General features: G+C 38.4%; 58 protein-coding genes and 1 other RNA gene (1 of these 59 running past the window's edge). 14 read left to right on the top strand and 45 right to left on the bottom strand.

Annotated elements, in window-relative coordinates:
• From V7108_RS13860 to nadE, 10 genes are all read right to left on the bottom strand, one after another.
• Positions 1–139: the 5' portion of a HAMP domain-containing sensor histidine kinase gene (locus V7108_RS13860; protein WP_335512239.1), read on the bottom strand. The gene continues 1,238 nt to the left of window position 1, outside the view; 139 of the gene's 1,377 nt are visible here — the first part of the coding sequence; the start codon lies at positions 137–139; its stop codon lies off the left edge, out of view.
• Positions 117–827 carry a response regulator transcription factor gene (locus V7108_RS13855; RefSeq protein WP_335568547.1) on the bottom strand — a complete coding sequence of 237 codons (711 nt, stop codon included), beginning with the start codon at positions 825–827 and terminating at the stop codon, positions 117–119. Before V7108_RS13855 ends, V7108_RS13860 begins: the two co-directional genes overlap by 23 nt.
• Before the next feature lie 445 nt (positions 828–1,272).
• Positions 1,273–2,787, bottom strand: coding sequence for a flotillin family protein (locus V7108_RS13850; protein ID WP_335512242.1), 1,515 nt, complete (start codon positions 2,785–2,787; stop codon positions 1,273–1,275).
• 13 nt (positions 2,788–2,800) lie between these two features.
• The gene (locus V7108_RS13845; protein ID WP_335512243.1) at positions 2,801–3,334 is read right to left on the bottom strand and encodes an NfeD family protein; all 534 of its coding nucleotides are present in this window, start codon (positions 3,332–3,334) and stop codon (positions 2,801–2,803) included.
• 122 nt (positions 3,335–3,456) lie between these two features.
• The gene (locus V7108_RS13840; protein WP_335512244.1) at positions 3,457–4,191 is read right to left on the bottom strand and encodes an amino acid ABC transporter ATP-binding protein; all 735 of its coding nucleotides are present in this window, start codon (positions 4,189–4,191) and stop codon (positions 3,457–3,459) included.
• Positions 4,192–4,211: 20 nt separating this feature from the next.
• Complete coding sequence (locus tag V7108_RS13835) at positions 4,212–4,907, bottom strand: amino acid ABC transporter permease (protein ID WP_335512259.1); 696 nt, start codon at positions 4,905–4,907, stop codon at positions 4,212–4,214.
• The gene (locus tag V7108_RS13830; protein ID WP_335512245.1) at positions 4,894–5,727 is read right to left on the bottom strand and encodes an amino acid ABC transporter substrate-binding protein; all 834 of its coding nucleotides are present in this window, start codon (positions 5,725–5,727) and stop codon (positions 4,894–4,896) included. Before V7108_RS13830 ends, V7108_RS13835 begins: the two co-directional genes overlap by 14 nt.
• Positions 5,728–5,842: 115 nt before the next feature.
• Complete coding sequence (locus tag V7108_RS13825; RefSeq protein WP_335512246.1) at positions 5,843–7,270, bottom strand: amino acid permease; 1,428 nt, start codon at positions 7,268–7,270, stop codon at positions 5,843–5,845.
• Between the two features lie 53 nt (positions 7,271–7,323).
• Positions 7,324–8,526, bottom strand: coding sequence for an MASE3 domain-containing protein (locus V7108_RS13820; protein WP_335568546.1), 1,203 nt, complete (start codon positions 8,524–8,526; stop codon positions 7,324–7,326).
• A 486-nt stretch (positions 8,527–9,012) separates the two neighbouring features.
• Entirely contained in the window at positions 9,013–9,828 is an 816-nt protein-coding gene (nadE, locus tag V7108_RS13815; protein WP_335512248.1) for an ammonia-dependent NAD(+) synthetase, read from the bottom strand.
• 160 nt (positions 9,829–9,988) lie between these two features.
• Between nadE and V7108_RS13810 the strand changes: the two genes are divergently transcribed.
• Positions 9,989–10,501, top strand: coding sequence for an acyl-CoA thioesterase (locus V7108_RS13810; protein WP_335512249.1), 513 nt, complete (start codon positions 9,989–9,991; stop codon positions 10,499–10,501).
• Between the two features lie 25 nt (positions 10,502–10,526).
• On the opposite strand, the gene V7108_RS13805 is transcribed toward V7108_RS13810, so the two are convergent.
• A complete protein-coding gene (locus V7108_RS13805) occupies positions 10,527–11,507 on the bottom strand; it encodes a cation diffusion facilitator family transporter (RefSeq protein WP_335512250.1) in 981 nt (326 codons plus the stop codon).
• 178 nt (positions 11,508–11,685) lie between these two features.
• On the opposite strand from V7108_RS13805, the gene V7108_RS13800 reads away from it, so the two are divergent.
• The gene (locus V7108_RS13800) at positions 11,686–12,393 is read left to right on the top strand and encodes a DNA alkylation repair protein (protein WP_335568545.1); all 708 of its coding nucleotides are present in this window, start codon (positions 11,686–11,688) and stop codon (positions 12,391–12,393) included.
• A gap of 32 nt (positions 12,394–12,425) precedes the next feature.
• Here V7108_RS13800 and V7108_RS13795 read toward each other — a convergent pair whose 3' ends face one another.
• Both V7108_RS13795 and V7108_RS13790 read right to left on the bottom strand, forming a co-directional pair.
• On the bottom strand, positions 12,426–12,659 hold the full coding sequence (locus V7108_RS13795; protein WP_335568544.1) for a hypothetical protein: 234 nt from the start codon (positions 12,657–12,659) through the stop codon (positions 12,426–12,428).
• Between the two features lie 83 nt (positions 12,660–12,742).
• Positions 12,743–13,744 carry an AI-2E family transporter gene (locus tag V7108_RS13790; RefSeq protein ID WP_335512251.1) on the bottom strand — a complete coding sequence of 334 codons (1,002 nt, stop codon included), beginning with the start codon at positions 13,742–13,744 and terminating at the stop codon, positions 12,743–12,745.
• Between the two features lie 244 nt (positions 13,745–13,988).
• Between V7108_RS13790 and V7108_RS13785 the strand changes: the two genes are divergently transcribed.
• The 3 genes from V7108_RS13785 to V7108_RS13775 all read left to right on the top strand — a co-directional run bounded on the left by V7108_RS13785 (position 13,989) and on the right by V7108_RS13775 (position 15,488).
• Positions 13,989–14,207 (top strand): hypothetical protein, encoded by a 219-nt coding sequence (locus V7108_RS13785; RefSeq protein ID WP_335512252.1) that lies wholly within the window; start codon positions 13,989–13,991, stop codon positions 14,205–14,207.
• Between the two features lie 58 nt (positions 14,208–14,265).
• Entirely contained in the window at positions 14,266–14,919 is a 654-nt protein-coding gene (locus V7108_RS13780; RefSeq protein ID WP_335512253.1) for a DUF2085 domain-containing protein, read from the top strand.
• Between the two features lie 104 nt (positions 14,920–15,023).
• Positions 15,024–15,488 carry a hypothetical protein gene (locus V7108_RS13775; RefSeq protein ID WP_335512254.1) on the top strand — a complete coding sequence of 155 codons (465 nt, stop codon included), beginning with the start codon at positions 15,024–15,026 and terminating at the stop codon, positions 15,486–15,488.
• Between the two features lie 312 nt (positions 15,489–15,800).
• On the opposite strand, the gene V7108_RS13770 is transcribed toward V7108_RS13775, so the two are convergent.
• The 3 genes from V7108_RS13770 to V7108_RS13760 are packed head-to-tail and all read right to left on the bottom strand — an operon-like array spanning position 15,801 to position 17,587.
• Positions 15,801–16,148, bottom strand: a complete 348-nt coding sequence (locus V7108_RS13770) for a 2Fe-2S iron-sulfur cluster-binding protein (RefSeq protein ID WP_335512255.1) — start codon at positions 16,146–16,148, stop codon at positions 15,801–15,803.
• Entirely contained in the window at positions 16,148–16,996 is an 849-nt protein-coding gene (locus V7108_RS13765; RefSeq protein ID WP_335512256.1) for a family 1 encapsulin nanocompartment shell protein, read from the bottom strand. Before V7108_RS13765 ends, V7108_RS13770 begins: the two co-directional genes overlap by 1 nt.
• Positions 16,997–17,017: 21 nt before the next feature.
• Positions 17,018–17,587 (bottom strand): IMEF encapsulin system ferritin-like cargo protein, encoded by a 570-nt coding sequence (locus V7108_RS13760; RefSeq protein WP_335512257.1) that lies wholly within the window; start codon positions 17,585–17,587, stop codon positions 17,018–17,020.
• Positions 17,588–17,753: 166 nt separating this feature from the next.
• Here V7108_RS13760 and V7108_RS13755 point away from each other — a divergent pair, with 166 nt between their 5' ends.
• Positions 17,754–18,437, top strand: a complete 684-nt coding sequence (locus V7108_RS13755; RefSeq protein WP_335568607.1) for a spore coat protein — start codon at positions 17,754–17,756, stop codon at positions 18,435–18,437.
• Positions 18,438–18,611: 174 nt separating this feature from the next.
• Here V7108_RS13755 and V7108_RS13750 read toward each other — a convergent pair whose 3' ends face one another.
• The 3 genes from V7108_RS13750 to V7108_RS13740 all read right to left on the bottom strand — a co-directional run bounded on the left by V7108_RS13750 (position 18,612) and on the right by V7108_RS13740 (position 20,629).
• Positions 18,612–20,039: a HAMP domain-containing sensor histidine kinase gene (locus tag V7108_RS13750; RefSeq protein WP_335568543.1), complete on the bottom strand. Its 1,428-nt coding sequence runs from the start codon at positions 20,037–20,039 to the stop codon at positions 18,612–18,614.
• On the bottom strand, positions 20,036–20,332 hold the full coding sequence (locus V7108_RS13745) for a hypothetical protein (RefSeq protein ID WP_335568542.1): 297 nt from the start codon (positions 20,330–20,332) through the stop codon (positions 20,036–20,038). The genes V7108_RS13750 and V7108_RS13745 overlap by 4 nt, the downstream gene beginning before the upstream one ends.
• 126 nt (positions 20,333–20,458) lie before the next feature.
• Positions 20,459–20,629, bottom strand: a complete 171-nt coding sequence (locus V7108_RS13740) for an aspartyl-phosphate phosphatase Spo0E family protein (protein ID WP_335512577.1) — start codon at positions 20,627–20,629, stop codon at positions 20,459–20,461.
• 631 nt (positions 20,630–21,260) lie between these two features.
• Between V7108_RS13740 and V7108_RS13735 the strand changes: the two genes are divergently transcribed.
• The 6 genes from V7108_RS13735 to V7108_RS13710 all read left to right on the top strand — a co-directional run bounded on the left by V7108_RS13735 (position 21,261) and on the right by V7108_RS13710 (position 30,463).
• Complete coding sequence (locus tag V7108_RS13735; protein ID WP_335568541.1) at positions 21,261–24,803, top strand: bifunctional 2',3'-cyclic-nucleotide 2'-phosphodiesterase/3'-nucleotidase; 3,543 nt, start codon at positions 21,261–21,263, stop codon at positions 24,801–24,803.
• A gap of 822 nt (positions 24,804–25,625) precedes the next feature.
• On the top strand, positions 25,626–26,858 hold the full coding sequence (locus V7108_RS13730) for an ABC transporter substrate-binding protein (RefSeq protein WP_335512573.1): 1,233 nt from the start codon (positions 25,626–25,628) through the stop codon (positions 26,856–26,858).
• 296 nt (positions 26,859–27,154) lie between these two features.
• Entirely contained in the window at positions 27,155–28,015 is an 861-nt protein-coding gene (locus V7108_RS13725) for a branched-chain amino acid ABC transporter permease (protein ID WP_335512571.1), read from the top strand.
• Positions 28,016–29,008 (top strand): branched-chain amino acid ABC transporter permease, encoded by a 993-nt coding sequence (locus V7108_RS13720; RefSeq protein ID WP_335512569.1) that lies wholly within the window; start codon positions 28,016–28,018, stop codon positions 29,006–29,008. It abuts the gene before it with no gap.
• Entirely contained in the window at positions 29,005–29,760 is a 756-nt protein-coding gene (locus V7108_RS13715) for an ABC transporter ATP-binding protein (RefSeq protein ID WP_335568540.1), read from the top strand. The genes V7108_RS13720 and V7108_RS13715 overlap by 4 nt, the downstream gene beginning before the upstream one ends.
• Complete coding sequence (locus V7108_RS13710; protein WP_335512565.1) at positions 29,753–30,463, top strand: ABC transporter ATP-binding protein; 711 nt, start codon at positions 29,753–29,755, stop codon at positions 30,461–30,463. The genes V7108_RS13715 and V7108_RS13710 overlap by 8 nt, the downstream gene beginning before the upstream one ends.
• 163 nt (positions 30,464–30,626) lie before the next feature.
• Here the strand turns inward: V7108_RS13710 and V7108_RS13705 are convergent, their stop codons facing one another.
• Together V7108_RS13705 and V7108_RS13700 are read right to left on the bottom strand one after the other, a co-directional pair.
• The gene (locus tag V7108_RS13705) at positions 30,627–31,643 is read right to left on the bottom strand and encodes an amidohydrolase family protein (RefSeq protein WP_335512563.1); all 1,017 of its coding nucleotides are present in this window, start codon (positions 31,641–31,643) and stop codon (positions 30,627–30,629) included.
• 41 nt (positions 31,644–31,684) lie between these two features.
• On the bottom strand, positions 31,685–32,683 hold the full coding sequence (locus V7108_RS13700) for a VOC family protein (protein ID WP_335512561.1): 999 nt from the start codon (positions 32,681–32,683) through the stop codon (positions 31,685–31,687).
• A gap of 401 nt (positions 32,684–33,084) precedes the next feature.
• Between V7108_RS13700 and V7108_RS13695 the strand changes: the two genes are divergently transcribed.
• Entirely contained in the window at positions 33,085–33,873 is a 789-nt protein-coding gene (locus V7108_RS13695; protein WP_335568539.1) for an IclR family transcriptional regulator, read from the top strand.
• A 153-nt stretch (positions 33,874–34,026) separates the two neighbouring features.
• Here the strand turns inward: V7108_RS13695 and pobA are convergent, their stop codons facing one another.
• From pobA to V7108_RS13665, 6 genes are all read right to left on the bottom strand, one after another.
• On the bottom strand, positions 34,027–35,205 hold the full coding sequence (pobA, locus tag V7108_RS13690) for a 4-hydroxybenzoate 3-monooxygenase (protein WP_335512557.1): 1,179 nt from the start codon (positions 35,203–35,205) through the stop codon (positions 34,027–34,029).
• Positions 35,206–35,273: 68 nt separating this feature from the next.
• The gene (locus tag V7108_RS13685) at positions 35,274–36,122 is read right to left on the bottom strand and encodes an extradiol ring-cleavage dioxygenase (RefSeq protein WP_335568538.1); all 849 of its coding nucleotides are present in this window, start codon (positions 36,120–36,122) and stop codon (positions 35,274–35,276) included.
• Positions 36,123–36,250: 128 nt separating this feature from the next.
• Positions 36,251–36,454: a 4-oxalocrotonate tautomerase gene (locus tag V7108_RS13680; protein ID WP_335512554.1), complete on the bottom strand. Its 204-nt coding sequence runs from the start codon at positions 36,452–36,454 to the stop codon at positions 36,251–36,253.
• A gap of 13 nt (positions 36,455–36,467) precedes the next feature.
• Entirely contained in the window at positions 36,468–37,250 is a 783-nt protein-coding gene (locus tag V7108_RS13675; RefSeq protein WP_335512552.1) for a 2-keto-4-pentenoate hydratase, read from the bottom strand.
• 57 nt (positions 37,251–37,307) lie between these two features.
• Entirely contained in the window at positions 37,308–38,084 is a 777-nt protein-coding gene (locus V7108_RS13670) for a 2-keto-4-pentenoate hydratase (protein WP_335568537.1), read from the bottom strand.
• A gap of 17 nt (positions 38,085–38,101) precedes the next feature.
• Complete coding sequence (locus V7108_RS13665) at positions 38,102–39,565, bottom strand: aldehyde dehydrogenase (RefSeq protein ID WP_335512547.1); 1,464 nt, start codon at positions 39,563–39,565, stop codon at positions 38,102–38,104.
• 562 nt (positions 39,566–40,127) lie between these two features.
• Between V7108_RS13665 and V7108_RS13660 the strand changes: the two genes are divergently transcribed.
• Complete coding sequence (locus V7108_RS13660; protein ID WP_335568536.1) at positions 40,128–41,060, top strand: amidohydrolase family protein; 933 nt, start codon at positions 40,128–40,130, stop codon at positions 41,058–41,060.
• Positions 41,061–41,772: 712 nt separating this feature from the next.
• On the opposite strand, the gene ssrA is transcribed toward V7108_RS13660, so the two are convergent.
• The 18 genes from ssrA to V7108_RS13575 all read right to left on the bottom strand — a co-directional run bounded on the left by ssrA (position 41,773) and on the right by V7108_RS13575 (position 57,641).
• Positions 41,773–42,109, bottom strand: a transfer-messenger RNA (tmRNA) gene (gene ssrA / locus V7108_RS13655).
• 155 nt (positions 42,110–42,264) lie between these two features.
• Positions 42,265–42,732: an SsrA-binding protein SmpB gene (gene smpB / locus V7108_RS13650; RefSeq protein WP_335568535.1), complete on the bottom strand. Its 468-nt coding sequence runs from the start codon at positions 42,730–42,732 to the stop codon at positions 42,265–42,267.
• Between the two features lie 314 nt (positions 42,733–43,046).
• Positions 43,047–45,407, bottom strand: a complete 2,361-nt coding sequence (rnr, locus tag V7108_RS13645) for a ribonuclease R (protein WP_335568534.1) — start codon at positions 45,405–45,407, stop codon at positions 43,047–43,049.
• Between the two features lie 20 nt (positions 45,408–45,427).
• On the bottom strand, positions 45,428–46,174 hold the full coding sequence (locus V7108_RS13640) for an alpha/beta hydrolase (RefSeq protein WP_335568533.1): 747 nt from the start codon (positions 46,172–46,174) through the stop codon (positions 45,428–45,430).
• Positions 46,175–46,311: 137 nt separating this feature from the next.
• Positions 46,312–46,545 (bottom strand): preprotein translocase subunit SecG, encoded by a 234-nt coding sequence (gene secG, locus V7108_RS13635; RefSeq protein ID WP_335512537.1) that lies wholly within the window; start codon positions 46,543–46,545, stop codon positions 46,312–46,314.
• Between the two features lie 177 nt (positions 46,546–46,722).
• Positions 46,723–46,920: a hypothetical protein gene (locus V7108_RS13630; protein ID WP_335568532.1), complete on the bottom strand. Its 198-nt coding sequence runs from the start codon at positions 46,918–46,920 to the stop codon at positions 46,723–46,725.
• Between the two features lie 247 nt (positions 46,921–47,167).
• Positions 47,168–48,466: a phosphopyruvate hydratase gene (eno, locus tag V7108_RS13625; protein ID WP_335512534.1), complete on the bottom strand. Its 1,299-nt coding sequence runs from the start codon at positions 48,464–48,466 to the stop codon at positions 47,168–47,170.
• A gap of 28 nt (positions 48,467–48,494) precedes the next feature.
• Positions 48,495–50,027 carry a 2,3-bisphosphoglycerate-independent phosphoglycerate mutase gene (gene gpmI, locus V7108_RS13620; RefSeq protein ID WP_335512532.1) on the bottom strand — a complete coding sequence of 511 codons (1,533 nt, stop codon included), beginning with the start codon at positions 50,025–50,027 and terminating at the stop codon, positions 48,495–48,497.
• Positions 50,020–50,781: a triose-phosphate isomerase gene (gene tpiA, locus V7108_RS13615; protein ID WP_335512530.1), complete on the bottom strand. Its 762-nt coding sequence runs from the start codon at positions 50,779–50,781 to the stop codon at positions 50,020–50,022. The genes gpmI and tpiA overlap by 8 nt, the downstream gene beginning before the upstream one ends.
• A gap of 178 nt (positions 50,782–50,959) precedes the next feature.
• The gene (locus V7108_RS13610) at positions 50,960–52,144 is read right to left on the bottom strand and encodes a phosphoglycerate kinase (protein ID WP_335568531.1); all 1,185 of its coding nucleotides are present in this window, start codon (positions 52,142–52,144) and stop codon (positions 50,960–50,962) included.
• Between the two features lie 136 nt (positions 52,145–52,280).
• Positions 52,281–53,288, bottom strand: coding sequence for a type I glyceraldehyde-3-phosphate dehydrogenase (gene gap / locus V7108_RS13605; protein ID WP_335512525.1), 1,008 nt, complete (start codon positions 53,286–53,288; stop codon positions 52,281–52,283).
• 78 nt (positions 53,289–53,366) lie between these two features.
• Positions 53,367–54,389, bottom strand: a complete 1,023-nt coding sequence (locus V7108_RS13600) for a sugar-binding transcriptional regulator (RefSeq protein ID WP_335512523.1) — start codon at positions 54,387–54,389, stop codon at positions 53,367–53,369.
• A gap of 133 nt (positions 54,390–54,522) precedes the next feature.
• Positions 54,523–54,783, bottom strand: a complete 261-nt coding sequence (locus V7108_RS13595; protein ID WP_335568530.1) for a glutaredoxin family protein — start codon at positions 54,781–54,783, stop codon at positions 54,523–54,525.
• A gap of 12 nt (positions 54,784–54,795) precedes the next feature.
• Complete coding sequence (gene rpoN / locus V7108_RS13590; RefSeq protein ID WP_335568529.1) at positions 54,796–56,121, bottom strand: RNA polymerase factor sigma-54; 1,326 nt, start codon at positions 56,119–56,121, stop codon at positions 54,796–54,798.
• A 127-nt stretch (positions 56,122–56,248) separates the two neighbouring features.
• On the bottom strand, positions 56,249–56,566 hold the full coding sequence (locus tag V7108_RS13585; RefSeq protein WP_335568528.1) for a sugar phosphate isomerase/epimerase family protein: 318 nt from the start codon (positions 56,564–56,566) through the stop codon (positions 56,249–56,251).
• Positions 56,524–56,973 (bottom strand): TIM barrel protein, encoded by a 450-nt coding sequence (locus V7108_RS13580; RefSeq protein WP_335568527.1) that lies wholly within the window; start codon positions 56,971–56,973, stop codon positions 56,524–56,526. The genes V7108_RS13585 and V7108_RS13580 overlap by 43 nt, the downstream gene beginning before the upstream one ends.
• Positions 56,974–57,098: 125 nt before the next feature.
• Positions 57,099–57,401, bottom strand: a complete 303-nt coding sequence (locus V7108_RS26925) for a LysR family transcriptional regulator substrate-binding protein (protein ID WP_420489051.1) — start codon at positions 57,399–57,401, stop codon at positions 57,099–57,101.
• On the bottom strand, positions 57,402–57,641 hold the full coding sequence (locus tag V7108_RS13575) for a LysR family transcriptional regulator (RefSeq protein ID WP_335568606.1): 240 nt from the start codon (positions 57,639–57,641) through the stop codon (positions 57,402–57,404). It lies immediately after the preceding gene.
• Positions 57,642–57,671 lie beyond the last annotated feature (30 nt).

Below are 57,671 nucleotides of genomic sequence, written 5' to 3'. Positions count from 1 at the left end.
GCTTATCTCGGTTTCGGTCTAAATAATTCTTAAAGCTTTCTTCAAATCCCCATTGCATAAAAAAACTGACAAAGAGAATTCCGATCATCGAGCTGAGTAATAAATAAAAAAGGATTTTAGACCGGAGTGTTTGAAGCATCTAACACCCCTCCAAATTTATAACCCATTCCAAACACAGTCAGGACAAACGTTGGCTGCCTAGAATCCAGCTCAATTTTTTTGCGAAGGTTTTTAATATGCGTATCAACACTGCGCTCATATCCTTCATAGTACATACCTTCATCCTGAATTTTTTCTAGTAGGTCCATACGGCTGTATACGCGTCCCGGATTCAGTGCCATATTCGTAAGCAGCTTATATTCAATCGGAGTCAGAATAACATCCTTACCTTTAACCGTTACTTCTTTTTTGCTGAGGTCGATCGCTAATTGTTTGTGATTAAATTCAATTCGTTCTATTTTTTCTGCCTTCTTTACTCGCCTAAGGATTGCTTGTACGCGCACTACTACTTCCCGAGGACTAAATGGCTTTGTTAGATAGTCATCAGCTCCCATGACGATACCATTTATGCGGTCATCTTCTGCCAACTTAGCTGTCAGCATCAAAATGGGTACATCTGATTCTTTTCTAACTAAGCGGCAAACTTCTTCACCTGAAATATCCGGAAGCATTAAATCTAGTATAATTAAATCGGGATTTATGGTTTTTGCTTTTTTTAATGCGTCGATTCCATTATCGGCACAATGAATTTCATATCCTTCTCTCTCGAGGTAGGCTTCAAGAACTTCTGTAATTCTTTTTTCATCATCAACAAGCAGTATTTTCACCGTTCTCACTCCCCTTAGCTATAATATATCATGTCGGGGATTGCCTTTTTTCATCTTCACAAATTCATCACAAGTTCTTCATAACATCTACAATATTTCCCGATAAGATGAACTTGTAGCAATGAAAGAGGTTTTTAACTCTTTAGGTTATGGATGACATTAACCACTTGCTCTCCCAATTTTAATCTCTCTTTTTTTACATACGGATATCCCAACGTGGGGGTATCCTTATTTTTTTGAGAAAAAACAAATTTATTGTCTTATAGAAAAATATATTGAGTTAAAAACTTGGATTTAGTTTTTTGTTTCATCATTAGTGCCGGCAGCTTCGGACACCTACAAATAAATTGGCACTTGCCTTGTCCGAAGTCCTCCCATTTTCGGACATTTATAATTTCATAAACGATAAAAAAATCCTTATCAAATTGATAAGGATTTCCAGGTATTATTCTTCTGTTTTTTTGATGGTGGATGTTAGTTCCTCTATACTGCTTTTAACATTTCCTTTTCCAGAGTAATTCTCAATTAATTCTTTGACATCGATTCCGCTGGAGGCCTTTAATGACTCTTGTAAAGTGGCCATTAGATTGGTGGCGTAGCCGGTAATTTTATTGGCACCGCCATTTTCACCGGAACCGCCTGTATCTACTACTGTGATTTTATCAATATTGGAAAGCGGGCTTGCCACTTGCTTCGCATATTCAGGAAGCATTTTGATAATCATATCTAAGATAGCTGCTTGACCGAATTGCTCGAATGCTTCTGCAATCTTTTCTTTCGCTTCTGCTTCCGCCAAACCTTTTAGGCGGATGATTTCTGCCTCCGCGGTACCTTGTGCCTTTTGGGCTTCGGCTTTGGATAAACCATCTAGACGAACTCGTTCTGCTTCAGCTTTTGCCATTGCTTCTATACGGTACTTATTCGCTTCTGCTTCAGCGATTTGTTTTGCCTTATTCGCTGCTGCAGCCTGCTCCACTGAGTATCTATCGGCATCCGCTTTTTTCTTGACTTCAGAATCGTATTGACGTTCACGGCGCAGAATTTCTTTTTCTTCAAGTTCAATCTGCTTTTGTCTTTCGATAATCTTAACTTGCATTTCTTGCTCTGTTACTTCCTGCTTCGCCCTTGCACTTTCTAATTCATAGGCCATGTCAGCCCGTGCTTTAGCGCTATCTTGTTCACGACGGAACTCAGCAACCTTAAGCTGATTCACTTTCTCTGCCTCAGCGATTTCAGTAGCCCGTTCTAACTCAGAACGCTTGGCTTCTTTCGCTGCCTCGGCTTTTTTAATTCTCGTTTCTTTATCGGCTTCTGCTGTAGCAATATCCGCATCTCGTTTCACTTGGGCAATACGCGGCTTACCAAGAGAATCTAGGTATCCGTTTTTATCACGAACATCCCTAATCGTAAACGAAACAATCACTAATCCCATTTTCGCTAAGTCTTGCGACGCGACTCGTTGAACTTCTTGAGAGAATTTATCACGGTTTTTATAGATTTCCTCTACCGTCATCGAACCTAGGATGGAACGTAAGTGACCTTCGAGGACTTCTTTGGCTTCATTTTCACGGTCATCCTTTGCTTTACCAAGAAATTGTTCAGCAGCTGTGGCAATTTCACTAATCGAACCACCGATTTTGATGATCGCCACACCATCTGCCATAACCGGTACACCTTGCTCGGTATACACTTCTGGTGTAGTTACCTCAAGTTTACTAGAAAGCAAGCTTAGGGGTTTGGCTTGTTGAAACACTGGTAATATGAAACTACCGCCGCCGCGGATAATCTTAATTTTATTCCCTGATTCATCAACATGAACATTTCCATTTCCCAAGAAACTCCCTGTCACAATCAGCGCCTCATCCGGCCCTGCTGTCCGATACTTCGTGATAAAAACACCAACTAAAGCAATTAAGATAAATGCAACAATCCCTATAACAATCCAAAAACCTAACTCCATGAAACCAACCTCCCTATAGTAAATATGTCTCTACTTCTTGATGGGATGATACTAAAAGGACCCCATCTTTTATATCAACCACAAGCACCTTCGTACCATTTTCAATGGGAACACGGTCAAAGCTTGTTGCTGGTTTTGCAATCCTACCGCTAATGCTTTCGATCATTACCTCACCATATCCATCTGACGGGATAGCAGTAATTACTGCACCAATTCTGCCCCGTAAATCAGATTCTTTATAGACTAAAGACTCTTCGGCATTCGACAATGGAATGAGTACAAATACATTTAAAAAAGTAACAAGGATAATAGCGAGTAAAGCTGAAATTCCAATTATTAGTAAATAGTGAATTGAGGTGATTTTTTCAAATAAATACCCGCTTGCAGAAAAAATCGTAACAAACGCTAAGATGATGACCGGATTCAAATAGTCGGGTCCGTCGAAATGAGCAACATCTGCAAAAAACACATACAAAATGGTCAAAATACCTGCACCAATTAATCCATACAAATAGATTGTTTCTAATGGCAGATTGAATACTTCCATTGGCACCACTCCCTTCGATATGTTTGTACCTTTAATACGGTTGAATTATGGAAAAGATTCACAATTTATAATTAAATTTTACCTAAATAATAAAAATAGTGCTATGACTTTTGCCATAGCACTTACTGAATCATATTTAAAAATTTCCGAGTCCGCTCTTCCTTCGGATTCGTAAAGATATTATCTGGTTTGCTTCTTTCGACCACTACCCCTTGATCCATGAAAATAACCTCATCAGCGGCCTCTCTCGCGAACCGCATCTCGTGGGTTACGACAATCATGGTCATTCCCTCATTTGCAAGGTCCTTCATCACTTTTAACACCTCACCCACAAGTTCGGGGTCAAGCGCTGATGTCGGTTCATCAAAAAGCATAACCTTCGGTTCCATTGCCAATGCCCTTGCGATTCCAACCCTTTGCTGCTGTCCGCCTGAGAGCTGTGCAGGATAATAATCCTTCTTATCGCCAAGACCCACCTTTTCAAGCAATCCCTCTGCCTTTTTTCGAGCTGTATCTTTATGCTCATTCTTAACCACCAGGGGACCCTCCATGACATTTTCGATGGCCGTTTTATGTGGGAATAAATTATAGCTTTGAAACACCATGCCAGTTAATCGACGAAAAGCCGCTATGTTCTTTTTTTGCACAGTCTGCGAAAAATCAAGGGACTGGTCCTCAATCGAAATCACCCCTTTTGTTGGTGTTTCCAATACATTCATGCAGCGCAGCATGGTTGTTTTTCCTGAACCAGACGGACCAATGACAACGACAACCTTCCCCTTCTCTACCTCAAGGTCAATCCCTTTTAATACTTCTAACTTCCCGAATTGTTTATATAATCCTTTAATGGCGATCATCGCATAACCCCTCCTTTCTTTTACACGTATCGCTCCAGCCTCTTTTCTAGCGCTTGTTGGACTATTGACAGGAAAAAACAGATGACCCAATAAATGAGGGCAGCTTCAGAATAAACTAATAAGAATTCATAATTGCTCGCAGCAATTTCTTGGGCTTTTCGAAACATTTCGGTTACCAACACAAGAGAAGCAAGAGACGTATCTTTTACGAGACTGATAAATGAATTCGATAACGGTGGAACGGAAACGCGAGCTGCTTGGGGCAGGATAATTCTTTTTAACACCTGAGTATAACTCATTCCAATCGAATAACCCGCTTCCCACTGTCCCTTTGGAGTGGATAGGATGGCAGCCCGGATAATTTCAGAAGCATACGCACCGACACTTAAGGAAAAACCGATTACAGCTGAAATATAGGAATTGATGATAATACCAACGGTTGGCAATCCATAAAAAATGATAAATAACTGTACCAACAAAGGGGTTCCCCGTATCACCGAAACATAAATCCGTGCAATGAGTTGAAAAATCTTCACGTGGGAAATCCGGGCTAAGGCAGTAAGTATCGCTAGGATTATCCCAATGATAAAAGTAATGATCGTTAATGGTATCGTATAAAAAATAGCCCCTTTCAGAAGGGGCTGAAAGGAACTTTGAGCAATATCAATTAATCGGGCTGTTCTCTCTGGGTCAGCAAAAATACTATTTAAGTACATCTTCACCAAACCATTTCTCCGAGATTTTTGTGTATGTGCCGTCCGCAATCATTTCCGATAGAGCCTTATTCACTTCATCTACGAGGGTTCCACTATCTTTCCTAAACATTAAACCGCTGACAGAAGCTTCTTCACTTGTATCAACAATTTTAATCGGTGCGTCAGGCTTTTGCTTTGAATAATCTAAAACCGTAATCCGATCATTGATCGTGACATCAACACGTTTAGAAGCAAGCAGTTCGACCGATTGAGTAAACCCTTCGACACCTACAAGATTTGCACCATATTTTTTTGCCATTTCTCCATAGTTACTTGTTAATGACTGTGCAGAATTTAACCCTTTAATGTCCTCAAATGCCTTGACCTCATTATTATCCTTATGAGTAATCAGAACAGCGGCAGAAGTGATGTAGGGATCAGAAAAATCGTACTTTTCCTGACGGTCAGGGCGAATTCCGACCTGGTTGGCAATCATATCAAAGCGCTTTGAATCAAGTCCTGCAAAGATCGCATCCCATTGTGTTTCCTTAAACTCAGGTTTTACCCCTAAACGTTTTGCAACTTCTGTGGCAATCTCAACATCGAATCCAGTTAGATTCCCACTTTGATCATGAAACGTAAAAGGTGCGTATGTACCTTCAGTTCCAATACGTAACTTTCCATCATCTTTAATCTTAGCGAATAAATCTTGATCTTCTTTCTTTTCAGCTGTCTTATTGCCCTCTTTTTTCTTTTCTTCCGCTTTCTCTTCTTTTCCACATGCCGACAAAATTAAGATAAAACTTAGTAAGAGCACAATAAATACGGGAAATTTCTTCATTAAGATTACCTCCAGGTTTCTAGATTTATGGTCCTGATAATATTATCCTTCCCAATCTTTTCAACTAAAATGTAAAACACCTGCCAGATGTCCGGCAGGTGTTTTAACTAAATTATTAGGCAGATACTAATTCTTTTTTTGACTGATCTTTTGTACGTGTTTTCATCAGCGGCCTAGAGAATAAGATTCCGCTTGATAAAAGGACTATTCCTAAAATAAAGGTCTTTATATCTGATGTCCCGGAAATAATTACCCAAACGGAGTAAATGGTGGCTGCGCATGCAATAGCACCATCGATGATTCTAGACTTTGCATGGTGGTAAGACTCACCCTTTACAACTAATTTTAGTTGATACATAGACGCAATAAAATAGGGTACTAAATATGCCAAAGTTGCAATCGCTATAATAAAATCAAAGGCTCCGGAAATGGACTTTGAAACCGTGGAAAAAATAAAGATTTGCGCGATTCCATTTGTTAATACGAGTGAAAATATTGGTAATCCCTTTTTGTTTTCTTTTAAGAAGGCCGGCAGGAATAGTCCCTGCTTTGCAGCTTGATAGGGTACTTCAGCACTGAGCATAATCCAGCCGATCGATGAACCAAATAAGCTGATTAAGCCTATAGCTGCTAATACTTTTCCACCTGCTGGACCCCAAACTGTCTGAATGGCATCTATTAAAGGCTTTTCAGAAGAGATAAGCGAATTTTGATCCAACATCCCCATAACGAGGGTACTGATTCCAACATAAATACATAGAGCTATAAAAAGACCGACGATGGTTGCCCGCTTTACATCGATTTTTCTCTTGGCTCGTGAAGCAAAGACAACGGCTGACTCTACCCCAAGAAATGCCCATAATGTTATTAATGCCGCATTGTTTACCTGTGCCATCAGCCCGAATGCTTGACCTGACTCATCCACTCTCGTTTCAAGAAGCGGGAGAATATTTGTTTTTTCGAAAGCAAATAGACCCACAATGATAAATACTAGGAAACCTGCGACCTTTGCGGCTGTTGCTGCAAAATTTAATTTTCCGGCACTTTCTAAACCTCGTAAAATAATCAAGTGGGTTCCCCATAATAAAACAGTACAGACAATAAACGTTAACCCGTTACCAACTTTTAATGTATAGCTGCCAATTGTAAACCAATCGGCTTGACTCGTTAAAATAGGAAAAAAGGTAGATAAATACCCCGCAAATGTGGTAATGATCGCAACATTTCCGGCTACATTCCCAATCCAATAACCCCATGACGCCATAAAACCTGATAGAATCGAAGCTTTTGATCCTGTGTCAAACAATTCCTTCGCATAAATTTGTGGCCCGCCAGTTAAATTCGGCTTCCGAATGGCTAGGTTACCAAAAACAAGCGCAATCATTAAAACACCTAGACCTGTTAAAAGCCAAGCTAACAAAACTCCAGCAGGACTTGCTGCTTCAGCCAGTGTCCGTGGAAGCATAAATATTCCAGATCCGACCATATTTCCAACGACTAGTGCCGTTAAAACCCAAAAACCTAATTTATGTGAATTCGTCAAAGATGTAACCTCCAATCATCAAAAAAAAATAGTAAGGCAATCCATTAAGGTGATTACATTACTATCTTTGCATTTCTATTTTCTTCTGTCTTGAATTGTTTTGGATTGAACCTTTTAGGAAAGATTCCCGTCATGTCCATCGCCGTTCCTAGTATAACATCTCCGCCAAATTCGTCAACTGATGGATTAATGGAAATTAATAAGTGCTTATTCCGGCATATCATTTCAAAAGTGACGGACTCTTTAAATTTCTTTGTTAAATCGCAATAATCATTTATGGAGGCATCGTGTGCCGGAAGAATTTCCAAGATAGATTTTCCTACAATTTCTTCTTGGATAAATTCCATACCATTCAGCAATTCTCCCTCAATATTTGTACAAATAAATTGATTGCCTTGCTTCTTCAATCTAAAAAACAACCCCGGCTGGTCGGACGTTAATTTTTCTTGACTTGATCCTATCGAGTCAGTGTTGAGTTCGGTGAAGTAGAATCCTTTTAAGATAAAGTAAAAACCAAATACCTTATAAATATGTCCCAGAAAGTTATCAAGATCAAAAACACTTTGATAGATGGTAAAGATCAATTCAGTCAGCAGCAAAAACACAAATGCTAAGGCGAAATATAATTTGTCTTCCTTCTTATCAAGATAATACTGATATAAGGAAACCATCAGAGACACAAATAAAATAAAACTTACACCATACTCCAAACTATTTTTTAATAAAGTGGTGCCCTTCCCTTCGATCACAAGCAGCGGAAGTTTATTTTCATAAAAAATAATAATATATCCAATTGTACAAGTTAGCAGTATCCCTAAAGCAACGGAAAAGAATCGATAATCTTTCCTTAATGGCCGATCAGGAAGAAATAACAATGATAGCATTAATATCGATTGGATTACTCTTGCTGTAACCCAAAACCAGGTTGCTTTTTGGACCGAACTTGGGGTTATAAAAAAAGGCATTCCATTGTAAGAAAGAGTGTGGAGGATATCAATTACTCCTACTATAAAAAAGGTAAAAGCCAATAACAGAAGACGATTTGACTTAGATGTCCTAAACTTTTTTATTCCGTATAAGAATATCGTTACGGAAATAGCAATACAAATAATTTCTAAAAAGGAGTGGATACCAACGTAGCTAACGGGGCTATATATGTTATTAATCTGAAATAGGGAAACACGTACCATCATCAAAAGAAAAATGGCGCTAACCGTAGACAGAATAAACTTTGTTTCAGTTATGGACGATTTCATACCCTCACATCCTTTTTTTTCCTAAGTTTTATTTATTATTATAAAACGCTAAAAGGAAATAAATCGGAGTAAGATTTATCAGTTTTATGACAAATAGAAAAGCGGAAGCGCCCTCGGACCAAGCCAAAGTGCAGCTTGGTCCTGCGATGTTTATTCGAAGGAGCTTTCCTTAGTGGTCAGCGACGTATGGCCTCCTTGTAAAAGCTAACGCTTTTCCTTCGTTCGAAGCACACGCTGACGAAGCGTTCCTTGTGGAGCGCTCCAACTGAGATAAAGGAAACACGAAGAGCCGGAGGCGCATTCGTGCTTGACTTATCGTAGGTAGGTAAAAATCCTGAAGGGATTTTTACTCGCGGAGAGCGAAGGACACTAGCCGCTAGGGTGCTCATCAGAAAAGCTAACGCTTTTCTTTCGTGCGAGGTAACGCTTCCGAAGCTTACTCTTGTGGGGCTGGACAATAAAAAAGGAAGGAAAAGCTTCCCTCCTTTATTTCCACCAAGTGTCAAACATCGATGCTGGCATTTGGCGTTTATGTGCTGTAACCAAGAAACGCTGTTCAATTTTTTCTGCAACTTCTTGTGAAACTGTTTTCCCTTCTAAATAGTCATCGAGCTCATCATAAGAAATGCCTAATTCTGTTTCGTCCGCTTGACCGGGTTTGACATCCAAAAGGTCTGCTGTAGGGACCTTTAAATAGAGTCTTTCATCTGCGCCAAGTTCTTTTAATAAAGCTTTACCTTGCCGTTTTGTGAGTCCGGTTAATGGGACTACATCCGCACCGCCATCGCCATACTTTGTAAAAAACCCTGTAACAGCTTCTGCTGCATGATCTGTTCCAATGACGAGCAATCCTTCCATACCGCCAAATGCATATTGAGCGATCATCCTCATCCGCGCTTTTACATTTCCTTTATGATAATCGCTTAACGGTTTATTTTTTGAAACAGCATTATACTCGGATTGAACAGCATCGACAGCGGGTTTAATATTAAAACTAAACTCTTGGTCGGCTTGAATGAAGTCTAAAGCAAGCTGGGCATCTGCCTCATCCTGTTGCACACCATATGGGAGCCGTACCGCTATAAATAATGCCTCATGACCTTCCGCTCTCATCTCTTCAACTGCGAGCTGAGCTAGGCGGCCAGCAAGTGTTGAATCTTGCCCGCCGCTAATCCCAAGAACGTAACCTTTTGCTTTGGTTTTTAATAAGTAATTTTTTAGGAAGTTAATTCGATCTTTTATTTCTGCCTTAGGGTCTATTTCAGATTTTACATGCAGTGTTTGTTGAATTTCATTTTGCATTGCTTGCTTTGAACCTCCATTCTATGTATTCATATTAGTAATTTAACATACTTGAATCATATTGGCTTAAATTCGGGATTCTTTTTATTTCTCCAAAATGAGTATAGAATACGATAAGAGCAAAAAATAAATTCATCTTTACTGTAATCGGAGGATACTTATGGATTCAAAAACATGCAATGAAACGAGAGTTGTAAGAACGAGTAGAATTTTCCCAAATGATGTAAACAACCATAACACTTTATTCGGTGGTAAATTAATGAGCGATATGGACATGCTTGCCTCCATTTCAGCAGCTCGCCTTTCAAGGAGAGAATGTGTAACCGCCTCTACGGACTCTGTTGACTTTCTAAGCCCTATTACCCCGGATGACTCCGTCTGCTTCGAATCCTTTGTTACCTGGACAGGAACAAGTTCAATAGAAGTTTTTGTAAAAGTAATTGCTGAAAACCTCATCACAGGTACTCGTAAAATCGCTGCAACTGCGTTTTTAACCTTTGTTGCTTTAGATGAAAAAGGAAAGCCTACTAAAGTTCCAGCCATCATCCCCGAAACAGAGGAAGAAAAAAAGCTTTACGAAACTGGAAAAATAAGAGCAGAAAAACGCAAAGAACACCGAAAGAACAGCAAAGAATTAGCTAATTACTTTACAACAAAAAAACCTTGGGAATAAAGGCAGACTGCTAAGCAGCCTGCTTTTATTTGTTGGTCACTTCTTTCGGCTCACCTGGTTTCCATGTTTCGATTCCATCTTCCTCATCAAATTCAATCGTTACGTCTACAACACCTTTTTCGGCCATGATTTTTTCCTGCAGGCGGTCCTTAATATCATCTGCTTCTGCAACCGTTAGGCTTGGATCAATCTCAATTTCCAACTCCACATGCAGATCTTCTCCTTCTTTTATTACAGCCAGGTCTTGAATATCTGTTACATCAGGGTCAGCAATGACTAATTTGCCGATTTTTTCTTCCATTTCCTCATCTGCTATACCTAAAACACCCGCTGCATTATCCAAAAAGACCCTGCCGACAACAAAAAACATCATTAACCCGATCAGAATAGAGGCAGCACCCTCGACCCAAAGGATTCCAGAATAATGAGAAATGACAACAGCGATTATTGCCAGCAAGCCGCCGCTTGTAGCCACTGAATCTTCCATAAATACAAGCTTTGTTGCTGGCTTTGCTCTTCCTAAATTGGCAAAACTTTTGAATATAACACTAAGTCCTTGTGCTTCTGCTCCGACTTCGTGCAAAACTTCCTTCATTGCTTTATAAAGAACATACATCTCAAGAATGAGAGCAAAGGCAAGAACCCCTATATTGATTAAAAATCCTTCAGATTTGGTCGGGTGAAGAATATGATGATAGCCTTCTTGAATTGTTTCAAATGCCATGATACCAACAATCAATACAGCTCCTAATAAAACTAAGTTCACTAATCGGCCAAATCCATTGGGAAAACGGTTTGTTGGAGACTTTTTACTTAAGGCAGAACCAACAAAAACAAAAAACTGGTTAGCCGCGTCACCAAGGCTATGCATGGTTTCGGCAAACATGGCGACATTCCCGGTAAACATATAAGCAGTACCTTTTGCGATCGCAATAATCGTATTGACAATGGCTGCAATCATAGCCGATTTATTACCTTTTCTTAACAAACGAAATAGTTCTCCCATTCTACTCCTTCTTTCTATCAGCATTTTTCGTTATCTTTACTATCTTCTAAAAGGGTAAATTTCATGAAGATAGTCTGGGATTAATTACTCAATCGTAATAAGTAAAATTTTCCTTAACGATAGAAAGGCTGGTAAAATTGGCTTTAGGAACGGTTATTGGAGCTGAGGAGGAATGAGAATGTACTTAAATGAAATAATGAGTAAGCTTGAGGAACTTGGATCGGAACAAATAAAAAAAATCTATCAAAACCATGGTGTAAAGGAACCTTTTTTTGGAGTGAAAATCGGCGACTTAAAAAAACTCGTTAAATATGTAAAAAAGGATCATGAACTTGCGTTAGCACTATACAATACCGGAAACCATGATGCCATGTATTTAGCAGGTCTATCCGTAAATCCAAAATTAATGACAAAAGAAACACTACAGGACTGGGCAAATAAAGCCTATTGGTATATGCCTGCAGAATACACAGTGGCAGGGGTTGCTGCAGAAAGTGATTATGCACTAGAGCTGGCACAGGAATGGATGGAATCAGAAAATGAAATGATCGCGGTTTGCGGCTGGAATACATATACAAACTATATTTCAATTACTCCAGACGAAAAGTTGGATCTAGAGGAAATTCGTGAACGATTACAGCAGGTAGAAACAACAATTCATGAGGAACGAAATCGTGTCCGTTATGCGATGAATACCTTTGTGATCGGTGCTGGAGCCTACGTAAAGGAGTTACATGAAGAGGCACTCAAAGTGGCTGAAAACATGGGCAAGGTTCATGTTGATGTTGGAAACACAGCTTGTAAAGTACCATTAGCCACACAATATATAGATAAAATGATTCAAAAGGATAAGATTGGCGTGAAGAAAAAAACCGCCATTTGCTAGTAGAAAACCCCCATTACTGGGGGCTTTTAGTTTTATACGTTTTTCAATACTAGATACAACCGATTATTTCTTGCATTTCTTTCTTCTTCAGATACTAAATCATATTTTTTTAATAAATGAAACACTTCATTTAATAGATCCTGCGTATGTTCTTTTGTAAAGAATTGTTCAAATAAGAAATTCATATCTTCTGGAAGAAACTCTAGTTGGGATTCATATTTCGTTCGAACATCTTCTTGTGAATGATCCAATTTGCATTCGCTCATCTCTGGTCTTCCTCCCTTTGCTTAATTGATAGTATAAGTCAACCATACACAAACCCATTCCAAAAAAGAATGGGTTCCTTTTATTATACCTTTTGATGATCGGTTACTTCTAATACATCCAAAATGAATACAAATACAGGAATACCAACAATTAATCCCCAAACTCCAAAAAAGTGTTCAGAGAAGATCAATACTAAGAAAGTATAGAAAACAGGTAAATTGGTTTTAGATGACATGAGATTTGGATTTAAAATGTATGCTTCGATAGCATGAATAATCATGATTGCGATAAATACATACAATACAGTCATAATGCCGCCAATACTATACCCGATTATAGCAAGTGGAATAAGGGAAATAATGACTCCGGCAACAGGAATTAGACCTAAGAAAAAGATCATAATGGATAGTCCACCTAGTTGTGGAAATCCGAAAATCCATAGGGCGATTGTAGTAAGGATACAGTTAACAACCGCAATAATTAGTTGTGCTTCAATTACTTTCCCAAATGTTCCCACAAATTTTAATGAAAAAAATTCAATTTCCGCATATATTGAAGCGATTTTACTCTTTTTAAATTTACTTGTAAATTCAATTAAACGAGGCTTTTCTAATAAGAAGAATAAGCTCATTAAAAGAGCGATAAGTATTTGTAAGCTAAATGTACTAATATCACTGAAATAGGAAATGACAAAGGTAAAACCTCTCTCCAAATAACTTGAAATCTGAATTTCCTCAAGGCGGCTGACCAAATAATTTAAGATCAGATTGTCATGCTCTCGAGTATAGAACGAAGTTATTTGCTTAATTAATGCAGTAATTTCACCAATAATCATTGGAAGGTATTTAACCAGCCCGTAGGATAGAAGACCTACAATGGTGGAATATGAAGCAATAACAAGTATCTTTCGGTTAATAGGTATTTTTCTGTTTAAGAAGATGACCAATCGATCCATTAAAAAAGTAAAAATGAACGTAAATAAAATCAAATTAATCATATCTTTTAGGCCATACAGAACCAATGCTAGTAAAACAAAGATTGCTATCCTCTTAAAACCGCTGCTTTGAAATAGTTTATTTATCATATTTTTTTACCAAACCCCATTATTTGTCTTCTGACTATGTAATATTTTTATTATAACAAATAAGCTCCAGAATGTTACTTTTTAGTCTGAATCTTTTTAAAAAGATTCATTCATTTGTCATAGAAAATTGATAAAGAAATTTCTGAAGGCTAGACAGGCAAAAAATCCTATTCCTTCTCATACATATTCAAAGAGTGTGAAATTTACAAGCTTAACGAGATTATCGAAATGGAGGGGATTGTTTTTGCCTGGAAGTCAAAGAGCACTATTATATATTTTGTCCTTTATTATACCCGTTGTCGGAATTATTTTAGGGATTGTTTGGATGAACGACCAAGATATCGAAAAGAAAACCGTTGGAAAAACATGTTTAATTGTCAGTATTGTTTCGATTGTTCTTAGTTGCATTTGCTGGTTTGCTGCTTCTGCACTATCCATTATCCCGGCATTTATGACCTATTAATCAGAGTGAACCCAATTCTCATTTTGGATTGGGTTCCAATTAAATAGGGGTGATTTGATTGCTGCATGAAATTTTTCATTTTTTTGGGAGAGCAATTTGTCATCAATTGGAGGAACGTTCACTCCTGGTTTCTGGCGGACCCCTTGCTGTCTGTGCTAGGGATACTGGCATTTACATTGGTGTTTTTTCTACCTTTATTTATTTACATTTCACCAAACGGAGTCAAAGCATTACGATACCTTCAATAAAATTAAGCTTTTTACTTTTATTAATGCTTGTTCCATTAATTTTAGATGGACTTGGTTCCTATTCTAACCTCTTTGAATCGAATAACTTACGGCGTTTGGTCACCGGCATTTCCTTTGGTTTGGTATTGCCTTATTTTATCTATCCACTGCTCTCGAAAAGATCCCTTCTGCATGGAAGTAAATCAGTAATAAGTAACAGGATGGATTTTTTGGCTCCATTGCTGGTAAGTGTTTTAATAGGTGGACTCTTTTATTTGGGACAACCATCTCATTACGTTCTTGATAGTTTTATAACCTTTTCAATTATCGGTTGGTTTAGTTTAATAGCTTCGTTTCTATTTCAGTTTATTCAAAGTGAACGAATAAAGTCTGTACTTTCCATTACAGCCAGTTTGACCTTTCTTACATTTCTTTCGTTTGCACATAAATGGATATTGTATTTGAGTTCCATTTCCATAGAATAACATTCATATTTCCGTCAAATTTAGGGGGTGAATTCCATTGACAATGATTCTCATTATCTATAGAATGACCCTATAGACAGCTTCGGAAATGGGGGATCATCCATATGTTTAACATGCTATTTGGGTTAAAGGATATTCATACCGTTATTGCAAATCAGCGGAAAATTGGCGGTGCTGCCGAGGCAGACTCTATCCGTCTTACTTCAGGTGAGACCTACCTAAACCCAGTGTTTACAAATGTTGATTTCTCAAAAGGTCAGTATGTTTCTATTGGATTTATTGATGAAGAAGGACAAAACATCATTGCTCATGTTGATCAAATTGCAGTTATTAAAGGGCTGGAACATAAATTAATCTGCCAGTTAAAGAACACTTATATTCAACGAATGCTTGTCCATGATACACTACAATATTTACAAAAGCTTTGTGAAGTGAATTCTGGATTCGTGACGAAAACTTTTAAAAAGGAAGCATTAAGGCTCGTTCAGGATATCAGTGTGAATGAATTGCAAAAGCACAATATTTCACTTCCATTCCCAGTTGAAGACAAAATCATCAAGTTAGCATGATAAAGACGAGGTACCTTTCGCAGTAAAGGGTTCCGTTTTGGTGCTTTCTTATTAAAGGCGTATGAATTGTCATATGCCTTTTTTTCTTTATTTATCAAGCTTTCTACGAAATTCCGAGACGTTCAATAGACGGAGAGATTCCGCCTATTTACTCTCGAAAAATCGAATATAGGGGTTTTTTCTTTCCATAAGCGGAAAAAATCCCCTTATTTCCCCCGAAACGAGCTCATTCTGCATTTAACCGGAAAATCTCCGTTTATTTTACTTTTGCTTGTTACTCGATTAAGGACAAGACATCTAATTAAAAGAGAGTCACACTATTTCAGCCTGACATGCCAAACGATATCCATTTGGAATCTCATTCTTCAGCTTTTTCTGCTCCAGCTCGTTAGGCACGGATATCCCCTTACCTTTTATGACTTTGACAGTACACTGACCGCATGTTCCTTTACGGCACTTATATTGAATAGGCTTACCTTGATTAAGGGCAGCGTCCAATAGCTTTCCTTTTACAGGGGTTATTTCAATCTTACTGCCGTTTTGCTCCACGACGATTTCTACTGTCTCAGTTTTTTTGCTTTCGGGCGGTACTGGTGATGGAGGTTTTACCATCAGCTTTCCTGGTATAAGAGAGCCTACTGTAAATACGCGGCTATTCATTAGTCCCCCATAGATTCCAATGTGCAAATAGCAGAAGGGCGTTTAATTCGTAGAACAATTGTTTCATACACACGGAATGGATGGTTCATCCCTTCAACACCCAAGTAAGCTGAATCAAAGTCCTCAGAAATAGCCAGGTCTAGATTATTTTTACCTGTATTAACCAGTACTCCCGATTTCCCCTTTAAAACAGGTGATTGGAACACCCCATCTGTAACCAATTCCCGAATATGTTCGATTTCTAATACATTTGTATCACGATGAACTCGGTGAACGAGTGAATACAGCTGCGGCGAAAGTACAAGGGCAAATGGTCCATTGTGATTCATCTCGAGAAGCTTATTTCTTGCGTCAACAATATCTTGAAATGCATTTCCAGATTCATACCATTCCCCTATTAAATGTGTTAAACGGCCAGGAACATTCATTAACCCAGGGATGTCAAATTCTCTCGTTCCATGGAATATCATTTGATCTTCTAGGATTGCTACATCTCGGGCTGCATTGGCTGCTGCAGAAAAATCAATCGGGATATCTAATACTTTGGCTTGATCTAAGTCACGCCAATATAATACGAAGTCTTTATAAAGCAATGGAATGGTGTAGTTCACCCTTTTACTTGTCTCGATATCCGTATCAAAGGAGCCCTGAAAATCCATTTTCGCTTCTAAGTTGTCTGAAAAAATATCATTAAAAATACTTTGTACGCCTCTCCCTAAAGGGCCGTATAATTCAATAAAACGGCGCCCTACCAATTGCCTTCTCGCTGCTTCGATAACCGTTTGATCCAATTGAGAAAATTCTTGATTTGATAACGGGGCATCCGGGTATAATTGTATTTTGTTCATTTGATTATCCTCTCTTTTCCTTTATATTAAGCTTCCAACCGTAAAGCCTTTTCTTTGTTTAGATGATGTGAAATGTGTATCCATAGTTGGGGAGTCTGATCTATCTAAATGATCATGATGTTCATCGTGGTGGGCATGAGGATCCACATAATTGGTATCAAATCGACTGTTTATTTCGATTAACATTTGCTTTACTTGTTGGTAATCCTTATATGAAACTTCCCGTAGGCTATTTAATAGGCTGCTTCGCTCCGGATCTGTAAATCGAAACAATGCTAAATCTAAGTGTTCGACGAAATTATGTAAACCGAACTTTTCCAGATTCAATTCTTGTAAAAGTCGATTAAATTCATTGTTGCTTGGAGAAAAATCTTCCTCATCTTTTACTTGTTGAAATTTATTAATGAGCGGAATAAGTACGACTAAACGGGATAGACGCTGTTCTTCTTCTTCATAAATATGATGATAGTATAATCGCTCATGTTCATCAGTGGCATTTTGTATGACAGGTTCCAGCATATTCATAAATTTTTCTATAGCATCTTTGGTTGTTGTAAAAATTTGATAAAAAACCCTTAACTCTTCTTGCATTTCTGTACCTCCTAATCCTCACTACGTGTCATTATTGACGTTTATTTTCTTTTCTAAAACCTTTATAAGACAATCTTTCGAACAAATAGGTTACATGAATAACTCAGGAGTATTGATACATAATAACTATGGCTATTATCAAACCATTAGGGAGGAAAATTAGATGATGCAAAACCAGCAAGGGCAGCAAGGACAAATGCACCAAAACATGCATACAGGGAATGTACCTCCACAGCTTAATCATGGGGGACATGAGGTAATTGATTTAAACGAGGTTTTAGGGGCAGCGGTAGGCACGATGAATCAGTATATGATGTTGCGTCAACACATAAAAGACCCAGAATTACTTGATATTCTTGATCGCCAATATAAATTTATGGCTGATGAATATAATATCACTTTAGAATGTTTCAAAACTGGACAAAACCCTTCACACCCTACTTCAAAATATATGATGACACAAGGGAATGACTTTATTTATGGTATGAAGCCGGCTCAGCCAAAGAAACCTTTTCAATCACTGTCTGAAATCAATGATGAATACATTTCCAACTGTATGCTCTCTTCTTGTAAAGCTGGCGCTTCTATGAAAACAATGGCTGCCTTAGAAGCAACAAATCCGGTTGTGCGCCGTGTGCTAGCAGATTCCGTGCCAAATTGTATTGAAATGGGCTATGAGCTGTCTATTTATCAAAATAAACATCACTACTACCAAGTACCTCAGTTGGCTGAGCAGGACATGAATACCTACCGCAATGCTTTTGCACCTGCACAAGGAATGCCAATGGGACAAAACATGGGGCAAATGCCGAATAACAATATGAACATGAACAATAATATGCAGCATTAAAACAGAAAGGCCATCCTTACTTAGAGTAGGATGGCATTTTTTTAATTAGGCTGATTTCAAAGTTAAAGAAAAGAACCTTTAATTAAAAATTGAAAAGATTGTTATCTCGTCAAAGTCTATTTAGGGGGAGGTTGATTTAACGAAACATCTAAAATATTCATTCAAAATCTGTTCTTAAAGGCTGCTAAATGAATACTGGGGCAGAATAATTTGAATATGAGTTCCTTTTGGACTACTATCTACCACTTTTATATCTCCTCGATGTTCAAGAATGACGTTTTTTACAAAGGGTAATCCCAAACCTAACCCCTCACCTTTAGAAGTATTAAAAGGATCAAATATACTATTCCACTGGTCCGCCGGTATTCCTTTTCCGCTATCAATAATATTAATAATAATTCGATCCATTTGAATATCGGTAGAAATCATTATAGTTCTTACGGAACCTTCATTCGGAAAAGCTTCTGAGCTATTTTTGATTAAATTGACGAAAACTTGCTTTAAATACGCGTGGTTTGCATAGGATTTTAATGTTGAATATTTTTTGTCAAAAGAAACTAATACATATTTTCTTTGCAGTAACTCTGCTGACATTTCAATGGATTGTTCAATGATTTCATTCAGATCTACCATTTTGTAATCAATGGCTTTATACTTTAATAATTTTATGTAATTATTTATTAAATCACCCATTTGATCAGCAGCTCTTCGAATCATTGCGGTCATTTTTCTACCTTCGGGCGGCAAATTTGATTCGCTTAATAATTTCGAATAGCCGTTAATAATTTGTAGAGTATTTTTCACTTCATGCACTAAACTAGCAGCCAGACTACCCGCATTATCTAATTTCTTCTGATGTTCCAATAAACGATTATAGTTTACTGTCAGCATCGTATTCAGTTTAACAAAAGAAAAAACAATAATAACTGAAAAAATAATGGTCCCTAAACTGCTATATAATGCTCCTGTTCCTGGTATAAAATTTAATAAACCAAAAATAAACAGTAACAGGCTACAAGAAGAAAATGTCCCTAAAAATTTTTTTAAATAGAGGTTTTGAATTTGCCTAGAAATAATAAAGGTAAAAATGATTAGAATTAAAAAACTACTAGTATGTAAAAGGTACAAAAATTGCAGTGGCCCATATTCCGGAAAATAGAAATAAAGATTTGAGTTAACGATTTTAACCTCTTTCACTCCGATGATACCAAGTTTAGTCATATTTATTAAATAGACAATAAAGCTCCATACTACTAGAAAAAACAAAACTTTATGACTAAAAATAGAAGATTGAAACTTGTAAAAAGATTGATTTTTTATGTTAGTGGTATGTTTATTGATTAAAACATAGGCTAAATAAAATACAAGAGGAATCATAAAAGTTGGCCCAATCCTAAAAATCCTAAAAAGCCAAGTGATTAATTCTTCTGAAAGTACACCTTTCAAATATAAAACGGCAATGTCTAATTGCCAAAAACAGATGGAAAGCATATAAAGAAATAAAGCAAATGCTAATTCCGAACCTTTATATATTTTTAAAACGCAAATCGCTAATACGATTGGAATAATTCCAATAATGGCGATCAAAAATGCAATGATCAATGTTTTTCACCACTCAATTGATATCTCTTTATATAAGGACAGGCATTAACCATTTGGTCCCCAGCTTCATCTAACGAGTATAAGTAAACACCGTCAATTTTTGAGATCACATTCTCAATTTCACCCAAAATAGGAATAGATCTTTGTAATGCATGGGATTCCTCCCCTTTATGTGAGAGATTAGATATTACCTCTAAACAATTAACTTCATTTGCTAAATTGTATAAGAATTGTTCAATATTATTTGACTTTGGTCCTTTGACTCCATAACCAGTTACTACCATTTTCTCCATTCCAATTACCCTTCTTATAGAAAAAACTATATTAATCTATTTATTTTTCTATAATTATACTAAAAATAGTAGAATAGTCATATACTATAAATAATGGAAGGATAACCCTTTATAAATTTTTTATTACTACCATAATGTAAATGACTTTTTAACCTTTTGATAAAGCAAAATTTTCTCGTCTAATTTTTGGCTGACTTTTAAAATTTCACCCTGAGAATATGTATTGGTTTCTCTCCCTATTTTATATAATTTTGAACGTAGTTCTTTAATTTCCTGTTCCAGTACTACTACATCCATTTAATAATCCTCCAAATATGGCAGTTAGTATATTAAATCATAACATAACACACTACCATTTTTTTACTTTTTTTTACATAATTGGTGTGTGATTGGGACGTTGTTTTATAATTAACAGAGACGATTCCAGGTCCAGATGTTCCTAGCTTCATTTACTCTAGCATATTTCTAAAAGAACATTTTACGGATTTGCAGTTTGGAACAGCATTCAGAATCCAAAAACCCTTTTCTACAAATCTCTACAAAGTCCGAGTGTTAACAGGCACCGTTATACGATGAACTTTCAATTTATCAAAATTAACACCATTTCTATCAGGTGCCGTATTGGCTGAAGCCGAAATGAATCATTACAGAAATGCATTCGCACCTGCACAAGGAATGACTATGGGGCAAAATATGGGAAAAATGCGGAATAACAATATGCCGCATTAATAAATAAACGCTACCCTTCAAATTCAAGGGTAGCGTTTTTCGTTTGGAAAAATTGAGCTCTTTTAACAAAATCCCCAATTATAACCAATTATACCTATGACTTATTCCCCTTACAGAACACTAGTAATTTTTTTATGATTTAAAAGGAATGCCCCAATTGTTTCTTTTAAAAAAATACTAGAGTACTAGGAAGGTGAAAATGTTGAAAAAAGGACGAATACATACCGCTAAGAGAATTCTATTATCTTCATTAGCTGTATCACTTCTTGCAACTCCATTCTTTTCAGCAACACAAGTAAACGCAGCACCGAAAACAGACAAAAGTTCTGTTTTAGAGCTTCGGCTTATGGAAACAACAGATATACATACAAACTTGCTAAACTATGACTATTACAAAAATGCAGACTACCAAAAAGTCGGCTTGGCAAGTACAGCTGCTCTCGTGGAAGCTGCTCGTGCTGAAGCAGCAAACAGTGTATTGGTAGATAATGGCGACTTAATTCAAGGAACTCCATTAGGAACGTATAAAGCAAAAATTGATCCACTTAAAGATGGAGAAGTTCACCCAGTATTTAAAGCGATGAACCAAATGAACTATGATATTGCAACATTAGGAAACCATGAGTTTAACTATGGTCTTGATTTCCTTGATGAGGCATATGATGATGCCAATTTCCCTGTTATCAACGCAAACGTTTATGTAGATGACCATGATACGAATCCCGATAATGACGAAAATAAATTTACTCCTTACAAAATCATCAACAAAAAAGTGGTCGATGAACAAGGAAAAAAACATGTAATCAAAGTTGGGTTTATCGGTTTCGTTCCTCCTCAGATTAACGAGTGGGACAAGGCAAATCTTGATGGAAAAGTAATTGCGAAAGACATTGTTGCAACAGCACAGAAATTTATTCCGCAAATGAGAGAAGAAGGTGCTGATGTTATTGTAGCCATGACGCACTCCGGATTTAGCGGTAATAAAGACAATTCAGAAGATGTCATTTATGCATTAAGTGAAGTACAAGGAATTGACGCGATAACTTTCTCACATACACATAAATTATTTCCGGCAAAATCCACTGCTGCACTTGATGGATTGTTCAAGGGTGCTGATGGCTTGCCGCTTCCTGGTGTAGACAATGCAAAAGGAACCATTAACGGAGTTCCAGCAGTACAAGCAGGTTACGGCGGCGGTTCATTAGGAATTATTGACCTTTCATTGAAAAAGGAAAAAGGGAAATGGTCTGTAGTAAACTCACAATCTTTAACCCGTGAGATTTCTTCGCCAACACAAGTAAATCCTGTTCAATCCATTGTTGATGCAGTAAAGGCTGACCATGAAGCAACGGTAGCTTACGTAAATACTCCTATCGGAAAAACAACGGATGACATTCACAGCTATTTTTCACTTGTACAGGACGACCCTTCCATCCAAGTAGTGACGAATGCACAAAAATGGTATGTGGAAAAGTACATTGCCCAAAGCAAGCCGGAGTATCAGGATCTGCCAATCCTTTCAGTTGGTGCTCCCTTCAAAGCTGGCCGTAATGGTGTTGCAGAATACACTGAAATTCAAAAAGGTGATTTAACCATCCGCAGTGCAGGCGATTTGTATTTGTATGACAATACATTAAAGGCAATCAAAATTAAAGGCTCTGTAGTAAAAGAATGGATTGAAATGACTGCAGGCAAATTCAATACCATTGACCCTAATAAAACGGAAGAACAAGCATTATTAAATCCAGCTTTCGCTGTTTATAACTTTGATGTAATTGATGGAGTTCAATATCAAATCGATGTTACAGCTCCAGCTAAATATGCTCCAAATGGAAGTCTTATCAACCAAGATTCCAGCCGTGTAGTGAACCTAACTTATAACGGTCAGCCTGTGGATCCAAATCAAGATTTTATTGTTGTAACAAATAACTATCGTGCTGGCGGCGGCGGTAACTTCCCAGGAGTAAAAGGAAGCGAATTAGTCGTTGACTCTGCAGATGAAAACCGTCAAATTTTGATGGACTATATCACAGAGATGAAGGAAATTACGCCAACTGCAGATAACAACTGGTCGATTGCACCAATCGCTGGAGATGTGAACGTAACTTTTACAACATCACCAATTGCTGAAAAGTATATTACAGAAGGAAGTAATATTTCCTATTCTGGTAAAAAAGATGACGCTGGCTTTGGAATTTTCAAATTAGACATTGGTTTCACACCTGTTCATATTCAGCTTCTCGGCTTAAACGATTTACATGGCCAGCTGGATACGGACACAAAAGCAAAAATAGATGGACAAGATGTTTTGGCTGGAAGTATGGAATACACAGTTGCAGCAATCAAGCAGCGTGAAGCTACAAACGAAAATACTTTGCTTGTTCATGCTGGAGACATGATTGGCGGCAGCCCGTTGTTGTCGGCACTGTTCCAGGATGAGCCGACGGTTGAAGTAATGGAAGCGATTGGAATGGATGTCGGTACACTTGGAAATCATGAATTTGACGAAGGGATTACCGAATTACGCCGTATGATAAATGGTGGTGAACATCCACTTGGAAAAGGCACTACAGGCTATGACGGAATGAATTTCCCCGTTATTGCAGCCAATGCTTTTGACAAATCAACAGGTGAATTAATTACAGGTGCACCATACGTGGTTAAGGAAGTTGCTGGTCAAAAAATTGGCTTTATCGGCGTCGTTACACAAGAAACTCCAGATATGATCGTGACGAAAGGAAATGAAAATCTTCAAATCACTGACGAAGCGGAAGCAATTAACAAGTATACGGCAGAGTTAATAGAACAGGGTATTGAAGCAATTGTAGTTTTGGCCCATAACCCCACTAGTCAAGAAGGCTACACAGATGGATTTGATGCTTCAAGAATTGCCGAAAACGTAGATGATGAAGTAGATGTTATCTTTGCTGCTCATAACCATGCTTTCAATGACAAAGTAGTAGATAACAAGTTAATTGTTCAAGCCTATTCCTATGGATCAGCATTCTCTGATGTGGATCTAGTAATTAATCCTGAAACAGGGGATATTGTGAAAAAAGAAGCAGAAGTGGTAACCGTATATCAAGCTGATTACACGCCAGATCCTGCTGTTTCAGTGATTATGAAGAAGTATGAAGATTTAGTTGCACCCTTAAAAGCGGAAGTAGTAGGTAACTCTGCAACTACATTAGCTAAAGCATATCCGTCAACAGCTAGTGAGTTTGCTGATAACGGTCTTGGGAACTTAATTGCTGATGGTATGAAAGCAGCAATGGACACTGACTTCGCCTTAATGAATGGCGGCGGTGTTCGTGCACAGCTTGACGCTGGTGAAGTAACATTCGGGGATTTATTCTCGATTCAACCATTTGGAAATGTTCTAAACAAAATTAGCCTAAGTGGGGCTGATTTAGAAGAAGTATTAAATAAACAAATCACAGCACGTGGACTAGATTACCATATTGCTGGCTTTAAATATACCTACACATACGACGTTGCAACTGGAACTGGTAAGGTTGTCGACATTTTCTTACCGGATGGCAGCAAAATTGACCCAGCCCAAGAGTATTCAGTGGTAGTAAACAATTACATGTATGGTAATGCAAGCTACGGAATTGGTGCTTTGGCAACTGGTTTAGAGGTAGGTCCAGAAGATCTACAAGCAACGGTTGACTTTGTCAAAACATTACCATCTCCATTTGAATACAAAGCCGAGGGGCGTATTCAAAGAGTTCCAAATTAATTAAATACTGAACTATAGAAAAGCTATCCTTTTATCTCGAATGAAAGGGTAGCTTTTTCTAGTTATATTTTTAAAAACTAACAGAAACCTATTGTATAATACTATAAGGAACATATGTTTGGGTTTGTATTTTTTTAAGAGGAGTACAAATGGAAACTTGGGAATCTGCCTATATTGCTGGAATAAAGGATCGATATCATTAACTAGAATCCATGCAAGTGAACACAGAAGACCTTGTATTTCAATTGCTTCAACTGATAAAGAACTTTTAGTTTATATACAGTCTTTAACTAGGGGAGTAATTACTAATAAAAAGAACCACAAACCTGAAATACATAAAGATTCCTACACATTAACTATTAAGAAAAAGGAGTCTGTTCTTTCATTACTAAAACAAATTTCCCCTTTCTTCGGGTTGATAAAAAAAGAAAACGGGCTCAATGGATACTTTTGAATTATGATTCACCAGGTTGAACTTCTAATGTGACATTTTGTAGCACTTGTAGGGTTTTAAATGATTTGCTGATATTATCTACCTTTAAAAGACTCAACTTACTACCTCCTCTTTTTCAGCTAGTTTTAGGGTGTATATTTTTATTAAAAAAATATAATACGTTGCGTATAGCAGAACAAAGGTGTTGCAGTAGGAACAAATTCATATTAACATCTATTCAGACAGAAGATTCTGAACGTTTTGAAAAAATGAAAACGTGTCGAAAAAGGAGGAATTTGTCATATTACATAAAACGAAAATGTAAACGCTTAATAAAGTGTAGTTTTGAAATGGTTGCCAATCTGTAATTACAATAGGGGGAATTTGAAATGGAGAATAAGCAAACGAAATTAAAATGGAAATTAATGTTCCTGCTACTTTTATCAATGATGATTTTTGTTGCAGGCTGCCAAGGAGCAAAACAACAATCTACCACAACTAAGGAAAAACCTCAATCAGCAGAAGGCGAAACAATTAAAATTGGTTTTGTCCTATCCTTTACAGGTCCATTGGCTCCATTATCAGAAGGTATTAAACAAGGTTTCGAACTTTATTTAGAAGAACATGATGGGAAATTAGGCGGTAAAAATGTAGAGCTTAAATTTGAAGATGACGAAGGAAATCCTCAAGTAGGTCTAAGAAAATATCGTCAATTAGTCCACAGTGAAAAAGTAGATCTTCTAGTTGGTCCTACTAACTCTTCTATTGCTCTTGCATTACGTGATGAAGTAAATAAAGATAAAATTCCTATGATTGTACCAAACGCAGCAGCAGACGATCTTAATTGGAGTAAAAAGAGTGATTATGTATACCGTGTTTCTTGGTCTAACTGGCAAAATGGAAATCCTCTTGCAGAGTATGTAGCAGAAAATATTGGTAAAAATGCAGTTATTATGGGTTCTGATTTCCCAGCTGGTATCGAAGTGTTAAGATCCTTTAAGGCTGCCTACGAAGAAGCAGGCGGTAAAGTATTAAAAGAACTTTATCCGAAATTAGGAACAAATGACTTTTCTACTTATTTACAAGAAGCATCTAGCTTAAAGCCAGATGTAATCTATTCCTTCTTTGCTGGTAGTGACGGTATTCGTTATATTCAACAATACGAGGAATTTGGTTTAAAAGATAAAATTCCAATGTCTGGAACATTAGAGTTTGGTGATTTACTAATGATAGAGCCTACTGGAGATGGTTCGGAAGGATTTCTTGCTGGAACTATATACTCACCTTGGTTGGAGAATGATTTAAACAAAAAATTTGTTGAAGGTTATGAAAAGAAATATGGCAAGCTTCCAAATACGTTCTCTGTTAATGGATATGACTCAGCAACAGTTCTTGACAAAGCTCTAACTGCAGCAGGTAGCGTGGAAGCCGAAAAAGTAATCAAAGAATTACCAGGTATTTCTTATGATAGTCCACGTGGACCAATTACGATTGATGAAAAAACACATAATCCTATTCAAAACATCTATATCACGAAAAACGTTTTGAAGGACGGCAAACTTGTACCTGAAATCCTTGAAACAAAAGAAAAAGTAACAATGCCAGAAAAATCACCATTTTAATAAGGCTGTTTTCGTAACGATTGTTGTTAAAATCTTAAAGCCGATTTTAACGTTGCAATAGTTATTTTGAGTCTTCGAATATAGTTTGCTAGCTCTTTTCTTATTAATTTTCTGCTGTTTTCAACGAAAATACAGCAGAATCATTAATTTTTGTTATAAAAAGTAACAAAGTTTTAAAAAAAGAGCCTTTAACTAAAAATTTCTGATTAACTAAATAAATGGGGCTGTCCCAAAAGACAACCCCATTTATTAATATTATTATACTACATTTTAAATAGGAAGAGAGGGGAGAGTCCTTGGATATAATTCTAGTTCAACTTATAACAGGCATTGCATATGGAATGCTGTACTTTATGATTGCAGCAGGGCTAACGATTATTCTAGGAGTTATGAATGTTGTCAATCTATCTCATGGAGCACTGTTCATGCTAGGTTCCTATTTGGCCTTTACCTTTATTAGTAATGGGATTAACTTTTGGTTTGCACTACTATTATCCGCTATTTCAGTAGGGATATTTGGTATTATCCTTGAAAAAGTATTAATCAAACGTGTTTATGGAAAAGTGCTGGAACAAGTGTTGCTGACATTTGGTTTAATGCTTGTTATTGCTGACTCTGTCAAATGGATTTGGGGAACAGAAATGCAAACGATTCCAGCACCTGCAATGCTTGATGTGTCCATCCCAATTGGGGATATGGCATTCCCAGTATTTCGTTTATTTGTCGTATTTGTTGGTTGTTTATTAGCAGTTTTACTATGGTATTTAGAAGCAAAGACACGTATAGGGGCAGTCATTCGTGCAGGGGTAGATGACCGTGCAATGGTTGGTTCTCTTGGTATTAATGTAGGAGCTGTATTTACAGGCGTATTTATCTTTGGAGCAGCTTTAGCTGGATTAAGTGGAGTATTAGGTGGGCCACTCTTAGGTATGTATACAGGAATGGACTCTGAGATCCTTGTCACATCCTTAATAGTTGTTGTAATAGGTGGTTTAGGTTCATGGAAGGGATCGTTTATTGGCGCTTTAATTATTGGAGTGCTTGAAATATTTGGAAAAGTGTGGTTCCCATCCTTATCCATGCTCATTGTATTCTTAATCATGATGGTTATTTTAATCATTCGCCCCCAAGGTCTATTTGGAAGAGAGGTGGCATAATTGAAAAAAAATATACTTTATGCTGTTTTACTTCTCCTCGTCGTTTTCGCAGTACCGCAAATACTTTCTGATTTCGGAACGAATTTAACAACTGAAATTTTTATCATGGCCATGTTCGCTATGAGTTTGGGCTTAATTATGGGCTATGCTGGTTTAGATTCGCTAGGGCATGCTGCCTTTTTTGGAATTGGTGCCTATTCTGTTGCATTAATCGGGCAGTTTGTAACTAATACGTATTTAATCATTATTATAGCGGTTGCGATCGCTGGATTGCTTGCATTCATTACTGGAGCAGTATTTATCCGTACTTCTAAATTCTACTTTCTTATGATTACGCTTGCCTTTAGCCAATTGATATTTACTCTATTCTGGCAAATGAAGGATTTGACAGGTGGAGCGGATGGGATGTCTGTTTCCGCTATTATGAATCTTGGATTTGGTGACATATTTGATCCGCAAACCATGTATTATGTGATGGGAATTATTTTTGTCGCTGTCTATATTTTACTAAGATTATTCGTGGAATCTCCAGCAGGAAAAATTACGAAAGGCGTCATGGAAAATGAAGGTCGTATGAGTGCACTTGGCTATGACGTTCGTGTTTATAAATTATTAGCCTATACCCTTTCCGGAGCATTAGCAGGGTTTGCTGGTTCACTTTATTCCTTCTATAACGTTTTCGTCTCTCCAGAGTTATCTGCTTGGCTGTTCTCTGGTCAAGTAATGATCATGGTTATCGTTGGAGGCGTAGGTACATTGCTTGGACCTGCCATTGGAGCGGGTGTATTCATCTTCCTGCAAAACTTTATTAGTACCTATACGGAAAGATGGCCATTGATTTTGGGTGCCATTCTCATCTTCCTTGTCCTTCTTGGAAAAGGCGGAATCATCCAGTGGTTGAAATTAGGTGTCGATATGATTTTTAAAAGTAAACCCAAAAATAATAAGGTTTCCTCAACTATTCAACCAGAAAAGGAGGAGGTTATCAGTTGAGCTTACTAAAAGTAGATAAAATAAATAAATCATTTGGTACCCTACAAGTACTACATGATGTATCGTTGGAAGTACAGCCAGGCGAACGCCATGTTATTATTGGACCAAATGGTGCTGGGAAAACGACTCTTTTTAATTCTATAACAAACCATCTTCCTATTACTTCAGGAACGGTGCATTTTGAAAGGAAAGATATTACAAATCTTCCTGCTCATAGATTAGTTCATTTAGGGATGGCACGAACATTTCAAAAGAATAATTTATTTGGTGATTTAACGGTAGAAGAAAATATTCATCTTGCCTTAACTGCCAAGAAAAAATATCGTCATGACGTATGGTTTTCCCTAACAAGTCGTTCTGATATAAAAAAAGAAACAAATCAGATATTGGATGAATGGAAGATTACCCATCGCCGTGATGTGAAAATAAATAATCTATCCTATGGAGAACAACGTTTACTAGAAGTACTATTAGCGATGGCTAGTAAACCAAAGCTTCTTTTATTAGATGAACCAACATCTGGAATGTCTCCGGCAGAAACAACTCAAACTTCCGAGATGATTCAAAGACTGCCGCGCTCCATGGCGTTAGTGGTAATTGAACATGATATGGAAGTAGTCTTTGCGATTGCAGATCGAATTACTGTTCTTCACCATGGTGAGCCAATATTAACTGGTGCTCCAGAAGAAGTTAGAAATAGCGAAATGGTAAAGGAAATTTACTTCGGTGGGGGTGCGAAAAAACATGCTTGAGTTACAAGATGTTCATTCCTATTATGGAACAAGTCATATCCTTCAAGGGGTTACATTTACTGTTCCAGAGGGAAAGTGTGTCGCACTTTTGGGACGAAATGGAGCAGGAAAAACAACAACGATTCATACTATATCTGGTCTGGTCAAATCAAAACGCGGTACCATCACTTTTAATGATAAACAAGTACAAACTTTACCAACACACCAAATTTCTCGTGATGGTATTGGCTTAGTACCACAAGGAAGAAGAATATTTCCTTCCCTTACCATTAGAGAGAACTTAACGATGCCCGCTCGGAAAAGAAAAGGAAATAGTCAAGCAGTAAACTGGGATATCGACAAGGTTTATGAGCTATTCCCAATTCTTAAGGAACGCGAAAATAATATGGGTACGCAGCTATCCGGCGGACAGCAGCAAATGCTGGCAATTGGCCGGGCTTTGATGACTAATCCGCAGTTTCTGTTAATGGATGAGCCATCTGAAGGACTCGCCCCGGTTATTATTGACCAAGTAGGTGAGATCGTCTGTAAGCTGAAAGAGACCGGACTTTCGATATTAATGGTTGAGCAAAATATTTCACTTGCCTGCCAGGTAGCGGATGAAATCTTAATCATGAACAAGGGTACGATTGTTTGGAATGGTGCACCAGATGAATTGTTAGAAAATAAGGATGTTCAGCATAAATATTTAGGAGTTTCGTAGCTCCAAAAAAGGTAGACTCTTATCTCGAGTCTACCTTTTGCTTAATTTTATCCTTATTTTTATGAAGAAAAAAATCTATAAAACTAGCTCAATAAATGCTTTGAAAGACTTTCTGTTTTCAAAGCATTTTTCGTTTCCATAAACACTCCCCTAGAGTTTACAATCAGGATTTAACCAATTTATTCAATCCAAGAAAATCCAAAGCATTTTGTCCAAGCATTAACCTTGCATCGACTTCTGAAATATCCTCATGGTTGTCAATGACCTTTCCTACCGGCTTTTCGCGCAGAAGGAATGGATAATCAGATCCGGCAATAATTTGCTTTGCACCAAAACGTTCGATCATGAATTTCAAATTATCTGGGTCGTAAACGAGTGAATCGTAATACAGTTTTTTCGCATAGGAGCTTGGAGGATTTTCTGTATTTCGGGTATCCGGCCAAACTTCCCAGCCTTTATCCATTCTTGGAAGGATATATGGCAAAGACCCGCCTCCGTGTGCAAAGCAAATTTTCAGATTCGGCAACTTGTCCAGCATCCCGCTCATAATGATGCTTCCGGCTGCTAACGCAGTTTCTGAAGGCATTCCGACAGTATACATTGAATTGAAACGTTGAAGCCTTTCTCGTCCTAGAGTTGCCCATGGGTGGACAAAAAGTGGAACATTCATTTCTGCGGCCGCCTCAAAAAATGAATACAGGGAATCGTCATCCAGATTCAGTCCGTTTACATTGGAGCCTATCTGAATCCCTTTAAGTCCGAGCTCTTTAACAGCCCTTTCCATCTCTGCTACCGCCTGTTTCACATCCTGCAGTGGAACCGTGCCCATTCCTATAAATCTGTCTGGATACTTTTTTACCACAGAAGCGATAAAATCATTCTGTGACTGGGCAAGCTCCAGGCAGGCCTGCGGATCCGACCAATATGAGAAGGTGACTGGAATCGGTGACAGCACCTGAATATCCACACCCTCCTTATCCATGTCTTCAATCCGCTTTTTGGGATCCCATGCCTGGTCGGTTATCTTCCTGAATGTTTTGCCTTGTATCTTAATTTCAGCACCACAGCTGCAGGTCTTTTCAAGTATCGGAAACCGGTCATCTTCATATTTTGCTGCCAGGTCAGGAAAATCTTCGGAAATGATGTGTGTATGAAAATCAACTCGTAATTTTTTTGTCAAAGCTGAAAATCTCCCTTCTTTAAGACACCTAAACTGCAAATCTATTTCTTTATTTCTGTACCATAAGTCAAGTAGCTTTTAGGTGGTGTGCTTCCCCACATATCAAGCCCAAACTGTCCCGTGCCTGATTGCCACTCAATCGGCTCCCAGTCTGGTGCAAAAATAAGCATTCCGCCTGTCCACAGCTCAATCCGATTACCGGATGGCTCAAATGCATACAGGAATTGAGCCCCACTTGTACCATGCTTTCCAGGTCCCCACTCGATTTTGATGTCATTTTCAGCCATGATATTCAACGCACGCAGTAGTTCATCCGGTGAATCTAAGAAATAGGCTACATGATGGAGAAGTGCACCTGATTGATTGCCGTTTCGCATGATTGCAATTTCATGTGCGATATTTGTTTTGCTCAACCATGATCCAAGACGAACATCCGCTTCATTTTGAATATAGTAACGATGATGTATTCCAAGGAAATTAGTCCACCATTCCTGCTCATGTGCAACATCATTCACCATCACATTCACATGGTCAAAGCGGCGAGGCGCAGCACCCTTCCCACTGTATTTCATTGGGTGACTAGGCAATTTGGAAGCTGTCAGTGGGTTCGAATACTTTTCCATTTCCCAATAAAGCTCAATAGGAATTCCAGCTGGACTGTAGAATTTGATGGCATCACCCTGTGCGAGTTCAGTACCACCGTCTATCCACTTATAGTCAGTTCCTGATTCTATTAACGATTTTTCGAATGCATAAAGTGATTTTTCTGAGTTAACTCTCCAACCAAAATGGTCCAGTCCAGGTTTTTCAGCTTGATTGAGAACTAATGTGTGGTGATCCCAGTCCTGCCATGCTCGTAGATAAACCTTGCCGTCTTCCTCTGCGGTTACATGCAGGCCCAGAATCTCTGTGAAAAACCATGTAGATCTTTCCAAGTTAGTCACATTGATTGATGCGTGGCCTATGTGTGCAACATTCGATAATTTAAGATCTAGTTCAGTTAGTTCTACCTCATTTTGTTTTGCATTTGATATAGCCATCTTTTCATACCTCCAGTGTTTATTTTGCTATTGAGTAAATTATTTTATATCGGAAATCGCTTACATGAATCCAAAGAAGAAATTGATTTCGATAATTCAAATAATTTACTATAAAATATCCTCTTTAACTAGTTCTAATTATATGGGGTCGATGGGGCAAACAAAAGTGCTGAATTCCTCTATGTGGAATGAAATTAAGAAAATTTCAAAAAGTCCAAATTATTTTAAAGAATGTGAATTCCTCTGCGTGAACCCTTAAAGAACTTCTATGCAATTTTCTATTGAATATTTTGTAAGCGATGACAGAAAATGTGTACATTATTATATTGAAATGATAGAATATTCAAAACATAACAAAAATGTTTCTGTATATGGAACAGCTAAAGAAAGGGGAATGGAAAATGTCTGAAAAAAGTAATAATCCACAAATTCTTTCATCCGTCAGTAATGCACTTCGTATACTCAAGAGTTTTTCTACATTTGAACCAACACAAAAGGTTGGTGACCTCGCAGTATCTCTCGGTCTTGCAAAAAGTACTGTAAGCCGTTTACTTACTACACTTGCTCATGAAGGTTTTGTTATAAAAGATAAAAACACTGGCAGGTATAAACTTGGAATATCAGTCTTGACACTTGGCGGTATTGTTACAAATAACCTGGAAATCCATAAAGAGGTATCACCACTACTATTTAAATTAGTGCATGATACCGGGGAAACAGCACATTTATCGGTTCTGGACGGTCTGGATACAATCTATATTCATAAAGAAGAATGCAGCCACCCGGTTCGAATCCTCACACATCTGGGGAGAAAAAATCCAACATACTGCACAAGTTCTGGGAAAGTACTGCTTGCTTTTGATGAAAATAATCTAGTTGAAGAGGTAATCAAAGCAGGTTTGCATGCATACACAAGCAAAAGTATTACAGATCCCGATAAGTTACGGAAGGAATTGGAGTTAATCCGAAAAAGAGGGTATGCAATTAGTACCGAGGAATTAACAGTAGGAACAAGATCCGTGTCAGCACCTATTCGTGACTATACTGGGAAGGTTGTATCAGCCATAAATGTGGTCGGCCCTCTCCAACGCATGATGGATTATAAAGTGCCGGATATCGCTAAAAAGGTTATGAATGCAGGCGAGGAAGCTTCTGAAAGGATGGGGTATGATAAGCGATTTTTAGGTTAGATATAAGGTATTAGGGTCGTTCGGGAACTTTGGTTTCATTTAAGGTTTGCCGATTTCACTCTGCGAAAGTTGAGTAAAAAACTACATTTTAATAGGAGAGATTATCTCCTGCTAAAGTGTAGTTAATCGAATATTATAACCCTGTTACTATTTCTACCATTCCATTGGTAATCCAACATAGTTTTCTGCAAGACTCGTTGATGCTGACTTTGATGAAATGACATAATCCAATTCTGCTAGTTGAATCCCGACGTCAAATGGGCTATGGTCGAAATTCCGATGTAGGATGGAAGTCATCCAATAGGAGAAACGTTGAGCCTGCCAAACTCGACGTGTACAAATTTCAGAATAGCGATTTAAAAGTTCTTCCTGGTTCGATTGATAGAACTCTTTTATCCCACGTGCCAAAACTTGGATGTCAGCCACCGCTAAGTTTAGACCTTTTGCACCCGTCGGAGGAACAATATGGGCAGCATCACCTGCTAAAAACAGCCTTCCAAATTGCATGGTTTCACAGACAAAGCTGCGCATTGAAACAATGTTCTTTTGAATAATTGGGCCGTCTTTTAACGTCCAGCCATCTGCCATATCAACTCTTGCATGCAGCTCCGTCCAAATTCGATCATCTGACCAATTTGCGATATTATCCTTCGGGTCAACCTGGATATAGTGACGTTGAATTTCAGGTGAGCGTGTGCTAAGTAGGGCAAATCCTCTTTCATGATTTGTATAAATTAACTCAGGGTTTACAGGTTCTGTTTTCGCCAATATTCCTAGCCAACCGAATGGATAAATTTTTTGTTTTTCTGATCGAACATCAGCTGGAATGGCTTTACGGCTAGGTCCATGGAAACCATCACAGCCAGAAATAAAATCACACGTTAATTCCTGCAAATAATTACCATGGCAGAATTGAATTTTCGGTGTAGATGTTTCAATATCATGTAGACTAACATCACTAACATTAAAGAAGATTTTTGCACCAGCTTGGAGACGAGCGGCTACTAAATCTTTAATTACTTCATGCTGGGCATAGACGGTTATTTCTTTTCCACCTGAAAGCTCATGTAAATCAATCCGGTGCCGTTTACCTTTAAATTGTAATTCAATACCGCGATGGACATGACCTTCCTTCATCAACCGCTCTCCCACACCTGTTCCCTTTAATAGATTTACTGTGCCCTGCTCTAACACACCTGCACGAATGGTACCCTCAATTTCCTCCCGTGACCGTGATTCAAGAATAATAGATTCTATCCCTAGTAAATGTAATAAATGAGAAAGCAAAAGCCCTGCCGGACCTGCTCCAATAATCCCAACCTGTGTACGCATATAATCATCCCTTCTATATAATAAAGACTGTAGGAAGATACTTACGTAAGTTCCTACAGTCTCTTTCTTTACTTGACATATTCGCTATCTGCTTCAGCCTCTATCTTGACTGACTCTTTATTCCCAAAAGTAAGCATGGCATTCCAACTTCCAGAAGATTGTCCGTCCGCTAAATAGGTTGGTTCCCATCCATCCTCAATCATGCTAAATAGCATTGCTAGGTGACGTCCACCAGATTCAACCTTTGCAAACCTTGCATACTGCGGAAGCATATCATAGGCTGCTTGATAATCCTTTTTCATGATGTATTCCACAAATTGCTTGTCCATAGCATGTTCCGTTACTGTCGGCTTATTGTGTCTTCCACGAACTAAATTATGAGATAAGGCACCACTCGAAACAAATACTACCTTTTTCTCACTTTCTCGTAAAACCTTGGCAATAACTTGCCCCCACTTATTGGTTTCTTCTAAACTTGCTGCTAATGTAACAGATAAATTAATAACCGGAATATCTTCATTTGGAACAAGATAGCGTAAAGGTACGACACTTCCATAATCCCAAATATAATAAGGATCATTTACCCCCTGGACTTGCAAACCAGCTTCCTTACCAGCGTTTACTAATTGATTGGCTAAGTCTTCGTCACCTCGCCAGTGATAAGGAACATCTTTAATCAAATCTGGCGCCTCAAATGCAGTTAGAATCCCTTTATGGACAGGAGTACAGTCAACATAATGAAAAAATGTTGATGGCCAGTGACATGAAACTAACACTAGTACATCTGGTTTTATTGTTTCAATCTCCTTGGCCACTTCTTTCATAGCTGAAACCATATCCTTTTGAAACTCAGGTACATCTTTTTCATGGCAAATACTTGGGACATGTGGGACCAACATACTCAATTCAATCGTCATATGATTCTCCCTAAAAATATATTTTTTGCAACCGCTTTCATAAATATAAAGATAGTTCTTAACCTTTTTAGACATGACGTTAGTAGCAGGGGTATATCGCCATGCTACCAACCTTCGTTTTTAGCATTCTATACTTCAGACATCGGTTTTCCAGCTTTTCCCCAGTGAGTTTTTGAAATCTCGGTTACAATCACTCTAATAGTCTCTTTCGGTGCATCCAATGTTTCTGAAACTGTATTGGTAATATTTTGAATAACCTCTGCCACTTTTTCTTTAGGTCTTCCTTCCATCATTTGCACGTTGATAATTGGCACCGAATCCCTCCTTTTCAAAAACTACTTTCTTTTAATCAGTAACAGTAAAGGTAACTTCACCTAAACCATCAAATTTTCCGCTTACGACATCTCCGTATTTCAACATGACTGCACCGGTAATTCCACCAGTTAAAATAACATCACCTTTACGTACCTTTTCCCCTCTTCTTGAGAGCATATTTGCGAGCATTGCAACAGAATTAGCTGGGTGCCCTACGACTGCAGCTCCAGCCCCTAAATCCTTTATCTCTCCATTGATGGATAAGGTAACGCCAACTAAATCCAATTCAAATTGCTCTGGCTTTTTCAATGATGTACCAAATACAACTCTCGAGGTGGATGCATTATCTGCAATTACATCAGGTAAAGTAAAGTTGAAATTTTCATAACGGCTATCAATAATCTCCAATGCTGGTAGAACATATTGTGTTTTTGCTAAGACCTGAGCCCCAGTCACACCTGGACCTTCAATATCTTCAGCCATCACAAAAGCGATTTCTGCTTCAACTTTTGGATGAATTTGCTCATGTAAAGGAACCTGGCCACCATTTTCTATTAACATATAATCGAACACATAACCATAGATAGGCTCATCTACATTCATTTGCTTCATTTTTGCATGACTGGTTAAACCCATTTTAGGACCAACGATTCTTCTACCTTCATTTAACTTGATGTTAACAAGTTCATGTTGAACCAGGTATGCTTCTTCAACAGTTAAATCGGGCTTTAAGTTTGCTGTAACCTTTACTACTTCCCGTTTTTCTACTTCAGCAGCAACTAAATATTCCGCTAAATCTCTATATTGACTCATTCCCGTTCCTCCCTACACAAAGACACATTGCTTTCCTAAAATTATTTTAGTAAACCGTTAAAAGTTAACACTTACTTGCCCGATATGAGCAAATCTAGCCGTAAACGTATCTCCTGCAGTTGCAACCTCGGCTGCTGATAGCGCACCTGATAAAATCACTTCACCTGCTCGAAGGGGAATATCAAATTCTGATAGTTTATTGGCTAACCAAGCGACACAGCTTGCTGGATTCCCTAATGCTGCTGCACCCACTCCCGTATTGACTATGTCACCATTTTTCGTAAATACCATGCCAATTAGTTCAAGATTAATATCCTCAATTTTTGTCGGTTTACCACCAAGGACATAATAACCCGATGAAGCATTGTCCGCTACGGTATCGACCAGCTTGATTTTCCAGTCCTTCACTCGGCTATCTACAATTTCGAGTGCAGGAACGACATACACTGTCGCCTGAAGGACATCAAGTGTGGTTACATTCGGTCCTCTTAACTCCTTTTTCAAAATAAAGGCAATTTCTGCTTCTACTTTTGGTTGGAGAACTTGTTCAATGGAAATCCTACCGTTGTTTTCCACAACCATGCTATCTAGTAAGTGTCCATAATCTGGCTCACCCACTCCAAGCAAATTTTGCATAGCTTTTGAAGTTAAGCCAATTTTCTTTCCAACAATTTTCTGCCCTTTAGTAACCTTTTTACTGATATTTTCTAACTGAATATAATAGGCATCTTTTACTGTAAGGTCAGGATCAATTGCTGTAAGTGGAGCAGTACCTATCCTAGTGTTTTCTGCTTCGACTAATTGTTCTGCATATTGTTGTACTTTATTCGTCACTCTTCTTACTCCCTTCCCTATAACTTAATCGTGATATTGGATAATTCTGAGTAAAAATCAATGCTATGCATACCGCCTGTTCTACCAATCCCGCTTTGCTTCATCCCGCCAAATGGTGTACGAAGATCACGTAAAAACCATGTATTCACCCAAATAATCCCGGCTTCAATTTGATGGGCAACCCGATGTGCACGTCTTAGGTCATTGGTCCAAATCGTTGCACTTAACCCATAATGCGTATCATTCGCCTGCATGATTACTTCCTCTTCCATATCAAATGGCATTACAGTAACAATAGGTCCAAAAATCTCTTCGCGGACACAGCGCGAATTCCGATCTAATCCCGTAATAATTGTTGGCTCTAAATAATATCCCTTTTCAAAGCCGTCCGGACGTTTTCCACCTGTCAAAATAGTGGCTCCATCTTTTCTAGCAATCTCAATATAACTATTAACTCGGTCATAATGCTCTTTGCTTATTAATGCTCCTACTTTGGAATCATTGTTCAAAGGATGGCCAACCTTTAATGTTTTTACCTTTTCAGCAAATTTGGATAAGAATTTTTCATATACAGGTCTCTCAACATAAATACGTGATCCGCAAAGACAAACTTCCCCTTGATTAATAAAACTAGATTTAAGTGTTGTTTCAATAACCTCATCCAAATTAGAATCTGCGAAAATAATATTTGGATTTTTACCGCCCAATTCAAAGGATAGCTTTTTCAATGATGCTGCTGCAGATTTCATAATTGCTGTCCCTGTACTTGGCTCACCAATAAATGAAATAGCATCTACATCTGGATGTTCTGTGATCGCTCCACCAGCAGAATTTGGTCCGAATCCATGAACGAGGTTTACAACGCCATCTGGAACTCCTGCTTCTTTACAAATTTCCATTAACACCGTTGCAGTCATAGGAGTCCATTCTGCAGGTTTAATAATGGCTGTATTCCCCATAGCCAAGCAAGGTGCTAATTTCCAAGTAAGTAGTAATAATGGAAGATTCCAAGGCTTAATGATTCCCACTACGCCTACAGGACGACGATATGAATAATGGAGCGCCAAATCATCCTGTTGATTGGCATCTGTGTTAACGGAAATCATGTAATCTGCAAAAAAGTGGAAGTTATAGGCAGCACGCGGGATATCGATACTGTTGGCTAACCAGAATGGCTTTCCAGTATCTAACGATTCTAAGTGAGCTAATTCCTCTTGTCTTTCAAGAATCAAATCACCAATGCGGCGAAGGATTTTTGAACGTTCTCCGACAGTTATTCCTTTCCATTTTCCATTTAACGCTCTACGAGCTGCGGCAACAGCATAATCTACTTCTTCCTTCCCGCCTTCGGCAACTGTCCCTAATACTTCTTCTGAAGCAGGGTTGATGTTTTCGAACGTTTTCTTGTTTTGTGATTCAACAAATTGACCATTAATAAAATGTAAACAATTAATCGCTCTTACTCTAGTTTCTACTTGCATGTCAATGTTCCTCCTAGTAATCTACAATTTTTTTGTATTTTCTTACTATTATGGTAACGCTTACGAATTTCACATACAACGCTGCAGTTTCTCTATATGCAACAATCATAAAAAAATTTCAAAAAATGCAAAATATTCACTTATTTGTCTAAATATTTATAATTTTCACTTTTCAAATCGTGTATTTTTTGATATATTGCGTATTATAGAACAACTTTGTTTTCTATAATGAAACTTAGAAAACCTCCTGAATCAAAGAAATATCGTTTAGGCCTGTCAATTCTATCTTTTAAGCGGCATCGTCAATCACAATATGGATGTATATCAAGAGTACCAGCCTATCCTATCCTTAATAAGCTGGTTGAAACCATAGGTGAAACCGCTCACATTTCTGCTTTGGACCATTTAGATGTAATTTATCTATTATTAATTGTCGGACCAAGGATCCAGCCGCAAAAAGTCTAGGGATATGCAAAAATGGTTATGAACTCCGCGATGGAGATTTCCATTCGGTTGGGATATAGGAGCTAAAAAAAAATTTCAACCAAAAAGGAGATTTGTTATGTTCGATTTTCACACACACTTTATTCCTCCTGATGTGATCAGCTGGATTAAGGATCACCAACATACTGTTAATGCAAAATGGATTAAAAAAGAAGAAAACAAAGATGAATTCTTACTAGTAAATGATAAATGGGGATTTGAGCTAAAAAAAGCGTTTATTGATGCTGACCTGTATATATCCGATCAGGAAAAAGCAGGTGTTACACATTCACTACTATCGCCAATACCACAACTATTCATGTATGATTTCCCTGAAGAAATAAGCACGGATATTTCTACTGTTTACAATCGTTCTTTAGCACAGTGGACAAATTCAAATCCTACAAAACTATCAGCATTAGGCACTGTCCCACTTACAAACCCTGAGAAAGCGGCAGCCGTTCTACGCGATGGTATTAGCGCTGGATTAAAAGGAGTCATTATCGGACCTGGATTATCAGATCATATGTTATCAGATGAATTTTTTACACCTTTTTTTGAAGAAGCGAATCGACTAAAAGCAATTGTTTTCATTCATCCATTATTATGTGAGGATTCCAGATTAAAAAGAAGAATGATGCCAAATTTAATTGGTGTACCTTGGGAAACAACGATTTGCGCAACTGATCTTTTGTTAAGCGGGATCGTTGATCAATACCCTAATTTAAAGATTTTATTTGCCCATGGGGGAGGCTTCCTGCCATATCAGATTGGTAGACTTAACAAGGGGTTTGAACAATGGGAACTTGTTTCGTCTAAATTACAGGCTCCACCATCTGAATATTTGAAACGCTTTTGGTATGATTCGGTTCTGTGGAGTCAGGATAGTTTGGATTTCTTAATCAAAAGCGTAGGTGAAGATCGGGTGGTACCAGGATCTGATTTTCCTTTTGACCTATGTGTTTGGCCTCCAATTGGAAATAATCAAGCAGTGACATATTCTTTACTATAGTAGGATTGACACGCCGCCACCATTTCATTAATTTAACATAACAAACAGTTTAAACATTCCAAAGCTTTCATTATTATTTCTGTTGTCCATAACGTATGTTTTGGAGGTTTAGTCACGATCCACTCGTAAGTTAAATCAATCACATCTTGTCCTTTATCATCTAATGTATGTAATTTATGAGGTCATTTAATAAATACACTTATGTTTCCTTTGAGTTGGTGATATCCGAGGCTTCATACTATACGAAAACAGCCCCAAAATAAAAAGAACTGTAGTCTTCACTACAGTTCTTTTTATTTTTGAAGTATATATTTGCCAGTAGTTTTTTGAAGCATAACGTTGCCAAAGCGGCAATATTATGCTTCAAATGTTTCAAGTCACATCTCTACTGGTATTGTTATCCACCTTATGTATGGTGGAGACGGCGGGACGTGCGTTTCCATGCTTTCGTCATGGCACTGACTATATCTTGAACCTGCATACTACCAGGTCCCTCGGCGTATTATGCGAAATATAATTTTTACCTTTTCATTAGGTAGGATTTCGCATCCTAGTACTACCATTTAGAAATGGCAGCCTATAAGTCGATACACGGCTGTTGGATTACTCCACATACCGCTCGGCATTGCCTTATCGCCAGTTTGGCGACGTAGGTTTCACCGATAAAGCCGAATTTTCACTTATGTGTTACCACATAAGGCGACTAAGTTACTAATCGAACCCGCGTCCAAAGATATCGGCACTTAAGCTTCTACGAGTGTAGTCGACATATTGGCGCTTCGCTGATCCTTTTGCCTATCGACAGGCGGCCGGTCAGCTAGTCTGGTTGTTCTCTTCCTTCGCCCTCAGACGGTGGACTCCGGCGTAGCCTACTAAGAGTGAGTCCGCTACCCTACCACATAGGCGATGGAGGGGCGAACAGCTATGCAGTTATTAAGCTGCGAAAGCTAGGTTGTTGTTAGTTTTGCCAGTTATAGGCGTTGACGTTTTAACGAGGCCGATCCCCTCGACTCGCAACCCAAGCTCGAACTACCCCTGTCGAATCCGTAGCGCCCCCATTATAAAATGAGCTGAAATCTACTTAAAGATTAAAGCTGCAGACGTCGGATGCTCAACAATAGTTTGAGCAAAAGTTATCGTCGCTCCTTAGCGACAAACTTATTATAACACACTTTGCGTCTTTTTCAATTGTAAGTTTTTGTAATTACATTTTTTGACGCTCGCGGAATGCACGCTCGATATCGCGCTTAGCTTCTTTTTGCTTTAATACCTCACGTTTATCATAATTCTTTTTACCCTTTGCTAACCCTAACAAAACCTTGGCAAATCCATTTTTTAAATAGACCTTTAAAGGAATTAGTGCATACCCTGCTTCCCTTGTTTCACCAAAAAGCTTATTAATTTCCCGTTTATGAAGCAAAAGCTTTCTTTGTCTTAATGGATCATGATTGTAGCGATTTCCTTGTTCATAAGGGCTTACATGCATGTTTAATAAATGCATTTCACCGTTATGGATTCTCGCATAGGAATCTTTAAGGTTTACTTTTCCAGCACGAATGGACTTTATTTCAGTTCCTTGAAGAACAATTCCTGCTTCGTATGTTTCTTCAATAAAGTAATCATGGTATGCTTTTTTATTCTGGGCAACCACTTTCCCTATACCTTTTGGCATGTCTCTCACCTCGTTATGGGTTAATTTTAGCAGAAAACGTTACTCATAACAATTGAAAGCCAACAACAGGAAAAATGCCTTTTTCATGAAAACATTTATAGTGACCGAAATACTGCTCAAACCTAGATTACGGGCATTATAAACCTTCTATAGTTACCCAAACTCCTCTCAAAACCGGATTAGGGGCATTATAAAGCTTCTATAGTTACCCACCCCCCTCCCGAAGCAGGATTACGGGCATTATAAAGCCCCTATAGTGACCGAAACCCCATTCAAACAAAGGTTTCGGTCGCTATAAAGGCCTAATCAAAATATTATCTCTTTTTATTTTTCCGCTTTGTACTTTTGTTTTTAGGAACATTGTCATAAAACTTCTTTTTCTTACGCGTTCCTGATCCTTGACCAGATCCGCCGCCACGTCCTTCAGTCTTTTGCCCGCCCTTGCCTTCTTGGGTTTTATTACGACGCGGTTTTTTCGTATCGCTGCCAGTCCTAATCACCACTTTTGGTGTCTCAGAACGCTCGCGGCGAGTACCTTTCATACCAACGATTTCAAAGTCGATAGAACGCTCGTCTTTGTTAACCTTTACGACTCTAACGGTAATTTCATCCCCGATTCGGAACACATTCCCTGTCCGTTCACCAATCATTGCAAAATGGCGCTCGTCAAACCGGTAGTAATCATCTGTCATATAGCTGACATGAACGAGACCTTCAATCGTATTCGGCAGCTCGACAAACATCCCAAAATTGGTGACGGAGCTAATAATACCGTCATACTCAACACCAATCTTGTCTTCCATGTATTCAGCTTTCTTTAGTTCATCCGTTTCACGTTCGGCATCAACGGCACGGCGTTCCATTTTGGATGAATGCTGAGCAATTTCAGGCAATCTGGCATTCCATTTCTCACGGGTGATCTCATCAAGCTTTCCTTCAATTAAATATGTCCGGATTAACCGGTGAACAATGGTATCAGGATAGCGTCGAATTGGCGATGTGAAATGGGTATAAAACTCTGTTGATAATCCAAAGTGCCCTAGGCTCTCAGGATCGTATTTCGCTTGCTGCATAGAGCGAAGCATAACAGTTGAAATAACCATTTCTTCCGGTTTTCCTTGAACAGCTTCAATAATTTCCTGAAGAGCTCTAGGGTGAACATCATTCGCTGTCCCTCTTACAAGGTAGCCAAAATTGGTGATAAACTCAAAAAATCTTCTTAGCTTATCTTCCTTTGGATCCTCATGGATTCGGTAAATAAACGGTACTTCCATCCAGTGAAAGTGCTCGGCGACCGTTTCATTTGCAGCCAGCATAAACTCTTCAATGAGCCTTTCCGCAACCGAACGCTCGCGAAGAACAACATCTGTTGGTTTACTTTCTTCATCTACCAAAACCTTTGATTCTTTAAAATCAAAATCAATCGCGCCACGTTTCATTCTCTTCCCACGTAAGATTTGAGCAAGTTCCTCCATTTGTTCAAACATAGGAACTAATGACTCATATCGGGAACGTGTTTCTTCATCTTTATCCACTAATATCTTATTTACATCGAAATAGGTCATTCGCTCCGTTGTCTTTATGACACTTTGAAAAATCTCATGATTCACAACTTGACCTTCACCCGTGATTTCCATTTCACAGGAAAGCACTAAACGGTCCACATTCGGATTTAGTGAACAGATTCCATTGGATAAACGATGTGGAATCATCGGGATTACTCTGTCTACTAAATAAACACTTGTTGCCCTTTCTTCGGCCTCTAAGTCAATTGGCGTTCCTTCTTTTACATAGTAGCTGACATCTGCAATATGTACGCCAAGCTTATAATTGCCATTCTCAAGTTTTGTGACAGTAACCGCATCATCAAGGTCCTTAGCGTCCGCACCATCGATGGTAACAATCGTTTCATTTCTTAAATCACGGCGGTTTTCCAATTCACTTTCATCAATCGTATCGGGTGTTTCATTTGCCTGCTTCAATACCTCATCTGGGAAGGACATCGGCAGACCATGTTTATGAATCACAGAGAGAATATCAACACCTGGATCATTCTTATGGCCAAGGACGTTAATGACTTCCCCTTCCGCACTCTTTCTGCCTTCTGGATAGGTAATTAATTTAACGACTACCTTATGACCCTCGACCGCACCTTTAGATGCTGATTTTGGGATAAAAATATCACTTGCGAACTTTTTATCATCTGGAATCACAAAACCAAAGCTTTTGCTTTCCACATACGTACCAACAATTTGCTGGACTCCGCGCTCAAGAATGCGAATAATACTGCCTTCCCTGCGCTGCCCTGAGCTTTCGGATGAAATGCGGGCAAGTACGGTATCTCCATGCATGGCGGTATTGGTTTCATTTGGTGGAATAAAAATATCGTCCATCCCAGGCTCATCTGGAGCGACAAAAGCAAATCCTTTTGCATGACCAATAAGTTTCCCACGAATTAAATTCATTTTTTGCGGCAAACCATAACGGTTGCTGCGAGTGCGGACAACTAATCCTTTTTCTTCCATTTGTACAAGTGCTTTTACAAATTCTTTAAATTCACTCGAATCAGAGATACCAAATGCCGCTTCTAATTCTTGAACGGTTAATGGCTTATAAGCCTCATCTCTCATATATTGTAATAGTTTATCAACGTGCAGTTGAATATTATCTTCCAATCAAATCCCTCCTCATAGGGTTAATTTTGCCAATCTAATTTTTCTAAAAAGGTGTAAATATCTTCATGAAGTTGATCACGTTCTTTATCTAGCGTAATTACATGTCCAGATTCTTCATACCATTTTATTTCTTTCTCCATAGACTCTATTTCATTGTAAATGATATTTGCACTCTCTGTGTTTATCATTTTGTCATGGCGGGCCTGTACCACATAAGTAGGGGCATAAATCATATCTACATGGTCGCGGACATCAGAAATTAATTCTTGCAGCGCCTTTAAGGTTTTCATTGGTGTTTTTGCAAACTCATTCATTTCCACTTCGATTTGTTCCTCGGTTTTCCCCTCAAGTGTCTTATATTCGCGGGCATACTCGAGAATTCCTTGGTACATGACTTCTTCGCTTTTTATATACATCGGTGCACACATTGGAAAAATGCCTTTTATAGGTACAGTGTAACCCAATTTTAAAGAAAATACGCCGCCGAGCGAAAGTCCTCCTACAGCGATTTCTTCATGGCCTTGATTTTTTAAAAAATTATAGCCATTTATGACATCCTTCCACCAATCTTCCGGACCAGTATGTACAAGTTCCTCAGGAGGAACTCCATGACCTTTGTAATGGGGAGCATGACAAGTGTATCCTCTCTTTTCTAAAAAGCGGCCTAACATCCGAACATCGGCAGAATTACCTGTAAAACCGTGAAGCAATAAAACCGCTCGTTTTCCTCCTTTAAATGTAAAGGGCTTCGGTGGTGCAATTTTCATAGTAAAAACTCCTTTAAATCAATAAAATCCATTACCTTAGTTTAAGCAAACAAATGGCATACATTCCAGAAAAAAGCCTTCAGTTTTTGTGCAATAAAAAAACCTGACAATTAAGCCAGGTTTTTGAGCATTCTCTATTATACTTCGAAGTATGCAACTAAAACTGCAAGGATAATAAAAAGAACAGATAAAACAACGGTAATACGGTGTAGAATCAAATCAAGTCCACGCGCTTTTTGCTTACCGAATAATGTTTCGGCACCACCTGAAATGGCACCAGATAAGCCGGCACTTTTACCTGATTGCAAAAGAACAACAAGAATAAGTCCAATACTAACGATTACTAATAGTGTTACAACTAATGCGTGCATGTAAGCTACCTCCTGTTAGTTCGTACATTTCACAGTATTTTTAATGTACCATATTATTGCCCTTTTAACAATACGTCTTTGTGGCAGCTTTAGGTAAATTATAGTGACCAAGCACGATTAGACCTCCCCTGTGCCACCATGCATTGACCCAAATGTATTTTCCTTCACTCTCTTCGGTCACTCCAGTACCTCTGCATTGACCCAAATACATTTTCTTCTTGCACTCCGGTCACTCCAGCACCTCTGCATTGACTCAAATACATTTTCTTCTTGCGCTCCGGTCACTCCAGCCCTCTCCATTGACCCAAATGTATTTTCTTTACGATCTTCGGTCACTCCAGCACCTCTGCATTGACCCAAATGTATTTTCTTCATGCTCTTCGGTCACTCCAGCACCTGCATTGACCCAAATGTATTTTCTTCATGCCCTTCGGTCACTTCAGCAACTCTGCATTGACCCAAATGTATTTTCTTTACGCTCTTCGGTCACTCCAGCACCCCATCATCTCTTCAAATCAACTTTCGGGCACTCCAGCACCCCATCATCTCTTCAAATCAACTTTCGGGCACTCCAGCCAACAAAAAGGCACTCATTCGTCAATGAGTGCCTTAGCTAGTTGATTTATTTTTTTAAGTTATAGAAAGACTTTAAGCCATTGTATTGTGCTGTTTCACCTAATTGGTCTTCAATGCGAAGCAATTGGTTATATTTCGCTACACGGTCTGTACGTGAAGGTGCACCTGTTTTGATTTGACCCGCATTTGTTGCAACAGCGATGTCAGCGATTGTGTTATCTTCTGTTTCACCAGAACGGTGAGAGATAACTGCTGTGTAACCAGCGCGCTTCGCCATTTCAATCGCATCAAATGTTTCAGTTAATGTACCAATTTGGTTCACTTTGATAAGGATTGAGTTGCCGATTCCTTTTTCAATACCTTCAGAAAGCTTCTTCGTATTTGTAACGAATAGGTCATCCCCTACTAATTGAACTTTTTTACCAAGACGCTCAGTTAGAAGTTTGTGGCCTTCCCAGTCGTTTTCGTCTAAACCATCTTCGATAGAGATGATTGGATATTTAGTAGCCATATCCTCGTACCAATCAACCATTTCTGCAGAAGTCTTAACAACACCTTCACCTTTTAGATGGTATTTTCCATCTTCTTTGTTATAGAATTCTGAAGATGCTGCGTCCATTGCTAAGAATACTTCTTCGCCAGGCTTGTAGCCAGCTTTTTCGATTGCTTGAACGATTGTTTGAAGTGCTTCTTCGTTAGATCCTAAGTTTGGAGCAAATCCGCCTTCATCCCCAACAGCAGTGTTAAGTCCTTTTTCTTTAAGAACTGATTTTAAGCTGTGGAAAATTTCTGCACCCATACGAAGTGCTTCTCTGAAGTTAGGAGCTCCAACAGGCATAACCATGAACTCTTGAATATCAACGTTGTTATCAGCATGCTCACCGCCGTTAACGATGTTCATCATTGGAACTGGAAGCTGCTTAGAGTTAAAGCCGCCAAGGTATTGATATAAAGGAATATCTAAGTAGTTTGCAGCAGCATGAGCTACAGCCATAGAAACACCTAGAATAGCATTAGCACCTAATTTGCCTTTGTTTTCAGTTCCATCAAGCTCGATTAAAGCATGGTCAACAGAAACTTGGTCTAAAACGCTGAATTCTTCACCAACAAGATGTGGAGCGATAATTTCATTTACGTTGTCTACAGCTTTTAAAACACCTTTACCTAAATAACGGTCTTTATCTCCATCACGAAGTTCTACTGCTTCGTATTCACCAGTAGATGCACCACTTGGAACTAAAGCACGGCCAAAAGCGCCTGATTCTGTAAATACTTCTACCTCAACTGTTGGGTTACCACGGGAATCCAATACTTCACGAGCATAAACGTCTACAATAAATGGCATTTAATTTCTCTCCTTTAATATAAAAAAATTATTTTACTAATGTTTTTCCTGTCATTTCTTCTGGCTGTTCGACACCCAGTAATTTTAACATTGTCGGAGCTAAATCTCCTAAGATTCCACCTTCACGCAATTCTACGCCCTTCTTCGTCACAATGACTGGAACAGGGTTTGTAGTATGGGCTGTCATAGGCTCACCTTCAAGAGTGATAACCTCATCTGCGTTTCCATGATCAGCTGTAATAATAGCTGTTCCGCCCTTTTCAAGAATCAAATCAACAATTTTACCTAAGCATTCATCAACCGTTTCAATCGCTTTAACTGTTGGTTCAAGCATTCCTGAATGACCAACCATATCAGGATTTGCAAAATTTAGGATAATCGCATCAAATTTATCGTCTTGAATTTCTTTAAGCAGGGCGTCTGTCAATTCATAAGCACTCATCTCTGGCTGCAGGTCATAAGTTGCAACTTTAGGTGAGTTGATTAGAAGACGCTCTTCCCCAGGGAACTTGTCCTCACGGCCGCCGCTCATAAAGAATGTAACATGAGGATATTTTTCGGTTTCGGCTATTCTTAATTGTTTCAATCCATTTTGCGACAATACCTCTCCTAAGGTGTTGTCCAAGTTTGAAGGCTTAAACGCAACATACCCATTTACCGATTCACTGAAATGCGTTAAACACACAAAGAATAAATCCTTTGGATGTTTCTCACCACGGTCAAACGGACGAAAATCTTCGTTTGTGAATACATTGGAAATTTGAATCGCACGGTCTGGACGGAAGTTATAGAAAATAACTGCATCATTATCTTGAATCGTCGCAACAGGCTTACCATCTTCTTTTGTAATCACAGACGGAATGACGAATTCATCGAAAATTCCATGTTGGTAAGAATCTTCAACAACATCTAATGGGTTGGTGTAGGTTGGTCCATCGCCATAAACCATGGAACAATAAGACTTTTCAACACGTTCCCAGCGCTTGTCACGGTCCATTGAATAGTAACGTCCAGAAATGGTAGCAAATTCACCAACGCCATACTCATTAATTTTATCCAAAGTCTGCTGAATATATTTAGCTGCAGTTTTCGGACCAACATCACGTCCATCAAGGAAGCCATGTAAATAGACTTTTTCTACGCCTTCTTCTTTAGCCATCTTTAACAGAGCAAACATATGGTTAATATGGCTGTGAACTCCGCCATCGGACAATAATCCGAATAAATGTAAGTTGGTTCCATTTTTCTTTACATGATCCATCGCACTGCAGATGGTTTCATTTTTTTCAAATTCACCTTCACGAATGGCGATATTCACACGCGTTAGGCTTTGGTAGACAATCCGGCCAGCACCGATATTTAAGTGACCAACCTCTGAGTTACCCATTTGTCCTTCAGGAAGTCCAACTGCCTCTCCAGAAGCAGTTAAATGAGAGTGCGGGAAGCTATCCCAATAACGATCAAAATTCGGTTTTTTCGCATGATAGACTGCATTCCCTTTTTGTTCATCCCTGCATCCAAATCCGTCTAGAATGATGAGGGCAACGGGAGACTTACTCATAGCTTCCTGCCTCCAATAGCTGCAAGAATGAGCGAGCCTCAAGACTTGCTCCGCCTACAAGAGCACCATCAATATCTGGTTGAGCCATATATTCTTTAATATTCTCAGGTTTTACACTTCCGCCATATTGAATGCGAACAGCATTTGCAACTTCTTCATTAAACTGCCCGGCAACTACCTGACGAATATGTGCACATACATCATTTGCATCTTGTGAAGTCGAAGATTTGCCTGTTCCAATTGCCCAAATAGGTTCATAAGCAATGACAGTCTGTTTTACCTGTTCATCGGTTAAACCTGCTAGTGCCTTTTGAATCTGAGTGCCCACAAAATCCATTGTTTCGCCATTTTCACGCTGCTCTAGCGTTTCACCACAGCAAACAATCGGTGTTAAGTTATATTTAAAAGCTGCAAGCGTCTTTAAGTTAACAGATTCATCTGTTTCATTAAACATTTCTCTACGCTCAGAATGACCAATAATCACATATTGAACGCCGATTTCGGAAAGAGGTTTTGGACTGATTTCTCCAGTAAATGCCCCGCTCTCTTCGAAATGCATATTTTGAGCTCCAATTTTTACGTCGCTGCCTTCTGTTACTTCTACAAGATTCTGCAAAAATAAAGCAGGTGCACATATAACAGAGTCGATTTTTTGAGAATCTGGAACTAATCCTTTTACTTCTTCTGCAAAACTTTTTGCTTCTGCATGAGTTTTATTCATTTTCCAGTTACCTGCAATAATCGGTTTACGCATTTCTAGCACTTCCCTTTTTACTTAATTATTTGTCTAGCTGCAGCGCCTAGGGGCTCGGGTCATAAGCCAATCCGTCAGAAAGGTTAAAAAGCAACCTTCCCGCCGACTCGTCTAATGCCTGTCGCCCCGAGGAAAAAATGAACTTCTTTTTTCCCTAGGTCAAGGCGCTTCCGCTTTTCTATTTATCATTTAAAGCTACAACGCCTGGAAGTTCTTTACCTTCCATAAATTCAAGTGAAGCGCCGCCGCCTGTTGAAATATGACTCATTTTTTCCGCTAAATTGAACTTTTCGACTGCTGCTGCAGAGTCTCCGCCGCCAATCACAGAGTATGTACCTTCTGCATCTGCTAGTGCTTGGGCAACTGCCTTTGTTCCGCCAGCAAACTTATCGATTTCAAAAACACCCATTGGTCCATTCCAAATAACCAATTTAGACTTTTGGATTACATCACGGTAAATTTCAGCCGTTTTCGGTCCGATATCAAGTGCTTCCCAATCAGCTGGAATTTCATTAATAGCAACTGCTTTAGTATTGGCCTCTGCTGAAAAATCATCAGCCACAATTGCATCAACCGGCATATAGAAATTGACACCTTTTTCTTTTGCTTTTTCTATATAAGAATTCGCTAAGTCAATTTTATCTGCCTCAAGAAGGGATTTACCAATTTCATGTCCCTGAGCTTTAACAAAGGTATACGCAAGACCGCCGCCAATAATCAGGTTATCAACCTTTTCTAATAGGTTTTCAATAACACCAATTTTGTCTTTTACTTTCGCTCCGCCAATAATCGCAGTAAACGGTCGTTCAGGATTGGATAGAGCTTTTCCTAATACATCTAGTTCTTTTTCCATTAAAAGACCGGATACAGCAGGTAAATGATGTGCAATACCTTCTGTAGAAGCATGAGCTCTGTGTGCTGCTCCAAATGCGTCATTTACATATACATCTGCAAGTTCTGCAAAGGATTTCGCCAGTTCAGGATCATTCTTTTCTTCACCTGGATAAAAACGGACGTTTTCAAGAAGAAGAACATCGCCTTCATTCATAGATTGGATTAAAGATTTAACAGAATCGCCATAGGCTTCATCTGCTTTTTGAACATTTTTACCTAGAAGTTCAGAAAGTCTTACACCTACTGGAGTTAAGCGCATTTCTTCTACTACTTTACCCTTCGGCCGTCCAAAATGGCTCGCTAAAATCACTTTAGCGCCCTGATCCACTAAGTATTGAATTGTAGGTAGTGCAGCACGAATTCTTGTTTCATCGGTAATTTTCCCATCCTGCATAGGAACGTTAAAATCAACGCGGCAGAAAACGCGTTTCCCTTTTACATCAACATCTTTTAATGTTTTCTTGTTCATGCGGAAAAGCCTCCTTATGTATTGACAGCTAATTACACAAAAAAAGGGCAGGGGGAATGTTCCCCGCTCCCCTTTGAAATACCCTAAATCATTATAGCTTTTTGATTAAAAATTTTCCAATCTACGTCAGCTAAGATTAAAGTCCTTTTTGAGCGATATATTTAACAAGGTCAACAACACGGTTAGAGTAACCAACTTCGTTATCGTACCAAGATAATACTTTTACCATATTGTCTTCAAGGACCATTGTTGATAATCCATCAACTGTAGAAGAAACAGTTGCACCGTTATAATCAGTTGATACTAATGGAAGATCGCTATATGCTAAAATTCCTTTTAATGGACCTTCAGCAGCTGCTTTTAATGCCGCATTAACTTCCTCAGCTGTAACATTCTTTTCTAATTCAGCCACTAGGTCAACGATAGAAACGTTTGGTGTTGGAACCCGTACTGCCATACCATTTAATTTGCCTTTAAGTTCAGGAAGAACTAATGCAACTGCTTTAGCAGCACCAGTTGAAGTTGGAATCATGTTCTCAGCTGCTGCGCGTGCACGACGGTAGTCCTTATGTGGTAAATCAAGAATTTGTTGGTCATTTGTATAAGAGTGGATCGTTGTCATCATTCCACGTTTGATTCCGAAAGTATCATTTAAAACCTTTGCAAAAGGAGCTAGACAGTTAGTTGTACAAGATGCGTTTGATAATACGTGGTGGTTAGCTGCATCGTATTTGTCTTCGTTAACACCCATAACAATTGTAATATCTTCGTTAGAAGCTGGAGCAGAGATAATAACTTTTTTCGCACCTGCTTCAAGGTGTTTCGCTGCATCTTCACGCTTTGTGAAACGTCCAGTTGATTCAACTACTACCTCAACACCTAATTCTCCCCAACCTAATTGAGCAGGATCGCGTTCAGCTAGTACTTTTACTTTTTGGTTGCCAACAACTAAATATTGACCGTCAACTGTAACGTCATGTTTAAGAGTGCCATGTACAGTATCGTATTTTAAGAGATGTGCAAGCATATTTGCATCAGTTAAATCGTTAATCGCTACGATTTCAATTCCTGTATTTTCTAATGCCGCGCGAAATACGTTACGGCCGATACGACCAAAACCATTAATACCAACTTTTACTGTCATTTAAATTTCCTCCTTGTTTTGAAAAAAGGTTTTTTATTTAGGCTCTTTTGTTAGAAAATAGCCTTATTTAAAAAGGGATTAACCTTTTAATAACTTTCTTGCTGCACCCTCATCTGTAATTAAAATCGTCGATGCTGGTGCTTGTTTCATGTATGCCTTAATCGCTTTCGCTTTAGAAGCGCCGCCTGCTACAGCAATCACATTAGGAATATGTGCAAGGTCTTCTAGCTGCAGTCCAATGGTTAAAACTTTATGGACGATTTCACCATGTTCATTAAAATAATAGCCGAAAGCTTCTCCCACTGCTTCATTCGCTAAAAGCTTCTGCATGATTTCGGGATTAGAGTTCCTTCGATCAGCCATTGTGATAGCATCTCCTATGCCGTGAAGAACCATGCTTGCAGATTTAATTAAATTTAACACTTCATGGATTTCTGGCTCTTTAATAAGGGATTCATAAATTTTGTTACTAACTTGATCAGGTACATAAAACACACGGTGTTTTGACTGCGTATTTTTAGACATAATTGAGCTTATTGTGTTAGCCTGGTTTTGGACATCCTCGCCAATTCCGCCGCGAGCTGGGACAAATAGCAATTCCTTTTTGCCTAGCTCTGGTGTAAGTACTTTTGCGACAGCCGCCATTGTCGAACCGCCTGTAACAGCGATAATATTTTTCCCAGTCAAATACTTTTTCATACAAATTGCACTAGCCTTGCCTAGATCATCTTTGACCATTAACGATTCATCACTATTACCAGGTACAACCACTACTTTACGAATCTTAAGGCGGTGTTTTAACTCTAGCTCCATTACATCAATCCCGATTAATTCGCGGATAAGACCTTCTAAGTCCTCTAGCAGATTTTTCCCTTCAGAGGTTAAGCTCATTCCAATATTGTTAATCGAAATAAGATTTTGTTCCTTTAGAAAATCAACTTCGCCGCGAAGGACTCGTTCTGTATAACCAAGGTTGGCAGCCAGACTCCTTCTTCCTACAGGCTGCATAAAACCAATATGCCTCAGGATAGAATATCGTTTATGTAGCACTTGAAGGAGATCAGGTAATAATCTTTTTTGAATATCGATGAGTGACTGCATTACACCTTGCTCCTTTATGATATGTAATTGGTCGTAAAATGTCCACCCTAGACAAATTATGTCCCACTTCACCGAAAAAAAATCACCCCTGCTAACAATTTTCATTTTAACAGGAGTGAAAACCTATTTCAACCTAAAAGTTTTCCGATTTTTCTTGTAAACGGTTACGTATGTCTAATTTGTTGATAATCCCAAAAGCAATTTCTTCTCCGTTGATATGAACCACAGGAATCATTATTCCATACAATTCTGTTAATTCATCGCTTTCATCGATATCCTTTTCCTCTAAAGTAAATTCCCACTTTTCTTCTTTTAACTCAAGGATTGCTTGTTTCGCTTTTTCACATAGTGAACAGCGTTTTCTGGTATATAAGGTAATTATTGTTTCTGGCATTTTTCTTTCCTTTCAATCAAACCGTTTTCTTTTTGAAGAGGATGGGATTCCAAGTTGATCTCGATATTTTGCAACGGTCCTTCTTGAAACCACAATTCCCTGATTTCTCTTTAGTATTTCTACAATTTCTTGATCTGATAACGGACGTTGTTTATCTTCCGTATCAATCAAGGAAGCGATTGCATTTTTCACTTGGCTCGATGAAGTATTTTCATTTGAAACCGTCTGAATCGTGCTGGTAAAGAAGGATTTCAATGCGAAAGTTCCGATGGGTGTCTGGACATATTTTTCTTTTACTGCACGGCTGACGGTTGATTCATGTATTTCAAGTTCACTTGCTACTTCCTTCATTGTCATGGGAACTAAGTGTTCAGGCCCTTTTTCGAAAAATTGTGATTGCTTTTCGACAATCATCCTTACAACCCGGATTAACGTTTCCTTCCGTTGTTCAATACTTCTCATTATCCATTGATAATCCTGTACCTTCTCCTGTAAAAAACGACCTACCTGCTGATCCTGGCTGGCAGTTAGTTTTTGATAATATTGATTGTTAAAGCTGATTTTCGGAATAATGTCATCACAAAGTCTGACTGAAAATCCATCCCCAAATCGTTCAACAATCGCATCAGGGATAACGTAGGAGGCATTCTCCTGACCTAAAAGTGCGCCAGGACGTGGATTCAACTTCTGGATGGTATCAAATACCTCTTGAATCTTTTGAATAGGGATTTGCAATTCCTTCGCAATTTGCTTCCATTTCTTTTCCGCGAATGGGATGAAGTAAGAAGTAAGGATGGTAATGACCAAATCATCCTCTAGGTTTTCCCGTTCTACTTGAATTAATAAGCATTCTTGAAGGTTTCGAGCACCTATACCTGCAGGCTCTAGCGTTTGGATGACGATAATGCTCTCTTCTACCAATTCTAAAGGAACAGACAATTGTTCGGAAATTTCCTTCGGCTCTGAAGTTAAGTATCCGTTTTCATCTAGATGCTCAATAAGATGTTTGATTACTTTTAATTGAATACTAGAGTATTTATGAAGGGTAAGTTGATTGATCAGTTGTTCTTCCACAGAAAACGACTTTGCAGCAATTTGTTCAATCCACTCTTTTTCTGTATGGTTCGTATGTTTCCTCCGATTGCGGTCTATTAATGGGTTAATAGGTTGAATGTTTTGATTCTCAACCTGTAAAAGGGGATTTTCAAGTGCCTTGTTTTCTAAAAAAGAAGAAAGCTCCTGAGCTGTATATTGTAAAAGTGCAATCGCTTGTGTCAATTCCTGTGTCATTGCCAATTTCAATGTTTGCTGTTGCCATAAACCTGCCTTTAGATCCATTACTATTCCCCCCCTTGCTCTATTTTACATGATGATGGCGGTTTCGTGTATGGTAAATAACATTTACAAAATAAAAAACCTCCTAAAATAAAGAAATCTCTTTATTCCAGGAGGTTGAGATTGGAAATTAATTAAAGAATCTACTCAGTGTTTTGATATTTTGAATATCTGCAGCCACAGGGTCGATAAAATAACGTGTGTCTGTTATTTCCTGACTTAAGTAACCCTCGTAATGATAGGTATTAAGACAGGTAAACATATCCTCTAAAGGAAATGTGCCATCTCCCCGAATTAAATGTCCATATGGAGTCCCGTCTACAAAATGAATGTTCACGATGTCCTGACCGAAGGTTTCAAACCACTGCCATATGGTTTCATTTGCAACTCCCATTGGATTAGTATCTAGCATGATTTTAAAAAAGGGATGATTGATCTCATCAAACATTCTTTTTGCATCCTGTAATGTCGTAACAAGGCCTGTTTCATCAGGGCGAAAGGATTCATTGAAAGGACAATCCCTTCTTGCTGTGCAACGTTTGCTAACCGAAACAGCATGTCACTGGACCGCTTCCACGCTTCTTCACGGTGTTCAGTTTTATATCCCCAGCCTGAATTGATATGCAGCGACTTACTTCCTAGTTCTGCAGCAGCTTTTATACCGTTAGAAAAATAGGCAAAGCTTTTTTCTCGATATTCAGGCTCAAAAAGGCAATATTGATATCGATATAAAACAGAGGCTGCAACAAAACCCACGACCTTTAGACCCATTGATCTATTCGGAGGCGGTTCTGATATTGCATGTACCTCATAGCCATCCATTTTTTCAAATATCTTAGCAATGGATATCGGCATGATTGACCAGCAATCCGAATTTCTCATGAAATTAAAAAGAAAAGAGGGGGCATTAATATTAAAATATGGACTAATCGCCGGATTCCACCAAAAATCATGCCATCTCTGATATTCGGATCCCCATGTCACAAAAAGCTCTTTCTTAAGGTCAAGTTCACTTGGGTGGATGGGACCAGATTATAATTACTATTTGTACGGCACACTAAAAACATAGGTTCGCTTAAAAGCGGTGTTGTGATGATATTTTTATATCGAAATTGTGTAACAGTGAAGCCGATATCAATTTCTCTGTTTTCTAGTAACATATAATTATAGGAACATTGCTGGGTTCTAATCTGCAGTTTAATAGGTACGTTATCATTTAATATTTGGTTGTATAGGGTAGAGAATAAGTATAGATTTAAACTATCTGCTGATCCGACTGTTATCTATGAAAAAACTTGATCCGTTTTAAACTGTTGTGTATCTCTCCAAAGAGCTGCCCATTTCCTAGCAATTTGGACAAATTCTTCTCCCTTTGGCGTCAAATAAATAGTCCGCTGCCCATTTCCACGGATTATTAAGGTTGTTTCAAGTTCTTTTTCAAGGGACTTTAGGCGATGACTTATCGTTGAGTGTGATAGGTATAGCATTTCAGCTGCCTTTGTAATGCTTTGTGAGTCAACAATCGCAGGAAATTGGAGGTTAGTCTAAAAAGT

It is taken from the genome of Neobacillus vireti (assembly GCF_036962345.1).
GTDB lineage: Bacteria > Bacillota > Bacilli > Bacillales > Cytobacillaceae > Neobacillus > Neobacillus vireti_A.
Note: the sequence above shows the minus strand (reverse complement) of the source record. Positions and strands in the feature narration are given on the sequence as shown.

Coding starts and splice junctions, on each gene's coding strand:
- V7108_RS13850 (WP_335512242.1), bottom strand. CDS start 2,787: ATGGAGTTAGGTTTTTGGATTGTTATAGGGATTGTTGCATTTATCTTA.
- V7108_RS13845 (WP_335512243.1), bottom strand. CDS start 3,334: ATGGAAGTATTCAATCTGCCATTAGAAACAATCTATTTGTATGGATTA.
- V7108_RS13840 (WP_335512244.1), bottom strand. CDS start 4,191: ATGATCGCCATTAAAGGATTATATAAACAATTCGGGAAGTTAGAAGTA.
- V7108_RS13835 (WP_335512259.1), bottom strand. CDS start 4,907: ATGTACTTAAATAGTATTTTTGCTGACCCAGAGAGAACAGCCCGATTA.
- V7108_RS13830 (WP_335512245.1), bottom strand. CDS start 5,727: ATGAAGAAATTTCCCGTATTTATTGTGCTCTTACTAAGTTTTATCTTA.
- V7108_RS13820 (WP_335568546.1), bottom strand. CDS start 8,526: ATGAAATCGTCCATAACTGAAACAAAGTTTATTCTGTCTACGGTTAGC.
- nadE (WP_335512248.1), bottom strand. CDS start 9,828: ATGCAAAATGAAATTCAACAAACACTGCATGTAAAATCTGAAATAGAC.
- V7108_RS13810 (WP_335512249.1), top strand. CDS start 9,989: ATGGATTCAAAAACATGCAATGAAACGAGAGTTGTAAGAACGAGTAGA.
- V7108_RS13805 (WP_335512250.1), bottom strand. CDS start 11,507: ATGGGAGAACTATTTCGTTTGTTAAGAAAAGGTAATAAATCGGCTATG.
- V7108_RS13800 (WP_335568545.1), top strand. CDS start 11,686: ATGTACTTAAATGAAATAATGAGTAAGCTTGAGGAACTTGGATCGGAA.
- V7108_RS13795 (WP_335568544.1), bottom strand. CDS start 12,659: ATGAGCGAATGCAAATTGGATCATTCACAAGAAGATGTTCGAACGAAA.
- V7108_RS13790 (WP_335512251.1), bottom strand. CDS start 13,744: ATGATAAATAAACTATTTCAAAGCAGCGGTTTTAAGAGGATAGCAATC.
- V7108_RS13775 (WP_335512254.1), top strand. CDS start 15,024: ATGTTTAACATGCTATTTGGGTTAAAGGATATTCATACCGTTATTGCA.
- V7108_RS13770 (WP_335512255.1), bottom strand. CDS start 16,148: ATGAATAGCCGCGTATTTACAGTAGGCTCTCTTATACCAGGAAAGCTG.
- V7108_RS13765 (WP_335512256.1), bottom strand. CDS start 16,996: ATGAACAAAATACAATTATACCCGGATGCCCCGTTATCAAATCAAGAA.
- V7108_RS13760 (WP_335512257.1), bottom strand. CDS start 17,587: ATGCAAGAAGAGTTAAGGGTTTTTTATCAAATTTTTACAACAACCAAA.
- V7108_RS13755 (WP_335568607.1), top strand. CDS start 17,754: ATGCAAAACCAGCAAGGGCAGCAAGGACAAATGCACCAAAACATGCAT.
- V7108_RS13745 (WP_335568542.1), bottom strand. CDS start 20,332: ATGGAGAAAATGGTAGTAACTGGTTATGGAGTCAAAGGACCAAAGTCA.
- V7108_RS13740 (WP_335512577.1), bottom strand. CDS start 20,629: ATGGATGTAGTAGTACTGGAACAGGAAATTAAAGAACTACGTTCAAAA.
- V7108_RS13735 (WP_335568541.1), top strand. CDS start 21,261: ATGTTGAAAAAAGGACGAATACATACCGCTAAGAGAATTCTATTATCT.
- V7108_RS13730 (WP_335512573.1), top strand. CDS start 25,626: ATGGAGAATAAGCAAACGAAATTAAAATGGAAATTAATGTTCCTGCTA.
- V7108_RS13710 (WP_335512565.1), top strand. CDS start 29,753: ATGCTTGAGTTACAAGATGTTCATTCCTATTATGGAACAAGTCATATC.
- V7108_RS13700 (WP_335512561.1), bottom strand. CDS start 32,683: ATGGCTATATCAAATGCAAAACAAAATGAGGTAGAACTAACTGAACTA.
- V7108_RS13695 (WP_335568539.1), top strand. CDS start 33,085: ATGTCTGAAAAAAGTAATAATCCACAAATTCTTTCATCCGTCAGTAAT.
- pobA (WP_335512557.1), bottom strand. CDS start 35,205: ATGCGTACACAGGTTGGGATTATTGGAGCAGGTCCGGCAGGGCTTTTG.
- V7108_RS13685 (WP_335568538.1), bottom strand. CDS start 36,122: ATGACGATTGAATTGAGTATGTTGGTCCCACATGTCCCAAGTATTTGC.
- V7108_RS13675 (WP_335512552.1), bottom strand. CDS start 37,250: ATGAGTCAATATAGAGATTTAGCGGAATATTTAGTTGCTGCTGAAGTA.
- V7108_RS13665 (WP_335512547.1), bottom strand. CDS start 39,565: ATGCAAGTAGAAACTAGAGTAAGAGCGATTAATTGTTTACATTTTATT.
- V7108_RS13660 (WP_335568536.1), top strand. CDS start 40,128: ATGTTCGATTTTCACACACACTTTATTCCTCCTGATGTGATCAGCTGG.
- smpB (WP_335568535.1), bottom strand. CDS start 42,732: ATGCCAAAAGGTATAGGGAAAGTGGTTGCCCAGAATAAAAAAGCATAC.
- V7108_RS13640 (WP_335568533.1), bottom strand. CDS start 46,174: ATGAAAATTGCACCACCGAAGCCCTTTACATTTAAAGGAGGAAAACGA.
- secG (WP_335512537.1), bottom strand. CDS start 46,545: ATGCACGCATTAGTTGTAACACTATTAGTAATCGTTAGTATTGGACTT.
- V7108_RS13630 (WP_335568532.1), bottom strand. CDS start 46,920: ATGAAGAAAATACATTTGGGTCAATGCAGAGGTGCTGGAGTGACCGAA.
- eno (WP_335512534.1), bottom strand. CDS start 48,466: ATGCCATTTATTGTAGACGTTTATGCTCGTGAAGTATTGGATTCCCGT.
- gpmI (WP_335512532.1), bottom strand. CDS start 50,027: ATGAGTAAGTCTCCCGTTGCCCTCATCATTCTAGACGGATTTGGATGC.
- tpiA (WP_335512530.1), bottom strand. CDS start 50,781: ATGCGTAAACCGATTATTGCAGGTAACTGGAAAATGAATAAAACTCAT.
- V7108_RS13610 (WP_335568531.1), bottom strand. CDS start 52,144: ATGAACAAGAAAACATTAAAAGATGTTGATGTAAAAGGGAAACGCGTT.
- gap (WP_335512525.1), bottom strand. CDS start 53,288: ATGACAGTAAAAGTTGGTATTAATGGTTTTGGTCGTATCGGCCGTAAC.
- V7108_RS13600 (WP_335512523.1), bottom strand. CDS start 54,389: ATGCAGTCACTCATCGATATTCAAAAAAGATTATTACCTGATCTCCTT.
- V7108_RS13595 (WP_335568530.1), bottom strand. CDS start 54,783: ATGCCAGAAACAATAATTACCTTATATACCAGAAAACGCTGTTCACTA.
- rpoN (WP_335568529.1), bottom strand. CDS start 56,121: ATGGATCTAAAGGCAGGTTTATGGCAACAGCAAACATTGAAATTGGCA.
- V7108_RS13585 (WP_335568528.1), bottom strand. CDS start 56,566: ATGTTTGATGAGATCAATCATCCCTTTTTTAAAATCATGCTAGATACT.
- V7108_RS13580 (WP_335568527.1), bottom strand. CDS start 56,973: ATGCCGATATCCATTGCTAAGATATTTGAAAAAATGGATGGCTATGAG.